This is a genomic window from Marivita sp., from assembly GCF_020055635.1.
In the GTDB taxonomy this organism is placed as follows: domain Bacteria; phylum Pseudomonadota; class Alphaproteobacteria; order Rhodobacterales; family Rhodobacteraceae; genus Marivita.
On record NZ_JAIPUT010000017.1, the window covers coordinates 1 to 57,671 of the forward strand.

At 64.5% G+C, this 57,671-nt stretch carries 52 protein-coding genes and 1 tRNA gene (1 of these 53 running past the window's edge); 29 read left to right on the forward strand and 24 right to left on the reverse strand.

Going from position 1 to position 57,671, the window contains the following annotated elements; all coding sequences use genetic code 11:
• The 9 genes from tmk to LCF60_RS10230 all read left to right on the forward strand — a co-directional run.
• Positions 1-579: dTMP kinase (tmk, locus tag LCF60_RS10190; protein WP_292291565.1), on the forward strand; the 579-nt coding region annotated here is incomplete at its 5' end.
• On the forward strand, positions 576-1,703 hold the full coding sequence (locus tag LCF60_RS10195) for a DNA polymerase III subunit delta' (protein WP_292291567.1): 1,128 nt from the start codon (positions 576-578) through the stop codon (positions 1,701-1,703). The genes tmk and LCF60_RS10195, both read left to right, overlap by 4 nt.
• A gap of 64 nt (positions 1,704-1,767) precedes the next feature.
• Positions 1,768-2,571 carry a TatD family hydrolase gene (locus LCF60_RS10200; protein ID WP_292291569.1) on the forward strand — a complete coding sequence of 268 codons (804 nt, stop codon included), beginning with the start codon at positions 1,768-1,770 and terminating at the stop codon, positions 2,569-2,571.
• Positions 2,571-3,374, forward strand: coding sequence for an MBL fold metallo-hydrolase (locus LCF60_RS10205; protein WP_292291570.1), 804 nt, complete (start codon positions 2,571-2,573; stop codon positions 3,372-3,374). The genes LCF60_RS10200 and LCF60_RS10205 overlap by 1 nt, the downstream gene beginning before the upstream one ends.
• Positions 3,375-3,422: 48 nt before the next feature.
• The gene (locus LCF60_RS10210; RefSeq protein WP_292291572.1) at positions 3,423-4,358 is read left to right on the forward strand and encodes an AEC family transporter; all 936 of its coding nucleotides are present in this window, start codon (positions 3,423-3,425) and stop codon (positions 4,356-4,358) included.
• Positions 4,359-4,489: 131 nt separating this feature from the next.
• A complete protein-coding gene (locus LCF60_RS10215) occupies positions 4,490-4,771 on the forward strand; it encodes a hypothetical protein (RefSeq protein WP_292291574.1) in 282 nt (93 codons plus the stop codon).
• Between the two features lie 210 nt (positions 4,772-4,981).
• Positions 4,982-7,309, forward strand: a complete 2,328-nt coding sequence (locus tag LCF60_RS10220; protein ID WP_292291576.1) for a Tex family protein — start codon at positions 4,982-4,984, stop codon at positions 7,307-7,309.
• Positions 7,310-7,600: 291 nt separating this feature from the next.
• Entirely contained in the window at positions 7,601-8,776 is a 1,176-nt protein-coding gene (locus LCF60_RS10225; RefSeq protein ID WP_292291578.1) for an efflux RND transporter periplasmic adaptor subunit, read from the forward strand.
• A 9-nt stretch (positions 8,777-8,785) separates the two neighbouring features.
• Positions 8,786-11,905 (forward strand): efflux RND transporter permease subunit, encoded by a 3,120-nt coding sequence (locus LCF60_RS10230; RefSeq protein ID WP_292291580.1) that lies wholly within the window; start codon positions 8,786-8,788, stop codon positions 11,903-11,905.
• A 281-nt stretch (positions 11,906-12,186) separates the two neighbouring features.
• On the opposite strand, the gene LCF60_RS10235 is transcribed toward LCF60_RS10230, so the two are convergent.
• Both LCF60_RS10235 and LCF60_RS10240 read right to left on the reverse strand, forming a co-directional pair.
• Positions 12,187-12,273: transfer RNA gene (locus LCF60_RS10235), tRNA-Leu, on the reverse strand.
• Positions 12,274-12,358: 85 nt separating this feature from the next.
• Positions 12,359-12,850: a DUF2306 domain-containing protein gene (locus LCF60_RS10240; RefSeq protein ID WP_292291581.1), complete on the reverse strand. Its 492-nt coding sequence runs from the start codon at positions 12,848-12,850 to the stop codon at positions 12,359-12,361.
• A gap of 93 nt (positions 12,851-12,943) precedes the next feature.
• Here LCF60_RS10240 and LCF60_RS10245 point away from each other — a divergent pair, with 93 nt between their 5' ends.
• Positions 12,944-13,720, forward strand: coding sequence for a LytTR family DNA-binding domain-containing protein (locus LCF60_RS10245; protein WP_292291584.1), 777 nt, complete (start codon positions 12,944-12,946; stop codon positions 13,718-13,720).
• A gap of 51 nt (positions 13,721-13,771) precedes the next feature.
• Here the strand turns inward: LCF60_RS10245 and LCF60_RS10250 are convergent, their stop codons facing one another.
• The gene (locus LCF60_RS10250) at positions 13,772-15,415 is read right to left on the reverse strand and encodes a peptidoglycan-binding protein (RefSeq protein ID WP_292291586.1); all 1,644 of its coding nucleotides are present in this window, start codon (positions 15,413-15,415) and stop codon (positions 13,772-13,774) included.
• A gap of 134 nt (positions 15,416-15,549) precedes the next feature.
• Here LCF60_RS10250 and lipB point away from each other — a divergent pair, with 134 nt between their 5' ends.
• From lipB to LCF60_RS10275, 5 genes are all read left to right on the forward strand, one after another.
• On the forward strand, positions 15,550-16,284 hold the full coding sequence (lipB, locus tag LCF60_RS10255; RefSeq protein ID WP_292291674.1) for a lipoyl(octanoyl) transferase LipB: 735 nt from the start codon (positions 15,550-15,552) through the stop codon (positions 16,282-16,284).
• Between the two features lie 68 nt (positions 16,285-16,352).
• The gene (locus LCF60_RS10260; RefSeq protein ID WP_292291588.1) at positions 16,353-18,281 is read left to right on the forward strand and encodes a PhoX family phosphatase; all 1,929 of its coding nucleotides are present in this window, start codon (positions 16,353-16,355) and stop codon (positions 18,279-18,281) included.
• A gap of 265 nt (positions 18,282-18,546) precedes the next feature.
• On the forward strand, positions 18,547-20,220 hold the full coding sequence (gene ctaD, locus LCF60_RS10265; RefSeq protein ID WP_292291590.1) for a cytochrome c oxidase subunit I: 1,674 nt from the start codon (positions 18,547-18,549) through the stop codon (positions 20,218-20,220).
• Between the two features lie 202 nt (positions 20,221-20,422).
• Positions 20,423-20,914 (forward strand): DUF2244 domain-containing protein, encoded by a 492-nt coding sequence (locus LCF60_RS10270; protein ID WP_292291591.1) that lies wholly within the window; start codon positions 20,423-20,425, stop codon positions 20,912-20,914.
• Between the two features lie 11 nt (positions 20,915-20,925).
• On the forward strand, positions 20,926-21,822 hold the full coding sequence (locus LCF60_RS10275; protein WP_292291593.1) for a hypothetical protein: 897 nt from the start codon (positions 20,926-20,928) through the stop codon (positions 21,820-21,822).
• A 70-nt stretch (positions 21,823-21,892) separates the two neighbouring features.
• On the opposite strand, the gene LCF60_RS10280 is transcribed toward LCF60_RS10275, so the two are convergent.
• The gene (locus LCF60_RS10280; protein ID WP_292291595.1) at positions 21,893-22,357 is read right to left on the reverse strand and encodes a GatB/YqeY domain-containing protein; all 465 of its coding nucleotides are present in this window, start codon (positions 22,355-22,357) and stop codon (positions 21,893-21,895) included.
• Between the two features lie 179 nt (positions 22,358-22,536).
• Here LCF60_RS10280 and carA point away from each other — a divergent pair, with 179 nt between their 5' ends.
• Together carA and LCF60_RS10290 are read left to right on the forward strand one after the other, a co-directional pair.
• Complete coding sequence (carA, locus tag LCF60_RS10285) at positions 22,537-23,706, forward strand: glutamine-hydrolyzing carbamoyl-phosphate synthase small subunit (RefSeq protein ID WP_292291597.1); 1,170 nt, start codon at positions 22,537-22,539, stop codon at positions 23,704-23,706.
• Between the two features lie 136 nt (positions 23,707-23,842).
• Positions 23,843-25,573 (forward strand): glycosyltransferase family 2 protein, encoded by a 1,731-nt coding sequence (locus LCF60_RS10290; protein WP_292291600.1) that lies wholly within the window; start codon positions 23,843-23,845, stop codon positions 25,571-25,573.
• Here LCF60_RS10290 and LCF60_RS10295 read toward each other — a convergent pair.
• Entirely contained in the window at positions 25,570-26,220 is a 651-nt protein-coding gene (locus LCF60_RS10295; protein WP_292291601.1) for a GntR family transcriptional regulator, read from the reverse strand. The two genes, LCF60_RS10290 and LCF60_RS10295, sit on opposite strands and share 4 nt — an antisense overlap.
• Before the next feature lie 103 nt (positions 26,221-26,323).
• Between LCF60_RS10295 and LCF60_RS10300 the strand changes: the two genes are divergently transcribed.
• From LCF60_RS10300 to LCF60_RS10310, 3 genes are all read left to right on the forward strand, one after another.
• Entirely contained in the window at positions 26,324-26,968 is a 645-nt protein-coding gene (locus LCF60_RS10300) for a pyrimidine 5'-nucleotidase (protein WP_292291676.1), read from the forward strand.
• Positions 26,969-27,058: 90 nt separating this feature from the next.
• Positions 27,059-27,304: a hypothetical protein gene (locus tag LCF60_RS10305; protein ID WP_292291603.1), complete on the forward strand. Its 246-nt coding sequence runs from the start codon at positions 27,059-27,061 to the stop codon at positions 27,302-27,304.
• Positions 27,305-27,386: 82 nt separating this feature from the next.
• Positions 27,387-28,583, forward strand: coding sequence for a UbiH/UbiF family hydroxylase (locus LCF60_RS10310; RefSeq protein ID WP_292291605.1), 1,197 nt, complete (start codon positions 27,387-27,389; stop codon positions 28,581-28,583).
• Between the two features lie 24 nt (positions 28,584-28,607).
• Here the strand turns inward: LCF60_RS10310 and msrB are convergent, their stop codons facing one another.
• The 4 genes from msrB to LCF60_RS10330 form a co-directional block, all read right to left on the reverse strand.
• Positions 28,608-29,093, reverse strand: a complete 486-nt coding sequence (gene msrB, locus LCF60_RS10315) for a peptide-methionine (R)-S-oxide reductase MsrB (protein ID WP_292291607.1) — start codon at positions 29,091-29,093, stop codon at positions 28,608-28,610.
• A 111-nt stretch (positions 29,094-29,204) separates the two neighbouring features.
• A complete protein-coding gene (locus tag LCF60_RS10320; protein WP_292291609.1) occupies positions 29,205-29,774 on the reverse strand; it encodes a fasciclin domain-containing protein in 570 nt (189 codons plus the stop codon).
• 95 nt (positions 29,775-29,869) lie between these two features.
• Entirely contained in the window at positions 29,870-30,580 is a 711-nt protein-coding gene (locus LCF60_RS10325) for an anti-sigma factor (RefSeq protein WP_292291611.1), read from the reverse strand.
• Positions 30,577-31,119: a sigma-70 family RNA polymerase sigma factor gene (locus LCF60_RS10330; RefSeq protein ID WP_292291613.1), complete on the reverse strand. Its 543-nt coding sequence runs from the start codon at positions 31,117-31,119 to the stop codon at positions 30,577-30,579. Before LCF60_RS10330 ends, LCF60_RS10325 begins: the two co-directional genes overlap by 4 nt.
• Before the next feature lie 90 nt (positions 31,120-31,209).
• Here LCF60_RS10330 and cobS point away from each other — a divergent pair, with 90 nt between their 5' ends.
• Together cobS and LCF60_RS10340 are read left to right on the forward strand one after the other, a co-directional pair.
• A complete protein-coding gene (cobS, locus tag LCF60_RS10335; RefSeq protein ID WP_292291615.1) occupies positions 31,210-32,196 on the forward strand; it encodes a cobaltochelatase subunit CobS in 987 nt (328 codons plus the stop codon).
• A 4-nt stretch (positions 32,197-32,200) separates the two neighbouring features.
• A complete protein-coding gene (locus LCF60_RS10340; RefSeq protein ID WP_292291617.1) occupies positions 32,201-32,620 on the forward strand; it encodes a hypothetical protein in 420 nt (139 codons plus the stop codon).
• An 85-nt stretch (positions 32,621-32,705) separates the two neighbouring features.
• On the opposite strand, the gene LCF60_RS10345 is transcribed toward LCF60_RS10340, so the two are convergent.
• On the reverse strand, positions 32,706-33,584 hold the full coding sequence (locus tag LCF60_RS10345) for a hypothetical protein (RefSeq protein WP_292291619.1): 879 nt from the start codon (positions 33,582-33,584) through the stop codon (positions 32,706-32,708).
• Positions 33,585-33,741: 157 nt separating this feature from the next.
• Between LCF60_RS10345 and cobT the strand changes: the two genes are divergently transcribed.
• The 3 genes from cobT to LCF60_RS10360 all read left to right on the forward strand — a co-directional run bounded on the left by cobT (position 33,742) and on the right by LCF60_RS10360 (position 37,982).
• On the forward strand, positions 33,742-35,619 hold the full coding sequence (cobT, locus tag LCF60_RS10350) for a cobaltochelatase subunit CobT (protein ID WP_292291621.1): 1,878 nt from the start codon (positions 33,742-33,744) through the stop codon (positions 35,617-35,619).
• A 177-nt stretch (positions 35,620-35,796) separates the two neighbouring features.
• Positions 35,797-37,578 (forward strand): aminopeptidase P family protein, encoded by a 1,782-nt coding sequence (locus tag LCF60_RS10355; RefSeq protein WP_292291623.1) that lies wholly within the window; start codon positions 35,797-35,799, stop codon positions 37,576-37,578.
• 59 nt (positions 37,579-37,637) lie between these two features.
• Positions 37,638-37,982 (forward strand): DUF427 domain-containing protein, encoded by a 345-nt coding sequence (locus LCF60_RS10360; protein WP_292291624.1) that lies wholly within the window; start codon positions 37,638-37,640, stop codon positions 37,980-37,982.
• Positions 37,983-37,991: 9 nt separating this feature from the next.
• Here the strand turns inward: LCF60_RS10360 and LCF60_RS10365 are convergent, their stop codons facing one another.
• From LCF60_RS10365 to ftsZ, 5 genes are all read right to left on the reverse strand, one after another.
• Positions 37,992-39,668 carry a chloride channel protein gene (locus LCF60_RS10365; protein WP_292291626.1) on the reverse strand — a complete coding sequence of 559 codons (1,677 nt, stop codon included), beginning with the start codon at positions 39,666-39,668 and terminating at the stop codon, positions 37,992-37,994.
• Positions 39,669-39,859: 191 nt separating this feature from the next.
• A complete protein-coding gene (gene recN, locus LCF60_RS10370; protein ID WP_292291628.1) occupies positions 39,860-41,512 on the reverse strand; it encodes a DNA repair protein RecN in 1,653 nt (550 codons plus the stop codon).
• A gap of 41 nt (positions 41,513-41,553) precedes the next feature.
• Positions 41,554-42,408 (reverse strand): outer membrane protein assembly factor BamD, encoded by an 855-nt coding sequence (locus LCF60_RS10375; protein WP_292291630.1) that lies wholly within the window; start codon positions 42,406-42,408, stop codon positions 41,554-41,556.
• A gap of 160 nt (positions 42,409-42,568) precedes the next feature.
• Positions 42,569-43,489, reverse strand: coding sequence for a UDP-3-O-acyl-N-acetylglucosamine deacetylase (gene lpxC, locus LCF60_RS10380; protein WP_292291631.1), 921 nt, complete (start codon positions 43,487-43,489; stop codon positions 42,569-42,571).
• Between the two features lie 214 nt (positions 43,490-43,703).
• Positions 43,704-45,329, reverse strand: a complete 1,626-nt coding sequence (ftsZ, locus tag LCF60_RS10385) for a cell division protein FtsZ (RefSeq protein WP_292291632.1) — start codon at positions 45,327-45,329, stop codon at positions 43,704-43,706.
• Between the two features lie 477 nt (positions 45,330-45,806).
• Between ftsZ and LCF60_RS10390 the strand changes: the two genes are divergently transcribed.
• A complete protein-coding gene (locus LCF60_RS10390; protein ID WP_292291633.1) occupies positions 45,807-46,265 on the forward strand; it encodes a BLUF domain-containing protein in 459 nt (152 codons plus the stop codon).
• A gap of 52 nt (positions 46,266-46,317) precedes the next feature.
• On the opposite strand, the gene ftsA is transcribed toward LCF60_RS10390, so the two are convergent.
• The 9 genes from ftsA to ftsW form a co-directional block, all read right to left on the reverse strand.
• A complete protein-coding gene (ftsA, locus tag LCF60_RS10395) occupies positions 46,318-47,652 on the reverse strand; it encodes a cell division protein FtsA (RefSeq protein ID WP_292291635.1) in 1,335 nt (444 codons plus the stop codon).
• Entirely contained in the window at positions 47,649-48,524 is an 876-nt protein-coding gene (locus LCF60_RS10400; RefSeq protein ID WP_292291637.1) for a cell division protein FtsQ/DivIB, read from the reverse strand. Before LCF60_RS10400 ends, ftsA begins: the two co-directional genes overlap by 4 nt.
• Positions 48,512-49,426 (reverse strand): D-alanine--D-alanine ligase, encoded by a 915-nt coding sequence (locus LCF60_RS10405; RefSeq protein ID WP_292291639.1) that lies wholly within the window; start codon positions 49,424-49,426, stop codon positions 48,512-48,514. The genes LCF60_RS10400 and LCF60_RS10405 overlap by 13 nt, the downstream gene beginning before the upstream one ends.
• A gap of 130 nt (positions 49,427-49,556) precedes the next feature.
• Positions 49,557-50,504, reverse strand: coding sequence for a UDP-N-acetylmuramate dehydrogenase (gene murB, locus LCF60_RS10410; protein ID WP_292291641.1), 948 nt, complete (start codon positions 50,502-50,504; stop codon positions 49,557-49,559).
• A 39-nt stretch (positions 50,505-50,543) separates the two neighbouring features.
• A complete protein-coding gene (locus LCF60_RS10415; RefSeq protein WP_292291642.1) occupies positions 50,544-50,801 on the reverse strand; it encodes a DUF2484 family protein in 258 nt (85 codons plus the stop codon).
• Positions 50,801-51,049 carry a DUF2484 family protein gene (locus LCF60_RS10420; protein ID WP_292291643.1) on the reverse strand — a complete coding sequence of 83 codons (249 nt, stop codon included), beginning with the start codon at positions 51,047-51,049 and terminating at the stop codon, positions 50,801-50,803. The genes LCF60_RS10415 and LCF60_RS10420 overlap by 1 nt, the downstream gene beginning before the upstream one ends.
• Positions 51,050-51,268: 219 nt before the next feature.
• Positions 51,269-52,666, reverse strand: a complete 1,398-nt coding sequence (gene murC, locus LCF60_RS10425) for a UDP-N-acetylmuramate--L-alanine ligase (protein ID WP_292291644.1) — start codon at positions 52,664-52,666, stop codon at positions 51,269-51,271.
• Positions 52,663-53,781 (reverse strand): UDP-N-acetylglucosamine--N-acetylmuramyl-(pentapeptide) pyrophosphoryl-undecaprenol N-acetylglucosamine transferase, encoded by a 1,119-nt coding sequence (locus LCF60_RS10430; protein WP_292291645.1) that lies wholly within the window; start codon positions 53,779-53,781, stop codon positions 52,663-52,665. Before LCF60_RS10430 ends, murC begins: the two co-directional genes overlap by 4 nt.
• Before the next feature lie 88 nt (positions 53,782-53,869).
• Positions 53,870-55,036, reverse strand: a complete 1,167-nt coding sequence (gene ftsW, locus LCF60_RS10435) for a putative lipid II flippase FtsW (RefSeq protein WP_292291646.1) — start codon at positions 55,034-55,036, stop codon at positions 53,870-53,872.
• 143 nt (positions 55,037-55,179) lie between these two features.
• On the opposite strand from ftsW, the gene LCF60_RS10440 reads away from it, so the two are divergent.
• The 3 genes in view from LCF60_RS10440 to LCF60_RS10450 are tightly spaced (at most 32 nt apart) and all read left to right on the forward strand, a layout consistent with a single transcriptional unit that may run on beyond the window.
• Entirely contained in the window at positions 55,180-56,361 is a 1,182-nt protein-coding gene (locus tag LCF60_RS10440; RefSeq protein WP_292291647.1) for an NAD(P)/FAD-dependent oxidoreductase, read from the forward strand.
• Between the two features lie 32 nt (positions 56,362-56,393).
• On the forward strand, positions 56,394-57,056 hold the full coding sequence (locus tag LCF60_RS10445; protein WP_292291648.1) for a hypothetical protein: 663 nt from the start codon (positions 56,394-56,396) through the stop codon (positions 57,054-57,056).
• Positions 57,053-57,671 carry the 5' portion of a hypothetical protein gene (locus tag LCF60_RS10450; RefSeq protein ID WP_292291649.1) on the forward strand. The gene runs 56 nt beyond the window's last position, so the window shows 619 of its 675 coding nt (coding positions 1-619); the start codon lies at positions 57,053-57,055; its stop codon lies off the right edge, out of view. Before LCF60_RS10445 ends, LCF60_RS10450 begins: the two co-directional genes overlap by 4 nt.

Consider the following 57,671-nt stretch of genomic DNA (forward strand, 5'->3'; position numbering starts at 1 on the left):
GGAAAATCCACGCAGGCGCGGTTGCTGGCAGACAGGCTGCGCAATGACGGCAGGGACGTGGTTCATACCCGTGAACCCGGCGGCAGCCCTGGGGCCGAGGAGATCCGCGCGCTGGTGTTGCAGGGCGATCCCGACCGCTGGTCGGCAGAGACCGAGATCCTGCTGTTCACCGCCGCACGGCGCGATCATCTGGAACGCACGATCCAGCCCGCGCTCGAGGCTGGCAAGGTGGTGATCTGCGACCGCTTTGCCGACAGCACCCGCATGTACCAGGGCTTGTCGCGCGGCAATCTGCGGGCCAAGGTGGATGCGCTGCATGACCTGATGATCGGGGTCGAACCGGACCTGACGCTGCTCATCGACATGGACCCGGAGATCGGCCTCAGCCGCGCCAAGGCGCGCAACACGGTCGAGGAACGATTCGAGGATTTCGGCGCAAGCCTGCAAGAGGCGATGCGCGCCGGGTTTCTCGCACTCGCCACCGAATACGCCGACCGCTTCCGCGTCATCGAGGGCGCGCGCGCGGAAGAGGTCGTTGCAGGAGATGTCTGGGCTGCGGTAAGCCCGCACCTGCCATGAGTGACCCGACACAGCCAGAACCCGACCGCATCGACGGCGCGCCGCATCCGCGCGAGACCCACCTGCTGTACGGTCAGGACGCGGCACAGGCGGATTTCCTGCAGGCCTTCGGGTCGGACAGGCTGCATCACGGATGGCTGATCACCGGCCCGCGCGGTGTCGGCAAAGCCACCCTCGCATGGCAGATCGCGCGGTTTCTGCTGGCGACGCCCCTGGCGCAGGACGATGGCCTGTTCGGCGCGCCTCCCCCGCCCACGGACCTGCATGTCGAACCGGATCACCCCGTGTCTCGCCGCATCTTGGCCGGGTCGGAACCGGGGCTGTTTGCGCTCCGACGGCCCTATGACGACAAGGCCAAGCGCCTGAAGGCGCAGATCACCGTGGACGAGGTGCGCCGCCTCAAGGGCTTCTTTGCGCTGTCATCGGTCGATGGCGGACGTCGCGTGGTGATTGTCGATACCGCCGACGACATGAATGTCAGCGCCGCCAATGCGATCCTCAAACTGCTCGAAGAACCGCCCGACCGCACAACGCTGCTCTTGGTCAGCCACCAGCCCTCGCGGTTGTTGCCCACGATCCGGTCCCGTTGCCGGGAATTGCGGCTTGCCCCGCTGGACGCCGCCGACATGGCACAGGCGCTCGCCGCGACCGAGATCGACCAGTCCGTGTCCGACCCGGCCGCCCTTGCCGCGCTGTCGGGCGGATCGGTGGGCGAAGCCGTGCGCCTGATGCAGCAGGACGGGCTGAAGCTTTACTCCGATCTGGTCAAACTCATGTCCACCCTGCCCGATCTCAGCCGCCCGCATGCCATCGCCCTGGCCGAAAGCGCCGCAGGCCGAGGCAAGGAAGAGCGGCTGGACCTGCTGCTGGGCCTGTTCGACCGCGCGTTGACCCGGCTGGCCCGCACCGGCGCACTTGGGCATCCCCCGGACCCCGAGGCGGCGGCGCAGGAGGCCCAGATCTTTCAACGGCTTTGTCCCTCGCCCGCTGCGGCCCGGCAATGGGCGCAACTGGCGCAGGATCAGGGCGAACGCCTGCGCCACGGGCGGGCGGTGAATGTCGAGGCCGGATCGCTTTTGCTGTCCAGCTTCCTTGCCTTGCAAGACGCCTGCCCCCGGTCCTGACCTGTCCTGACCCGGGCGCAAGCCACGTCTTGACGCCCCTGCCCGCATCCCTGATACCAGCCCCATGTCCGAACCACAGATCACCGACAGCCATTGCCATCTGGACTTCCCGGATTTCGAAACCGAACGCGCCGAGGTGATCGCCCGCGCGTTGGATGCCGGTGTGCACCGAATGGTCACGATCTGCACCCGGCTGCGGCTGGAACCCCAGGTCCGCGCAATTGCCGAGGCGCATGAGCCGGTGTTCTACGCCGCGGGCACCCACCCTATGAGCGCGGCGGATGAACCGCTGGCGACGGTCGATCAACTGGTGGCCCTGGCGCAACACCCGAAATTCGTCGGAATCGGCGAAACCGGGCTGGATTACCACTACACGTCCGACAGCGCCGAGGTTCAGAAAACCTCGCTCCGGGTGCATATCGAGGCGGCACAGGAAACCGGCCTGCCGCTGATCATCCATGCGCGTGCCGCCGATGACGACATGGCGCGCATCCTCACCGAAGGCTTCAAGACCAAGCCCTATATTTGCGTGATGCATTGCTTTTCCTCTTCCGCGGACCTCGCCCGCGCGGCTCTGGACCTTGATTTCTACCTGTCGATGTCCGGCATCGCCACCTTCCCCAAAAGCCAGGAGCTGCGCGATATCTTCGCGAGCGCCCCGGTGGACCGCGTGCTGGTGGAAACCGACAGCCCCTACCTCGCGCCGCCGCCGCACCGGGGCAAGCGCAACGAACCTGCCTATACGGCCCACACCGCGCGGGTCGGGGCGGATGTGTTCGGCATGGACTACGCCGATTTCGCCGCCCGGACCGAGGCCAATTTCGACCGCCTGTTCCGGAAGGCCGCGCAATACAAGGCTGCCGCGTGATGGGCGAGATGCGCTTTACCATCCTTGGCTGCGGATCGTCCGGCGGAGTGCCGCGCCTTGGCGGGCTTTGGGGGGCCTGTGATCCCGACAACCCGAAGAACAATCGCCGCCGCTGTTCCATGCTGGTCGAGCGCGTCACCGATGCGGGCACCACCCGCGTGCTGATCGACACGAGCCCCGACATGCGCGCGCAACTCCTGAGCGCCAGCATCGGCGAACTGGACGCGGTGGTCTACACCCACAGCCATGCCGACCATGTGCACGGGCTCGATGACCTGCGGATGATCGTCTTCAATATGAAGAAACGGCTACAAGTCTGGGCCGATGGCGACACGCAGAACGATCTCTACTCGCGCTTCGGCTATGCCTTCGTGCAACCGTCCGACAGCCCCTACCCGCCGATCCTCGACATGAACACGATCAAGGGCCCCGTGACCATCGACGGTGCGGGCGGCACGGTCAAGCTGACCCCGTTCAAGGTCAATCACGGCAGCATCGACGCGCTGGGGTTCCGCATCGGGGATCTGGCCTATCTGCCGGATGTCGCCAGCATTCCCGAAGATGTCTGGACCGACCATCTGCAAGACCTCGACGTCTGGATACTCGACGCCCTGCGCCGCGACCCGCACCCGACCCATGCGCATCTTGCGCAATCCCTGGAATGGATGGACCGCGCCAAGCCCCGGCGCGGGGTGCTGACCAACATGCATATCGACCTCGATTACGCGGCGGTCGAATCCGAGACCCCCGATCACATCACACCGGCCTATGACGGCATGGTGATCACGCAGCCACTGGTGTGACGCCAACCGTACGATACGACCGGCGAACCGCACGGGACGCGGCCTGACATGCAGGGATTGATCGACATCATCCTGCCGGTCTTTCTGGTCATCGGCTTTGGCTACCTTGTGGCGTGGCGCGGGCTGCTGGCCGAGGCCTCGATCGACGGCCTGATGTCCTTCACCCAGAACGTCGCGATCCCCTGCCTGCTGTTTCGCGCCATCTGGACACTCGATCTGGGCGACAGTTTTTCGCTGCCGCTGCTGATCAGCTTCTACTCGGGCTCGCTCACCTGTTTCGTCGTCGGCCTGTTCGGTGCGCGCTATCTCTTCAAGCGCGACTGGGAAGAGGCCGTGGCCATCGGCTTTACCTGTCTTTTCGCCAATTCAGTGCTTCTGGGGCTTGCAATCACCGAACGCGCCTTCGGGCCGGATGCCCTTGCGGCGAACTATGCCATCATCGCGCTGCACTCGCCCTTCTGCTACGGGCTGGGCATCACGGTGATGGAGTTCGTGCGCGCCCGTGCCGCCGAACAGCCGAACCGCGATGTGCCGATGATCGTCATCAAGGCGATGTTCCGCAACGCGCTGGTCATCGGCATCGCCATCGGCGCGGTGTTCAACCTGCTGAACGTCAGCCTGCCCGCGCCGTTCACCGATGCGCTGGACATGATGGTGCGCACTGCCCTCCCGGCCGCGCTTTTCGCAGTGGGAGGTGTGCTCTACCGCTACCGGCCCGAGGGCGACATGCGGATCATCCTCTTTGTCTGCGCGGTCAGCCTGCTGCTGCACCCGGCGGTCACCTGGAGCCTTGGCACCGCCTTTGAACTGGACGACAGCGCCTTCCGCAGCGCCGTTCTGACGGCGGCGATGGCGCCGGGCGTGAATTGCTATGTTTTCGCCAACATCTATGGCCGCGCCCGCCGCGTCGCCGCGTCGTCGGTGCTGATCGCAAGCGCGCTGTCGGTGGTCACGGCCTGGTTCTGGCTGGGGACACTGCCCTAGGGCGCGCCACGCCCCGGTCCACACATGGTGGCCGCAAGAACGGCCAATCCCCACACCCTGTGCTGTTCCAAGGGAACGTCTGGCCGGTTCCGACGTTTCCCGTCCGAGCCAACGCTCTCGGATAAAGGATTATGAAACACGTATTTGCTGCCATATGCGCCCTCTTTCTGCCCCTGGGTGCCAGTGCCCAATCACTGTCAGACGTGATCGACGACTACGTCACAAAGTTCGACATCTCGGATCTCGACGCCGCAGACCGGCAGCGCATTGTCGCGGTGCATGCGGATCGGTCGCTGTCCCACGGCATGAAGGTGCTTCTGGTGCATGACGTCTTGCTGAAGGCCGATGCGCTTGAACATGTGAACGTGCATGCAATCGAACCTCCGCCGGTTCTGCTGTCGCAGGCAGAGTGACACGACAGGCGCGCCGAACCTGCAAACCCGCCGTTCCCGCGTCCGCCGCGGGGTGCAGCTTGCAAAGTCGCAAACCGCAGTTTGCAAATCCGCCCCGCCAGATGCGGCCGTGTCAAGGCACGGAGTTTTGCGCTGCCGGGCCGTCGCCTCTTTTCACCACCGATGCCCACGGCTATCACGGAAGTCCGCATATCGCAGAGGACGCCCGCCGTGACCCAGACCGCCGCCCGCATTGCCCGCACCATCGCCACGGATATCGACGCCCGTCCCGATCAGGTGACCGCCGCCGTGAGCCTGCTGGATGGCGGGGCCACGGTGCCCTTCGTGGCGCGCTACCGCAAGGAGGCCACCGGGGGTCTGGACGACACGCAGCTGCGCACCTTGGCCGACCGTCTGAGCTATCTGCGCGAACTGGAGTCGCGCCGCGAAAGCATTCTCGGGTCGATCAAGGATCAGGGCAAACTGACCGACGCGCTGGCCCGCGCCATTGCCGGGGCCGACACCAAGGCCACGCTTGAAGACATCTACCTGCCTTACAAACCCAAGCGTCGCACCAAGGCGATGATCGCGCGCGAAAACGGGCTTGAGCCGCTGCTGCGCGCCATTCTGGACAATCGCTCTGCCGATCCCGAAACCCTTGCCGCCGGTTACATCACCGAGGCCGTGCCCACCACCAAGGACGCCCTTACCGGCGCGCGCGACATCCTGACCGAGGAACTGAGCGAGAACGCCGACCTGCTGGGCCGCCTGCGGTCCTTCATGCACGAGACAGCGCTGATCACCGCCCGCGTGCAACCCGGCAAGGAGGAGGCCGGGGCCAAGTTCTCGGATTATTTCGATCACCGCGAGAAATGGTCCAAGATCCCGTCGCACCGGGCGCTGGCGATCCTGCGTGCCGCCAAGGAAGAGATCGTGACCGTCGACATCGCGCCCGATCCGGAAACCGACGCGCCCCGCGCCGTCGGCATCATCGCGGCGGCCATCGGCATCCAAGGCAGCGGACCGGGCGATGTCTGGCTGCGAGAGGCGGCCGCCTGGACATGGCGCGTCAAGCTGAGCCTGACGATGTATGTCGACCTGATGGGCGACCTGCGCAAGCGCGCACATGACGAAGCCATCGCCGTCTTTGCCCGCAACCTGCGTGACCTGCTACTGGCGGCACCCGCCGGGCCGCGCCCGACGCTCGGGCTTGATCCGGGCATCCGCACCGGGGTCAAGGCGGCGGTGGTGGATGCCACGGGCAAGGTCCTTGAGACATCAACGCTCTACCCGTTCCAGCCGCGCATGGATGCGGCGGGCGCACAATCCGCGATCACCGCGATGATCAAGCGTCACGGGATCGAACTGATCGCCATCGGCAATGGCACCGCCAGCCGCGAAACCGAACGGCTGGTGGCCGAGACGCTCAAACAGCTGCCGCAAGGCACGCCGCGCCCCGCCAGCGTGATCGTTTCCGAAGCAGGCGCGTCGGTCTATTCGGCGTCCGAACTGGCGGCGCAGGAGTTTCCCGATCTCGACGTGTCCCTGCGCGGGGCCGTGTCGATCGCGCGCCGCTTGCAGGATCCGCTGGCAGAACTGGTCAAGATCACGCCGCAATCCATTGGCGTCGGACAATATCAGCATGACGTGGACCAGCGCCGCCTGACACAGGCGCTGGATGCGGTGGTCGAGGATGCTGTGAACGCTGTGGGCGTCGATCTCAACATGGCCTCGGCACCGCTTTTGGCGCGGGTGGCCGGGCTTGGGCCATCCTTGGCGCAGGCCATCGTCACACATCGCGACGCGCATGGGCAGTTCCCGGCGCGCAAGGCGTTGCTCAAGGTGGCGGGGCTTGGCCCCAAGGCGTTCGAGCAATGCGCGGGCTTTCTGCGGTTGCGCGACAGCACCGAACCGCTGGACGCCACATCGGTCCATCCCGAAGCCTATGACGTCGCGCGGCGCATCGTGAAGGCCTGCGGGCGCGACATCCGCGCGATCATGGGTGCCCCTGACGCGCTGCGCGGGGTGCGCGCCGAGGCGTTCGTGGACGACCGGTTCGGCCTGCCCACCGTGCGCGATATCCTGTCCGAGCTTGAAAAACCGGGCCGCGACCCGCGCCCCGATTTCGTGACCGCGCGCTTTGCCGACGGGATCGACGACATCAAGGACCTGCGCCCCGGCATGTCGCTTGAAGGCACCGTGACCAACGTTGCCGCCTTTGGCGCTTTTGTGGATATCGGCGTGCATCAGGACGGGCTGGTGCATGTGAGCCAGCTTGCCGACAGGTTCGTCAAGGACCCGCATGAGGTGGTCAAGGCCGGGGACGTGGTGCGCGTGCGCGTGGTCGAGGTGGACGTGCCGCGCAAGCGCATCGGGCTGACCATGCGCAAGGACAATGCCGGGGGGAAACCGGCACCGCAGGCCAAGCAACACCCGGCCCGGAAAGCCGATGAGCCGCGTGCGTCCAAGCCACCGCGCAGCCCCAAGACCGCGGCGCCCGACACCGCGCAGGGCGCGCTTGGCGAGGCGCTCCGCAACGCGATGCGTGGCAAGACCTGAGCCGAAGGACCGCAGGGCTGCTGCGGGACCCGGGCCATCGCAGGTGTTGGCGGAGCGCTTTGCAGCCCGAGAGGCAAGAGCAGGACAGGAGCACGGTGCGCCCCTGTCCTTGCGCGAAAGAAGAAGACTGACCGTGCAGGGCTTTTCCAGCCGTTGCAAAGCGCTATCTACACCAAGCGTGGTCGGCTTGAAGATTTTCGTGGCGCTTTTCGGAACATGGCTTAGACAACAGATCTCGCAGAGAACGCCGAAGAGCAGATGTGAAGCTCGCCCAGCAAAAGGGATTCAAGAATGTCATTGCTTAAACAGATCGTTGTCACGGCGTTTTTTCTTGCGGCAAGCTTCTGGGGGCTGGTGACCTATGTGCCGGCGTCCCTGCCGGTTCTTGACCGCTACGGGCTGCTGGAGCCATTTGGCATAGTTGTGCCCGAGGCCACCGCTGCAGAGCAGAGTGGTGGCGGTGGCGGCAGGCCATCGGGCAGGTCCGGTGGAGCGGTGCAGGTGATTGCGGTCGCGGCCACGACTGCCAATGTCTTTGACGAGATCGTGACGATCGGGGACGGCCGCGCACTACGCAATACCACGGTTGTGCCCGAGGTTTCGGGACGGCTGTCTGCGATCAACGTGCGGTCGGGCGGGTATGTCGAGGCCGGTGATGTCGTCGCGACGCTCGAAGATCAAATCCAGCAGATCGAAGTGGAACGCGCGCAGTTCCTGCTGTCGGATGCCCGGGCCGCCGCGGAGCGCGTCAATGCTCTTGAAACGGCGGTCACGGCCATTCAGCGCAACAATGCCGCTCTTGCGTTGCAGACCGCAGAGCTTGACCTCAAGGAGGCCGAGTTCGAGCTGGAACGCCGCAAGATCGTGGCCCCCATTTCCGGATGGGTCGGCATCATCAACCACAATGTCGGTGATCAGGTCTCGACCGCCACGGAGATCACCCAGATTGACGACCGTTCGGAAATCATCGTCGATTTCCGGGTGCCGGAGCGGTTCGTCGGGCAGATCGAGGAAGGCGACACGATCCGGGCAACACCTCTGGCCCGCCCGCAGGAAGAACTTGTGGGCAAAATCGTCGCGCTCGACAGCCGGGTCGATGCAGATAGCCGCACATTGCGGCTTCAGGCCTCCCTGGCCAATGCCAACGACACGCTGCGCGCCGGGATGGCGTTTCGCATCATCGTCGATTTCGCCGGAGAGGCGTTCCCGTCGGTCGATCCGCTGGCGATCCAGTGGGGAAGCGACGGCCCCTTCGTCTGGGTGGTCGCCGACGGCAAGGCCACGAAGAAGGCGGTCAGGATCATGCAGCGCAACAGCGACTCGGTTCTGGTCAGCGGCGACGTGTCGGTCGACGACATGGTCGTCACCGAGGGCGTGCAGAACCTTCGCCCCGGTTCCGAGGTCGAGATTCGGGTCCAGGCCGCCACGAACCCGACGCAGGCAGCGCTTGCTGTCTCACGCGGATAGGGGCGCCCGATGGCCGTCACACATCAATCCGCCCAGTCGTCAACGACGGCTTTGTTCGTGCGCAGACCGATCCTTGCGTTTGTCCTGTCATCCTTGATCGTCCTGGCGGGTTTGGCCGGATTGTTCGGAGCCGAGATCCGGGAACTGCCCGATGTCGATCGGCCCGTCATCACCGTGACGACGAACTTTGCCGGCGCCTCGCCGGAAACGATAGATCGCGAGATCACCGCCCAGATCGAAGGCGCTGCGGGTCGGGTTGCCGGGGTTCAGTCGATTTCATCGAATTCACGCTTCGGGCGCAGCCGGGTCACGATCGAGTTCGGCGACGATGCCGATCTCGATGTTGCGGCCACCGACACGCGCGACGCGATCGGACGCATCCAGAATTCGCTTCCCGACGGAGCCGACGATCCGCGTATCGTCAAGGCCGATGCCAATGCCGACGCCGTCATGCGAATCGCCGTCACCTCGGACCGTCGCACCGCGCAGGATCTCACCCAGTTCACCGAAGACGTGATCGAGGATCGCCTGATCTCGGTTCCCGGCGTGGCCGATCTGCAGATTTACGGCGACAGGGACTCGGTCTTCCGGATCGACATCGACCAGATGCAGCTGGCCAGCCGCGGCCTTACCCTGGCCGACATCCGCAACACGCTGCGAAACGTCGCCTTCGATGCCCCCGCCGGCGCGCTGAGTTCGAGCAGTCAGAGCATCGTGGTGCGCACCACCGCCACGGTCACCTCTGCCGCCGAATTCGAGGCGCTGACGATCCGCGATGGCGTGACGATCGGCGACGTCGCAACGGTCACACTGGGCCCGTCCCCGGGCGAAAGCGTGCTGCGGGCGAACGGTCGGACGGGTCTCGGCTTGGGGATCATCCGTCAGGCCCAGAGCAACACGCTGGAAATTTCGCAATCTGTGCGGGCCGTCGTGGACGACCTGCAATCCATCCTTCCGCAGGATGTGCAGGTCTTCGTGACCAGTGACGACGCGGTGTTCATCAACGGGTCGATCCGCGAAGTGCTGTACACGCTGGCGATCGCCATCGCCATCGTGATCGGGATCATCTTCCTGTTCCTGCGTGATGTCCGCGCGACCATCATTCCCGCCATGACGCTGCCGGTGGCGTTGATCGGCACCTTGGCGGCGATCTATCTCGTCGGATTCTCGGTCAACATCCTGACGCTCTTGGCGCTGGTGCTGGCGACGGGCATGGTCGTCGATGACGCGATCGTCGTGCTGGAGAACATCGTCCGCAGGCGGTCCGAAGGGATGGGTGCGCGCGCGGCGGCGGTGCTTGGCACGCAGCAGGTGTTTTTCGCGGTGGTCACGACCACGGCCACGCTGGCAGCCGTGTTCATCCCGCTGTCCTTTCTGCCCGGCCAGACCGGCGGGCTGTTTCGCGAATTCGGCTTTACCCTGGCGATGTCCGTTCTCCTGTCATCGGTGGTCGCCCTCAGTCTCTGCCCGGTGCTGGCAAGCAAGCTGCTCAAGGGGCATTCGGGCGAACCAAGCACACGCGGACCGATGGCCTGGCTTGGAAACCGGCTGACGGCGCTCTATGCGCTGACCTTGCGGTTCTGCCTTGCCATGCCGTTGCTGATCCTGGTGATATCCGCCGGCTTTGCGACCGTTGCGGCGATCTCTTTCGGCAACATCCGTCAGGAACTGACACCGTCCGAGGACCGGTCCATCGCGCTCCTGAGCGTTTCGACGCCACAGGGCGTGTCACTGGATTACACCGCTGGCAAGATGCGGGAGATCGAAGCGCTGATCACGCCGCTTCAGGCCTCTGGAGAGGTGACCAACGTCTTTTCCATCGCGGGAATCGGGTCCGACAACCGGGGCTTCATGGTGATGACCCTCGCCCAGTGGGAAGAGCGTGACCGCAGCCAGCAAGAGATCGTCGGTCAGATCAACGGCATGCTCCGCCAGGTGATCGGGACGCGCGCCTTCGCGATCCAGCCCAACTCGCTGGGCATTCGAGGAGCGGGGCGCGGCCTGACCTTTGCCCTGACCGGAGACAATTACGACAGGCTGGCCGATTCCGCCGATCAGCTCATGGCGCAGATGGAACAGGACCCCGCGTTCGGACGGGTATCGATCGGCTACGAGACGACGCAGCCGCAACTTTTCATCGAGGTCGATCGCGATAGGGCCTCGGATCTTGGCGTCAACATCGATGGATTGGGCGAGGCTCTGCAAGCCGTTCTGGACGGGCGCGCGGTCGGCACCGTGTTCATCGACGACCGAAGCTACGAGATCAAGATGGTCTCCACCGTGGACCCGGTGAATGACCCGGGCGACCTCGAGCGGATTTTCGTGCAGGCCGGGAACGGAGAGATGATTCCGATCTCCAGCTTCGTGCGCCTGAACGAGCGGGCCGTCGCCCCCGAGCTTGGCCGCGAGGCGCAGATGCGCTCGGTTGAGATCTCCGCGTCCCTGACGCCGGAACTGTCGCTCGGCGATGCGTTTGAGCGGGTGCAGTCCCTCGCATCGGAGGTTCTGCCCGAAGAACAGCGCATCGTGCCCCTGGCCGAGGCCGCGACGCTGTCGGAGACCTCTTCCGGACTGCTGCTCACATTCGGCTTTGCGATCGTCGTGGTCTTTCTGGTGCTGTCGGCGCAATTCGAAAGCTTCGTCTCCGCGCTCATCATCATGGCGACCGTCCCGCTGGGCCTCGCCTGCGCGGTCTTCGCGCTGCTGCTGACCGGTGGAAGCCTGAACGTCTACAGCCAGATCGGCCTTGTCCTGCTGGTGGGCATCATGGCCAAGAACGGCATCCTCATCGTCGAATTCGCGAACCAGCTGCGCGACCAGGGGAAATCCGTCCGCGACGCGATCTACGAAGCCTCGACCATCCGCCTGCGCCCGGTGATGATGACGATGACATCAACCGTCCTTGGCGGCCTCCCGCTCATCTATTCGTCGGGCGCGGGCGCCGAGGCGCGCGAGGCACTTGGATGGATCATTGTGGGGGGACTGGGCATGGCGACCTTGTCGACGCTCTACCTCACCCCGGTCGCCTATCTCGTGCTGGCCCGCCTGTCGCGACCGAAAGCCGAAGAAGAGGCCCTGCTGCTCAAGGAACTGAGTTCTGCCTCAGGTCGCGGTCAGCCCGCCGAATGAAGTTGCAGCCAAGCGGAGAGCCGGCCATCCGCTGCACGAGGCAGGAGCCTTGCCCACGGCGCCGGGTCGATCTGCCGACTTTGCCGCTTGTGGCATCGACAATTCATCATCGGAGATGCGCTCGGAGATCAAACGGGTCCGGGATGAAAGGTACCAGGTCGAGTGGGTCCGAAAGGATGGCATCCGCTGAAGCGCGTGGGCTTTGATCCGGCGTCCCGAACGGTAGCGCGCCCCCTTTTGGGACACTTCGTTTGAAAGCAATCGGCCGGTCAGGGAATGTATGGTGCGGTCGAGAAGACTCGAACTTCCACGGGTGTTACCCCACAGCGACCTCAACGCTGCGCGTCTACCAATTCCGCCACGACCGCACTGTCTTGACTTGGTAGGCGGGTCATTAGCGAAGGTCGCAATCGGGGGCAAGGGCAAATTTCGACAAACTTTCTGGCGCAAATCTCAGGCCCGGATCTGCGGTCTGAGGCGTGGCAGGATCAACCGTAACGCCACCAGAGCCAGAACGGCGGCGATGATCCCCCACCCCAGCTGTGACGATTCTCCGAAGACGATCCGGTTGAACGTCCGGCCCGGCAGAAAGGTGAACGCGCCGGCGATGATGAGGCCATTGGAATAGAGGCTGCGAAAGATCGCCTGATGCCGTTCGACATCCCGGACCCTGGCTGCGCGAACCCCGGCCCAGAGCGACCACAGCGTCACCACGGCAAACCCGTGCAGGGGGCCCAGGCCAAGCGCCGTGAAATGCGACGGGATGGCAAAGGAACTGATGGCGAGGCTGGCCATGGCCACGATCCAGGCATAGCCAAGGATCCTGTGCCATTTGTCCCTGCGCCGGCGGTAGAGAACGATGGGCCCCAGGGCCAGCGCAAGGCAAGCGGCGATGATGTGGACCTGGATGTCCAGCGGAGCGGTCAGAAAAGGTGTCGGCGTCATGGCGTCCTCTTGTCGTTTGTCCTGTGATGAGGCACCAGAACAAGGAGGACGGGGGCCGGACCAGAAAGGATGCGCAGATGACGGCTGGGCTTCGTGAATAATCGGGACCCGCATCTCGCGCTTCGCGAATGGCGGCGTCACCTCCTGCATCCGCTGACCCTGACGGCGCTTGGGGCGGTGAGCGTGGTCTTGTGCCTGATCGGCCCGTTCGGCACCTTGTCGTCGCTGCCCCTGCTGGCGCGCGCGCTGTACTGGACGACCCTGACAGTTGCGGGCTACGTGGTCGGCTATCTGTTCAGCTATGCTCTGCTGCGGCATTCGCGGTCACAGATGTCGCATCTCGCGCGCATCCTTGCCGCGGGCGTGCTGACCGGAGCGACGATGACGGCGCTGGTCAGCCTGTTGAACCGGGCGGTTTTTGGCGCATTGCCGCTTGGCGCCGACCTGCGGACGCTGGCGGGAACCACGCTGGTGATATCGGTGATCGTGATGTCGGTGATCGACCTGTTTTCGCGTCGTCTCGCGCCCGGAACGGTCGAACCTGCACAATCGGGACCGCCGATTCTCGACCGGCTGCCCTTCGACAAGCGCGGACCATTGGTCGCCCTGTCGGTCGAGGATCACTATGTCCGCGTGCGCACGACCAAGGGCGAGGACATGATCCTGATGCGGCTGGCCGACGCGATCCGCGAGGTGGGGGCAACTTCGGGGGCGCAGGTCCACCGGTCCCACTGGGCGGCGTTCGAACAGGTTGTTTCGGTCACCCGCGACGGCGACCGCGCCGTGTTGCACATGACGACGGGGGGCGACATACCGGTCAGCCGGCGTCATGTCCCGACCATCAGGGAGGCCGGGCTGTTGCCCCGCTAAACGGCCCGCCCTGCGTGGCACGGGCCGTTTGAAAAGCGGGTCATTCCGGTCTTATTCAAGAACCAGTAGCGGAAGCGCGGCTTTCTGAGGCTGTTCCGCCGAATTCGCGGCGCTGTCCGCACGGCCATTCATCATCATCGATGCCTTCCGGACAAGACCCATGCGTTCCGGCTGTCCCGGTGCGAAGACCGATGTCCCGTCAGCCTCGAATGACATGAGCGCCGCCTCGTACCAGGACGCGGCGATTTCACCGCGCTTGGAGGCCCCGATTCCCTGGCTGAGATGATGCCCGAGCAGTTCGGCATATCCGGCTTCGCCCAGCGAGGTCAGCAGCAAGGCCGAGCCCATGGCGACATCCATGTCATCGACCCGGTAGCCGACGGACAGACACACGCGCGCGGTGTCGGAGAGCTGTTGCGGGGACATGCCACTGGACAGGATGAAGGACGACACGCCCTGAAGAACCTCGTCACGTGGCTTGAGGGAAACGGCGAGGACATGATCCTTGAGAACCGGCCCGAAGCCCCGGCATTGCGCGGTGATCTGGTCGGGCGTCGCGCCCTGCACCTTGGCCATGAGCTCTTCGCCGCGTGCCATCGCGTAGGTCCGCGTGAGGCACATCTGTTCGGCGAGGGCGAAATCCGCGTCGTTCATCGTGGCCTCGGTCACGAAGCCGCCGTTCGAACTGGTCAAAAGGCTGACCTTGTTGCAGAACGACGCCAGCGATTGTTGCGCCGGGGTCTGCCCGCCCATGAAGGACGGCAGTTGCCCGGCAGCAGCCGGGGCCGTGGCCTGCGCCGCGCCGCTGACCACCGGCTGTGCCGTTGCGACGGGCAATGCAGGTGCGGCCGGCGCCGGGGTTGCGGCAAGCTGTGTCTGGGGCAGCGAAGGCTGTGGCGCGAGATTGGCCGCGGCCATCTGCGGAGCATCGTCCGTCTTGGTACAGGTGCCGCGCACGCAGGAGAACATCGCCGGAGTCACGTTGAACGCCTGGAAGTCGTTGCGTTCGTAGCCGTTCGGCGTCGAGGCGAAAACACGCACCGTGCAGGCCTGTGCATTGCACCAGAAGGCCGATCCGGTCACCGACGTGTCGATGATGTAATCGGTCTGGCCGTCGCCGTTGATGTCGGCCAGCTGGATGAAGCCGTGACGCTGGACCAGCTGCTCGGCAGAGGGATCCGAGCTTTTTGCAACTTCGTTGACCGCGGCGGCAACAACCGATGGCAAGCCGTAATGCCCGCCGATCGCCGACGTGGCGCTGTTGCCGAAGCCGTTCATCTGTTCGTCGCGGTACAGCACCAGCAAGCCCCTGACGCCCTGCGGATTGCTCGCGATAAGCTGCGCGGTGTTCGGTCCGCCGGCCTGGGCGCGGTGGAACGAGGACAGCAGGAAATCGCGTTCGAAGGATGTCAGCTGCCCGGTCGGGGAATAGCCAAGATGCGCCTGGTAGGACGAGACCGCCGCCCGCGACCTGCTGCCCATCACGCCATCCGCCGTGCCCGAATTGAATCCGAAATAGTTGAGTGCGGTCTGGGTCTGCCGGTTCAGTTCGCGCTGGGTGGACGAAATGCCGGAGGATCGTGGTTTTGATGCCGCCGGCCTGTAGGTCCGCTGCCTGTTGTTTTTTGCGCCGTTGCTGATCGCCCCGCCGATCACACCGCCAATGATGCCCCCGATCAGGGCATCATTGGCCATGGCCGGAACCGGAGATGTCAGCAGGCTGATCGCGACAGCCGCGCTTATGGAAAATCTGGCAATCATTGCGGAACCTCTCGAAAAATGTTCATTGCTGGCGAAAATGCGGTGCGAATTTCGGGTATTTTGAAAGGATCGCCGCACGAGTCAAGAAAACAATGGTGAAACCGATGACGGAATGGCGAATTACCGACGGTCTGACCGATTATGACGAGGCCGTGGCCCTGATGGAGGCCCGCGCCGCGGATATTGCCGCAGGCACGGCAGACGAACTGGTCTGGCTGGTCGAGCATCCGCCGCTCTATACCGCAGGCACCAGTGCACGGATCGCGGATCTCAAGGATCCAGACCGCTTTCCCGTCTATCCCACCAAGCGCGGCGGGCAGTACACCTATCACGGGCCGGGGCAGCGGGTGGTGTACGTTATGCTGGATGTCGGCAAGCGGGGGCGCGACGTGCGCTGTTTCGTGCAGGATCTTGAACGCTGGGTGATCGCGACACTGGGCGAATTCGGGCTGACCGGGCATATCCGGGACGGGCGTGTCGGGGTGTGGATCGAACGGCCGGACAAGCCCCTCTTGCCGAACGGCAAGATCGCCGAGGACAAGATCGCGGCCATCGGCATCCGTCTGCGCAAATGGGTGAGCTTTCACGGTATCTCGATCAACGTGGAACCGGACCTCAGTCATTTCGACGGTATCGTGCCCTGCGGGATAACCGAGTACGGCGTGACATCGCTGGTCGATCTGGGGTTGCCGGTGACGATGGACGACCTCGACGTGGCGCTCAGGCAGGGTTTTGACGGTGTTTTTGGGGATGCAGCAAAACTGACACAAACCTGTCACGGGACTGATACGCGAATCCGGTGAATTGCCGGGGACCGGTGCGGCGCAATCGCTGACGCCCGGCATAGGCAATCATCATCGGGACACGGATCATGACACCCAAAGACATTCACGACCTTTCTGCAGACGACTGGGACGAGCTGAACTTCCCACGCCCCGAGGGCAATGATTTCGACAAGGTGGTCGAACGTGCGATTTCCCGTCGCGGGTTCCTTGGCGGCGTGCTGGCCTTCGGGTCGGGTGCAGCCGTCATGGGCACGGGCATGCTCAAGGGCACCACTGCCATGGCGCAGCCCGCGTCGCGCTTCCCGTTCACGCCGATCGCCGCACAGACCGACGGCACCGTGCACGTGCCCGAGGGCTACACCTGGAAGATGCTGGTGCGCTGGGGCGATCCGCTCTTCTCGGACGCCGAGGGCGCCTATGACCCCAAGGCCGGCGTGTCGGTCGAATTTGCCGACCGCGTGATGGGCGAGAACACCGACGGGATGGAACTGTTCAACGTCGACGGCCGCGAGATTTTCGTCGTCAACAGCGAATACACCAACAACAAGACCAACCTGCCGCACCGCGAAGACGGCCTTCCGGGCAGCCTTGACGACGTGCGTATCCTCCAGCACCTGCAGGGCGTGACCGTGATGGAACTGGCCCAGGACGACGACGGCTGGTCGGTTGTGGTCGACAGCCCCTACAACCGCCGCATCCACCACAACACGCCGATGACCTTCTCGGGTCCGGCGGCGGGTCACGACCTGCTCAAGACCGAGGCCGATCCGACCGGGATGGCGTCGCTGGGCACGATGAACAACTGCGGGTCCGGCCGGACGCCGTGGGGCACCTACCTGACCTGCGAAGAAAACTTCAACGGCTATTTCGGCGCCGCCTCCGAAGTGTCCGCCGACGCGCTGGTGATGGACGGTTTCGCCCGCTACGGGGTGATCACAAAGGTCGATCCGGGCCGCTACAACTACCACGGCTTCGATCCGCGCTTCGACATCGCGACCAACCCGAACGAGCCGCACCGCGCGGGCTATATCGTGGAAATCGACCCGGCCAACCCGGATGCGACCCCGATCAAGCACACCGCCCTGGGCCGGTTCAAGCACGAGAACGCCGCCTACGGCATCGCCGCCGACGGTCGTGTCGTGGTCTACATGGGCGACGATGAACGCGGCGAGTTCATGTATCGCTGGGTCAGCAACGACGTCTACGTGCCGGGCGAGGACACGTCCTCCCTGCTGGTCGACGGAACGCTGTCGGTTGCCGTGTTCGAGGACGACATGCAAGGCCGCTGGGTCCCGCTGACACCTGCGACCACCGGCATGGACGCGGCGCATATCGCCGTCTTCACCCGCATGGCGGCCTCCAAGGTCGGCGCGACCACGATGGACCGTCCCGAGTGGATCGCGGTGCATCCGAACGCATCCGAAGCCTATTGCTGCCTGACCAACAACTCGCGTCGCGGCGTGTTGAACGACGATGGCACGGTGCGCACAAATGCCGGTGGCGACCCGATGACGGTCAACGCCGTCAACCCGCGCGACACGAACAATTACGGCCAGATCGTGCGCTGGCGTCCCGATGGCGGCGACCACGGTGCCGACGGGTTCGCATGGGATCTCTACGTGATGGCGGGCAACCCGACGGTGCACGCGGATGGCCCCCTGGCCGGGTCTGCAAACATCAACGCGGGCAACCTGTTCAATTCGCCCGACGGGATGGTCATCGATTCGACCGGCCTGATCTGGATCCAGACGGACGGCGACGACGACAACGAAGGTGATTTCGCCGGCATGGGCAACAACCAGATGCTGGCGGGTGACCCTGTGACGGGTCGGATCGAGCGGTTCCTGACCGGCCCGAACGGCTGTGAAGTCACCGGCCTGTGCTGGTCTACGGACCGCCGCACGATGTTCGTCGGCATCCAGCACCCCGGCAGCAACTGGCCTGATGGCGAAGGCAACCTGCCGCGCTCGGCGGTCATCGCCGTCACCCGCGACGACGGTGGTCTTGTCGGCTAAGTCGGCCTCCGGCTGAAACACGCCCCGAACGCCTCCGCGCGTTCGGGGCTTTTCCATTTTGGAAAAAACCCATGGAGTCCAGTCGTTTGCCAAAACCGGGCAAGCCCGACACCGAAACATCCCCGACCAAACTGCGACAATAAAGTTTGATCTGCGTCAAATACGTCCGTTGCCGCCACCTGCCTCACATTCTAAAACGTGTATGGAAGAAATGGCGCGTGGAGAATCCCTGCGCCTTTTTATTGGGAACCAGCAGGAGGCAGATATGGCAGACGCCGCCATTCACGGCCACGAACATGAGGATCAGCGCGGCTTTTTCACCCGCTGGTTCATGTCCACGAACCACAAGGACATCGGGATTCTCTACCTGATCGTCGCGGGTCTCGCGGGCTTCATTTCCGTGGCCTTCACCGTTTACATGCGCATGGAGCTGATGAACCCCGGGGTTCAGTACATGTGTATGGAAGGCGCCCGCCTGACCGCAGCAGCGGTTGGCGATTGTACCCCGAACGGCCATCTCTGGAACGTTCTGATCACCGGACACGGCATCCTGATGATGTTCTTCGTGGTGATTCCGGCGCTGTTCGGCGGTTTCGGCAACTATTTCATGCCGTTGCAGATCGGTGCGCCGGACATGGCGTTCCCGCGTCTGAACAACCTGTCTTTCTGGCTTTTCGTGGCCGGGACAACGCTGGCCGTCTGTTCGGTCCTGGCACCGGGCGGCAATGGCCAGTTGGGCTCGGGTGTGGGCTGGGTGCTGTATCCGCCGCTGTCGACCAATGAAGGCGGCATGTCGATGGACCTCGCGATCTTCGCGGTCCACGTCTCGGGTGCCTCGTCGATCCTGGGTGCGATCAACGTGATCACCACCTTCCTGAACATGCGCGCTCCGGGCATGACGCTCTTCAAGGTGCCGCTCTTTGCCTGGTCGATCTTCGTCACCGCGTGGCTGATCCTTCTGGCGCTGCCGGTTCTGGCGGGTGCGATCACCATGCTGCTCACCGACCGCAACTTCGGCACGACCTTCTTTGATCCTGCCGGCGGCGGCGACCCGGTGCTGTACCAGCACATCCTGTGGTTCTTTGGCCACCCGGAAGTGTACATCGTGATCCTGCCCGCGTTCGGCATCATCAGCCATGTCATCGCAACGTTCAGCCGCAAGCCGATCTTCGGCTACCTGCCGATGGTCTGGGCGATCATTGCGATCGGCGCTCTGGGCTTTGTCGTGTGGGCGCACCACATGTACACCGTCGGCATGTCGCTGACCCAGCAGTCCTACTTCATGCTGGCGACGATGGTCATCGCGGTGCCGACAGGGGTCAAGATCTTCTCGTGGATCGCGACCATGTGGGGCGGCTCGATCGAGTTCAAGACACCGATGCTCTGGGCGTTCGGGTTCCTGTTCCTCTTCACCGTGGGCGGTGTGACGGGCATCGTCCTGTCGCAGGCGGCCGTGGACCGGGCGTATCATGACACCTACTACGTCGTGGCGCATTTCCACTACGTGATGAGCCTTGGCGCCGTGTTCGGCATCTTCGCGGGGATCTATTTTTACTTCCCCAAGATGACCGGCAAGATGTATCCCGAATGGGCAGGCAAGCTGCACTTCTGGACCTTCTTCATCGGGGCCAACCTGACCTTCTTCCCGCAGCACTTCCTGGGCCGTCAGGGCATGCCGCGCCGCTATATCGACTATCCCGAGGCGTTTGCCTTCTGGAACTACGTGTCGAGCTGGGGGGCCTTCCTGTCCTTCGCGTCGTTCCTGTTCTTCATCGGCGTGATCGCCTGGAGCCTTGCCAAGGGCCGGGCCGAGACCGCGAAGAACCCGTGGAACGAATATGCGGACACGCTGGAATGGACCCTGCCCTCCCCGCCGCCCGAGCACACGTTCGAGCAGCTTCCGAAGCGGGAAGACTGGGAAAAGACCCACGCACATTAAGACCTGCGTGAACTGAAATCGAAGGCCCCGGTGGAAACGCCGGGGCCTTTAGCCATCAAACCTGCCTTTGTTTGCGGGTAGGTTGCGCGGTATCGCCACCGTGATGACCTCGTCACTGGCGACCTATGTGGGCTCGACCAAGCATCTGAGGGACGACATCATCCGCGCCTGTGATCTGCTTTTGACAGGATACTGACCGACCATGCCCTATACGTGGACAGACACCTCTGAAGACAATCTCGAACTGCGCCTCTGGCCGCATCAATCGCTGCCCGCCTACGGGTTCGCGGCGACGATCCTCGGCATCTTCACCCTGTCCACGATCCCGCTTTACGGCTTGATCGGAACGGTGCTGCTCTGGGGCATCCTGCCCTTCATGCTGCTGGCGCTGGGGGCGATGTGGTACGCGCTGCGGCGCAACGAACGCGATCTGCAGATCATCGAGATCCTGACACTCACGCCGGACGATCTGCACCTCACGCGTCAGACCCGGAAAGGCGCGCCGCAGGAATGGCACTGCAACCCCTACTGGACACAGGTCAACATGCATCAGAAAGGCGGGCCGGTCCCGCATTATGTCACGCTGTCGGGGGCCGGAAGAGAGGTTGAGATCGGCGCGTTTCTGAGCGAAGACGAACGCAAAGAGCTGTACGCGGAACTGAGTGACAGGGTTCGGCGCATCGCCACACCCTGACCCGAGGCTCCATGGCCCAAGTTCCCGCCGTTCCAAAGCTCAGCCGCGCATGGCATCTCGTGCTAGCACAGGCTCTCGGGCATACAGAGCCGACGACCGACATGGTGCCCTCGGAACGCGCGGCGATGGCGCTGCGTGCCGCCGACCTGCCCCGGCAACAGGCGCAGCAGGTCACCTTCCTGATTCCGCTGGTCGGACCGCAGCATGTCGGCGATTGGCCCGCCGTGATCGCCCGGCTGCAGGACACGCTGCACAGCTTCATCAGGCAAGACAACGCGCAGTGGCAAGCAGTGATCTGCTGTCAGGACCGGCCGGATCTGCCGGACGATCCGCGGATCACCTATCTGCCCTTCACCGACCCGACGCCGGGCAACGACAAGTGGCGCAAGCTGCGCGTGTTGACCGAGGCCCTGCCGGATCTGACCGACCGCCCCGGCTATGTCATGTCCTTCGATGCGGATGACCTGCTGCGACAGGGCACGGTCACGGAAATGCTGAGGCGGCAGGACCCCGGCGGGTACCTGGTGCAATCCGGGCTGGTGATGGATGTGGCGACCGGACAGATCGCGCTGGCGGACAGGCGCAGTCTTGCCGCGCCGATGCGCAAACCGTTCTGGAAGCTTTGCGGAAGTTGCGCCGCGCTTTATCACGACCCGGCAGAGCCTGCCTCGACCGCGTTCCTGGCCGAGATGACGCAGCACGAACACCGCATGTTTCCCTACCTTGCACGGCTGGCCGGGCAAGCTTTGCGCCCGCTGTCCCGGCCGTCGGTGCTCTACATGCTGAACCATGGCGAGAATTTCGGCGCGCGGCGGGGACGTGTCGGCTACAAGACCCGCTTCGTGCAGCGTTACCGGATCGACCAGCCTGAAACACTGGCCGGGATCAGGATGGATTTCGGGATGTGACAGGCGCGGCGGACGATGCGTCGACGCATCGTCGCGTTTCCGTCGACGGAAACGCGCCCCGACCAACCGGTCAGAGGTTCGACAACCGGTCCTTGACCATCGGTCCGACCGCGCCGAAATCCATCTGGCCGGTATACTTTGCCTTGAGCGCGCCCATGACCCGCCCCATGTCGCGGATCGACGACGCGCCGGTCTCGACAACCGCAGCATCCACCGCAGCGCGCACTTCCTCGTCCGACAGCTTGCGGGGCAGGAACTCCTCGATCACGCCGATTTCCGCCAGTTCGCGTTCCGCCAGATCGAGCCGCCCGGCCTCTTCATAGGTTTTGGCGGTGTCCTTGCGCTGCTTGACCATCTTCCCCATGATCGCAAGCACTTCGTCGTCGGCGACACCGTCTTCCTTGCCCTCGCCGCGGGCCGCGATGTCGCGGTCCTTGATCGCGGCATTGATCAGCCGAAGGGTCGAGAGCCGCGCGCTGTCCTTGTCGCGCATCGCCTTTTTGATCGACGTGGTGATCCGTGTCCGAAGGTCCATGTAGTCCCGTCCCCATGCTTGAGCGAGCGCGCACATTAAGCGAGGACCCAATCAGACGCAAGCGGCAAGCAATAGAGCTAACCTCTTGAAAAACATGGATATCGCTTTTTGCGACCTCCCTTGACCAACCGCCATCGCAGTCTTAGGTTCCGCAAGATTTAATCCAGCGGAGTCGCGCCATGTCCCAGCTTTCGAATGACACACCGACCGCCTGCCTTGCGCTTGCGGATGGCACGATTTTCTATGGTCGCGGCTTTGGCGCCACGGGCACGTCGGTGGCGGAACTGTGCTTCAACACCGCGATGACCGGCTATCAGGAAATCATGACCGATCCGTCCTACGCCGGTCAGATCGTGACCTTCACCTTCCCGCATATCGGCAATGTCGGCGTCAACCCGGATGACGACGAGACCGGCGACCCGGTGGCCGAAGGCATGGTCGTCAAGTGGATGCCGACGCAAAGCTCGAACTGGCGCGCGGTTCAGGAACTGAGCGCCTGGCTTGCGGCGCGCGGGCGCATCGCGATCGGTGGCGTGGACACCCGCCGACTCACCCGGGCGATCCGGCAGCAGGGCGCACCGCATGTGGCGCTGGAACATAACCCCGAGGGCAATTTCGATCTTGCGGCGCTGGTGGAAAAGGCCCGGGCCTTCTCCGGTCTCGAAGGGCTCGACCTGGCCAAGGATGTCACCTGCGTCCAGTCCTATCGCTGGGACGAGATGCGGTGGGCGTGGCCCGAGGGCTACAAGCGTCAGACCGACGCAAGGCACAAGGTCGTCGCCATCGACTATGGCGCGAAGCGCAACATACTGCGCTGCCTGGCGAGCGCCGGATGCGATGTGACGGTCCTGCCCGCCTCCGCCACCGCGGAAGAGGTGCTGGCGCACAATCCCGACGGCGTGTTCCTGTCGAACGGTCCGGGCGATCCCGCGGCCACGGGCAAATATGCCGTGCCGATGATCCAGACCATCCTGAACGAGACCAACCTGCCAATGTTCGGCATCTGCCTTGGCCACCAGATGCTGGCGCTGGCGCTGGGGGCCAAGACGGTCAAGATGAATCACGGGCACCACGGCGCGAACCACCCGGTCAAGGACACCGAGACCGGCAAGGTCGAGATCACCTCGATGAACCACGGCTTCGCGGTGGACAGTCAGACCCTGCCGACAGGCGTTCTGGAAACCCACCTGTCGCTGTTCGACGGTTCGAACTGCGGCATCCGCATGACGGATCGGCCGGTCTTTTCGGTGCAACAGCACCCCGAGGCCAGCCCCGGCCCGCAGGACAGTTTCTACCTGTTCGAACGCTTCGCGGACTCGATGGCTCAGGCCAAGGCCGAAAAGGTCTGAGCCCGTTAACGCGCGCTTAAGCTTTTGACGCTTAGCTGTCCCCCGGAAGTCGCCCGGGGGACTCATGTCGGTGAAATCAGCTATCGCGTCAGACGGGCCCTTTCTGCTCGCTTCGGGGTACCGGACGCACCGGGCCATGCCCGAACGCGCGCAGGACGATCTGACCGACGCCGTGCTGCGCAATGCGCGCAACCTGAATGCCCGCCGCCGACGCCTCGACCCAGCGACGAACCCGCCCGATCCGACGCTCGACCACCTGTTGCCGCCCGAGTTCTGTCTCGAACACCGGGTCCTGCCCTGGGGCACGCTTGGCGATGCGATCCTCGTGGGTGCCGTGCCGGACCGTGATCGGTCACAGCTGCGCGACATGCTGGAACACGAGATCGGGCCGATCCTCTTTGCCGACGTGTCCGAGGAGGATTTGCTGGCATTCATCTCGTCGCGACATGGCGAGTATCTCGCCGACCTGGCGGAAACCCAGGTGGCAGAAGATTACAGTTGCCGCGACATCAACAAGCTTTCGCTGTCGCAAGGCCTGCTGGCGTCGCTGTTCTTCGGGGTCAGCCTTGCGCTCATCTTCTTCTTTCCCAACGCGTTCTTCGCCGGGATCACGGCGGTCGCGGTGACCAACCTTGTCGCCTGCCAGCTCTTCAAGATCGTGGTGTTCTTCGCGGGTTACAGGAAACCGCCCGGCAAGCCGGTGCATGTGCCACTGGCAGAGAAACCGGTGGTCAGCCTGATTGTCCCGCTATTCAACGAAGCGGCGATCGCGCATGCGCTTGTGCAACGGCTGTCGCGGCTCAGCTATCCGAAATCCCTTCTGGATGTCGTGCTCGTGCTGGAGTCCGAGGACACCAGAACCCGGCAGATGATCGACGCCATCTCGCTGCCGGCATGGATGCGGGTGGTCCGGGTGCCGGATGGCAGGCTGAAGACCAAACCGCGCGCCCTGAACTACGCGCTGAACCACACGCGCGGTGACATCATCGGCGTTCTGGATGCCGAGGATGCACCGGCGACCGACCAGATCGAGCGGATCGTCGAAGCGTTCCACCACGCCCCGGCGAATGTCGCCTGCGTTCAGGGCATCCTGGATTTCTACAACACCAGGTCGAACTGGATCGCCCGCTGCTTCACCATCGAATACGCCACTTGGTTCCGCATCGTTCTGGCCGGCGCGGCGCGGCTGGGCTTGCCGATTCCGCTGGGTGGCACCACCGTGTATCTCAAGCGGTCGGCCCTGAAGCAGGTTGGCGGCTGGGACGCCCACAACGTCACGGAAGACGCCGATCTGGGGATCCGACTCTCCCGGCATGGGTATCGCACGATCCTGATCCCGACTGTCACGCGCGAAGAGGCGAACAACCGCATGATCCCGTGGATCAAGCAAAGGTCGCGCTGGCTCAAGGGATACATCATCACCTACATGGTGCATATGCGCCGACCGTTCCGACTGCTGCGCGATCTGGGGCTGCGCAAGTTCCTGGGGTTCCAGTTCTTCTTCCTGACCACCATCCTGCAATTCACGCTCGCGCCCGCGCTCTGGTCGTTCTGGCTGGTCTGTTTCGGCTACGGGACGCCATTCCTCGATGCCTTCCCGGCAGAGTGGATAGGGGGCCTTGTGGCCCTTTTTCTTTTGTCCGAGCTGGTCTCGCTTGCGGTCGGGTTCGTCGCCGTCGGACGCACCCGGCATGAAAAGCTCATGCAATGGGTGCCGATGATGATCTTCTATTTTCCGATGGGCGTCTTCGCGGTCTACAAGGCGTGGTCCGAACTGATCTTCAAGCCGTTCTACTGGGACAAGACCCAGCACGGTCTTTCGGAACCGGATGTTCCCGGCGGCGACATCCACGTCACCCGGCGCTAACGATGGTCCTTGGAAAGCGAATCCAGCTTGAGCCGCGTCACGAAGGCCACAGAGATGTGATCCCGCAGCGCGCGGTAGGCCGCGTCCTCGTCACGCTTGGTGATCGCATCGACAATTGCCTGATGTTCGGCCAGCGCGATCTCGCCCCGTCCCTGCGCCGCCAGCGACGTCGTCGCCATCAGCGCCATCGACCGGTGCACGAGGTCGAGTTGCTGAACAAGGAACCGGTTGTGCGACGCCAGGTGGATCTGCTTGTGAAACCGCCGGTTCGCCCGCGCCAGTGCCGATGGATCGTCAAGCAGGGCGCGGTCGTCATGCACCATGTCCTGCAAGACCTGTACCTCTTCCTCGGTTGCGTGGCGCGCCGCGAGCCGCGCTGCCAGACCCTCAAGCTCGGTACGCACCACGTAAAGCTCGGCCATCTGGTTGTGATCGAGCGATGCCACGATCAGAGACCGCCCGTCCCGCGTCAGCAAGGACTGGGTCTCGAGCCGCTGCAATGCCTCGCGGATCGGCGTGCGCGACATGCCGAAGCGTTCGGCCAGATCGCTTTCCACCAGGCGGTCACCCGGCCGGTAGACACCCACGTCGATCGCCTCGAGGATCGACGCATACGCGTCCTTCTGGGGGGCTTTCACATCTTTCATACCGCGGGATCCTTGTTCGAGTTTCCGCACGATAGCGCCGGGACGCCAAAAGACGCAAGTTGAGCCATTGCCGCGCCCCGGACACCCGCCTAGATTGGCGGTCATGGTAAAGTCGTCCTTCAAACATGTGCGTCACTGGGTCTTCGACCTGGACAACACGCTCTATTCGCCCGCCGTGCGCCTGTTCGATCAGATCGAGGTGCGCATGACCCGGTTCGTGATGGAGGCGGTCGGCATCGACCACGACGACGCCAACAAGCTGCGGCTGGACTACTGGAAGACCTACGGGACGACCCTTGCGGGGCTGATGCGCGAACATGACGTCGATCCGGCACCTTATCTGCATCATGTGCACGACATCGACTTCTCGGTGCTGTCCGAAGATCCCTACCTGGCCTCGCTGATCAGCGACCTGCCGGGACGCAAGATCGTCTACACCAACGGGTCTGCGCCCTATGCCGAAAACGTCCTCAAGGCGCGCGGGCTCGGGGGCATCTTCGACGCGGTCTACGGGGTGGAACATGCGGAGTTCCTGCCCAAGCCCGAACGCACCGCCTTCGAGAAGATCTTCGGACGGGATGGCACCGACACCAGAACCGCCGCGATGTTCGAAGACGACCCGCGCAACCTCGCGGCTCCGCACGCAATGGGCATGCGCACGGTGCACGTGGCCCCCGATGCGATCGAGGCTGATCACATCCATCATCATACCTCGGAACTGTCGGAATTCCTGGCGCGGCTGACCTAGCCGAAAATACCGGCGTCTTGCGGCAATTTGGCAGTTTCAGCGCGGCGCGGCGTACCTATCTCCAATGGAGACAGCAAAGAGGTATCCCAAATGTCCGTTTCCGACGCATCGCTCCAGCCGCGGCGCAATCCGCTCTACGCCATTCCCGTTTTCGGATGGGTGGCGCGTGACCTCAAGGAAGGACCCGCCGACACGATCTATTACCTGCTGGTCATCCTGCTGACCCTGCTGGTCCTGGCGGTGATGCAGTGGGGTATCGTCGCGCTCAGCATGGCCGCGCTTGCGATGGTTCCGGTGATAATGGTGACACTGATCCTGATCACGGTCGGAAAATAACAGGGGCGCCCTGACGCATCGCGTTTCGGGCTGGTCCGGGATAGATCCGGGCCACGACACTCGCGTCCCGAAAGGCAGTTACATGGACCACGACATCATCGTCTCGGGCGGCGGCATCGCCGGGCTCGCCGCGGCTGCGGCCTTCGGTGCAGAGGGCTATTCGGTGCTCTGCCTCGATCCGGCACCACCCGTCACCGACCGCGAAGCCGAAGGCGCGGACCTGCGCACCACGGCCTTCCTTCAGCCCGCGCAGGCCTTTCTGACCGAAATCGGTTTGTGGGGCCGGCTTGCCGCTCACGCGATGCCGCTTCAGGTCATGCGCATTGTCGATGCCGGTGGTCCCCTGCCCGAAGCGCGCGTGACCAAGGCGTTCAATGCCTCGGACATTTCCGATCAGCCGTTTGGCTGGAACCTGCCCAACTGGCTGTTGCGGCGTGAATTCGTGGCCCATCTGGAGGGCATGGAGACCGTCACCTTTCGCGCCGGTGTCGGCACCACGTCGCTGTTCACCCGCGAGGCCGAGGCTCGGGTCGGCCTGAGCGACGGCAGCAAGCTGCGCTGCAAGCTGGTCATCGCCGCCGACGGCCGCAATTCACCGATGCGCAAGGCGGCCGGGATCGACGTTCAGACCACGCGCTTCGGGCAGAAGGCGCTGGCCTTTGCCGTCACCCATCCGATCCCGCACGAGAATGTCTCGACGGAAATTCACCGCACCGGCGGGCCGTTCACCCTTGTGCCGCTGCCCGATCTGAACGGAAGGCCGTCCTCGGCGATTGTCTGGATGGAGGAAGGCCCGAAGGCCGAGGCGCTGATGGCGTTGGACACCGAAGCCTTCGAAGAGGCCATGACCACCCGATCCTGCAGTCTGTTCGGGCCGCTTGAACTGGCGTCGCGGCGCACGATCTGGCCGATCATCAGCCAGCATGCCGACCGCCTGAACGGCGAACGCATCGCCTTGGTGGCCGAAGCCGCGCATGTGGTTCCGCCGATCGGCGCGCAGGGCCTGAACATGAGCTTGAAGGATCTTGCCGTCCTGCGTGACCTGGCCCGGCAGACCGGAGACGAGATCGGCAACCGCAAGATGCTGGACAGCTACCACCAGAGGCGCATCGGCGATATTCGCGCGCGGGTGGCCGGGATCACGCTATTGAACCGGACCTCGATGCTCAGCGCGCAACCGCTGCGCGACATCCGCGCCAAGGGGCTTGATGCGCTTTACACGCTGACGCCGGTCCGCAAGACGTTGATGCAGTTGGGCCTCGGTGCGCGCGGCACCTGAGGCCCATTCGTTCCACCCTGTCGGTCAGGCGGCCTGAAAGGTCAGGCTGACACCGTTGATGCAGTGCCGTTTGCCCGTCGGCTGCGGCCCGTCATCGAAGATGTGGCCCAGATGGCTACCGCAGCGGCTGCAATGGCATTCGGTGCGGGTCATGAACAGGGACCGGTCCGGTTTGGTCTCGATGCCATTGGCCTGCGCCTCCCAGAAGCTTGGCCAGCCGGTGCCGCTGTCATATTTGTGTTCGGATGAATAGAGAGGCAGATCGCAGCCTCTGCAAAGGAACATGCCGTCGCGCTTTTCATCATTCAGCGGCGAGGAGAACGCGCGTTCCGTGCCCTCTTCGCGCATCACGCGGTATTCCAGAGGGCTCAGCATCGCCTTCCATTCGGCTTCGGACCGGGTGATTTCGAAACTGCCCTCGGCTGCGCCCGTCATCGACGCCGTGACCGAGGCGGCACCACCGACGCCCAACAGTGCGGCGGCACCTTGAAAGAAATGTCGTCTCAACATGGGATCCTCCTGGGATTTTCTGAAAGATGGTGCCCCGACCTGCATGTTCGCAAGGCCAGGGCACACACTTTTGCGCGATCTCAACTCACCCCGTGATGGGGATTGCAGGGTTTACTGAGCCGGCAAAAGCACGCGGTCGATGACGTGGATCACGCCATTCGACTGCCGCACGTCGGCAATCGTGACGGTGGCTTCGCGACCGTTTTCGTCCGTGAGTGTGATCTGGTCGCCGTCCATTTCCGCCTGCAATGTGCAGCCGCCAACCGTCGGGACCGCGTGCATTCCGCCATCATCCGCGATCATGCCGGCGATGGCTTCGGACATCGCGTTCGCCGAGACCACGTGGCAGGTGAGGATCTGCGTCAACTGCGCCTTGGCTTCGGGCTGAAGCAGCGCGTTCAGGGACTCGTCCGAAATCCGGTCAAACGCCGCATTTGTGGGCGCGAACACGGTGAACGGGCCGTCGCTGGACAATGTGTCGACCAGGCCGGCTGCCTTGACGGCGGCCACGAGCGTGGTGTGATCAGCCGAGTTCACGGCGTTTTCCACGATCGTCCGGTCCGGGAACATCGCGGCGCCCCCGACCATGGGGTTTGCCGATTGGGCGTGGCTGCTCGCTGCAAGGACGCCGCTCAGGGCCAGCGCGGAAACAAGTGCAGTGCTCAGTGTCTTGAAAGTCATGTCTTCCTCCAGTTGCCCGCCGGTTATCGGTGCGGGTCGAACGAAGACACGGAACCCTGCGGCCCGATGTTTCAGAACGTCGGATCACATCGCGATCACGACGCTGTGAGCGGCCCCGCAGCCCGGACCGCGCCGGTCGGCGCCCCGGTGGGCGATCCGCCCGGCGGCTCATCGGAAATCGCCAGCACCGCTCCTGGCAGGCTGGCCAGCAGGTCTTGCGGCAGGTCGATCACCGTGTCGCCATCGCCGTCAAGCAGACCAAGCGACACGGGCGCGTTGTTCCCGGCGATAAGCCAGAGCTCGAACACCCGGCCCTCGGGCGGATCACCGGCGCTGCGCAGGACCTGAACCGCGCCGCGTGTCGTGTCGACATTGGCGCGCAGGTCAAGGCCATCTCCGTCGGGGGTGGCGGCCAGCTCGGCCACGAGATCCGCTCTGACCGCCTCGTCATCCGTCACCAGCACTCCGCTTGTCGCGGCGAACCACAACACCACCGCCGCCGCGATGCCGCCCACAGCGTAGGGCCAGACCTGTTGCCAGATCGACGGGCGCCTGGCCCCGAAGAGCCGCGCCTCGAGCCGCTTGCGCAACTGTGGCGAAGGGGGCACCTCTTCGACATCGTCGATCAGTTCGGCAAAGGTCGCGTCCCATGCGGCGACCTCGTCGCGCAATGCCTGATCCTCGGCCATGCGTGCCTCGAAGGCCACGCGCTCGTCATTGGGCAAGAGCCCAAGCGCGTATTCCGCGGCCAGGACGCGCGGTTCGTCCTCCTCTGGGCCTTCGGGTGGATTTGTCTTGTCGCTCATCGGCTCAAACACTCCCGCAGGGCAATCAGGCTGCGGCGCAACCAGGTGCGAATGGTGTTGAGGTTCACCCCCGTCGCCTCGGCCAGATCGGCATAGCTGTCCCCATCCAGATAGGCACGCCGCACCAGATGCGCCCGCGCCCGTGGCAGCTCATCAAGACACTGGGTGATCCGCCGCGCATCCGAAGCCGCAACCGCCGACGCCTCGGGGCCCGGTTTGCCATCCGGCAAGAGGTCTGCCGTATCGATCGGTTCGGGGGGCCGCTTCAGCGCGCGGCGGCGATCCACCGCCCGGTTGCGGGTGATCGTGATCAACCAGGTCATCGGCGAATAACCGTTGACCCTGTAGGTGTCGGCCTTGTTCCAGACTGTCACGAATACCTCCTGCAGGACCTCCTCGGCTTCTGCGCGATCATTCAACACACGCAGACACACGCCGAAAAGTTTCGCAGAGGTCCTGTCGTAGAGCTTCGTGAAGGCTGCACGGTCTCCCATGGCCACACGCGCAATGAGCCTTTCGACCTCTTCTTGCGGCGTCATCAGCGAAATCCCGTGCCCTTACCCTTGCTCCTTCCGCCATTATGTTGCACGACACGTTCGCGAAACCCAGCTCAGAAGGATGTCCGCAACATGGCCGACGGGACGATCGACATCAACGCCAAACCGACAGAAGAAATTTCCGCGCGCGAGGTGTTTGGCATTGATACGGACATGATTGTCCATGGCTTTCCCGACCGCACGGATCGCGTTCCGGACATCGACAGCACCTACAAGTTCGACCCCGACACGACGCTGGCGATTCTCGCGGGCTTTCGCAACAACCGCCGCGTGATGATCCAGGGCTACCATGGCACCGGCAAATCGACACATATCGAACAGATCGCGGCGCGGCTGAACTGGCCCTGCGTGCGCGTCAACCTCGACAGCCACATCAGCCGGATCGACCTGATCGGCAAGGACGCGATCAAGCTGGTGGATGGAAAGCAGGTCACGCAGTTCCAGGAAGGCATCCTGCCCTGGGCGCTGCGCAACCCGACGGCCATCGTGTTCGATGAATATGACGCGGGCCGGGCCGACGTGATGTTCGTGATCCAGCGGGTTCTGGAAACCGACGGCAAGCTGACGCTGCTCGACCAGAACGAGGTCATCACCCCGCACAAGTATTTCCGCATCTTCGCCACCGCCAACACCGTTGGTCTGGGCGACACGACGGGCCTCTATCACGGCACCCAGCAGATCAACCAGGGCCAGATGGACCGCTGGTCGCTGGTGGCGACGCTGAATTACCTGTCGATCGACGCCGAAACCTCGATCGTGCTGTCCAAGGCACCGCATTACAACACCGAGAAAGGCCGCAAGATCGTGCGCCAGATGGTGACCGTGGCGGACATGTCGCGCACCGCCTTCATGTCGGGCGACCTGTCCACGGTCATGAGCCCGCGGACCGTGATCGCCTGGGCGCAGAATGCCGAGATCTTCCGCGATGTGGGCTATGCGTTCCGCGTGTCGTTCCTCAACAAATGCGACGAATTGGAACGCCAGACCGTGGCCGAGTTCTACCAGCGCTGCTTTGACGAGGAACTTCCGGAAAGCGCGGCGTCCCTGAGCATCGGGTGACCGGGTGACGGGGATCGTCCTGTCATCCCTTCTGTCGGCGGCGCGACCCGTCCGTGCGGCCCCCCTCGCCCTTGCGATCCTGGCGAGCGGTTCCCCTGTTTCGGCGCAGGACCCGGTGTATCCTGCCGCACAATGCGCCGCGTTCTGGTACGGTTATGCGGATTACGCGGACCTGTCGCCCTATCTCGACGCAAGCCCCACCGATCTCGAAGCGGCCGAGGCCTTTCGCGAGGTCGCCCTGCGGCTGGCGGGGGACGCATCAGAGGTCGAGCAGTTCATCTCGGAGCAACGTCCGCAGATGGTGCGCCTGATGGAAAGCTATATCTTCGACGGCGATGTCCAGAGCCGCGATATTTTCGAGCGGCTGACCGCCACCTGCGAGGATTTTGCAGCCGACCATCCGGAAACCCGAAACCTGAAATGACCCGGTCGGCCCTTGTTGGACAATATTCCAGCAAAAAACGCGGCTGAACACAGCCGCGTCTTTCCAGGAACTGCGCGTCTCGGGATCAACCACCCGAGTTGGTCATCGATCCGTTGTTTCGATTGTTCACCAGTTGCTCGATGAACTGCTCGGGCGACATTCCGTCGGGAAGGATAACCACCGTGCCGCCGGGCCGGGCACCCATCATCTGGCTTCTCGGGTTGATGTTCGGGTTCATGCCCGACGTACCGTTGCCGGCAGTGTTGGCCGCGGCCTGCTGGTTTGCCGACCCGGACCCGTTCTCCTGCATCTGCATGGTGTTCATCTGAGCCTGACCGGACGCCGACCCGTTGTTCGAGCCCTGCGTGTTGTTCATCCCGGTCGTCTGGTCATTCGACTGCCCCGCCATTTGGCCGTTCTGGCCATTCATCCGGGTCTGTCCCGATCCTGAGCCCATGTTCGAGCCTTGCATGTTGCCCATTGCGCCGGTATGGGAACCTGTCTGGCCGTTCGTCCGCGCCTGCTGCGACCCGGAGCCGTCGGTCTGGTTGCTTTCCCAGTTCTCGGCCTTCTCGACCAATTGCTCGCGCTTGGCCAGGTAATTCAGCTGCATGGCAAAATCCTGACGCGCTTCCTGCACGCCGCGGATATAGCCCTGCCGATAGCCCCGTTCATAGATGTCATGGCTCAGCGATTGCAGGTCCATCACGGTCACGTTTCCACCGGACTGCGTCGTGAACTGGCTGGATTGCCCCATCTGCCGGTTCGTCGACCCGATCTCGTTCGACGCGGTCTCGTTGACCGGATCGGTTTCCGCCGTATCCGGCGCATCGGCCGCTTCGATCTTTTCCATGATCGCCTGGTCTGACGATCCGTCGGTGGTGTTGCCGGTGGTGTTGCTCTGTGCGCTGGCTGTCGTTGCGCCCATGGCCACGATCAGTGACAGCGCCGTTGATGTGATCATCTTCGGTGTCATTTGCGTCTCCCATCTCATGAGTTCAACGCGGCCACGTCTTGGGATAGGAACGCGATCCTCCAGAGTTGGTTTCAAATTTTTCGGGTGACCCGGCTTTCTGCGCTTTCGCGATTGTCCCGAGCGGTGGAAACGATAGATTGGGAGCATGAACAAACCGACTGACAATCCCGCCGATCCGTTCAAGAAGGCGCTGGCCGAGGCCACCAAGGTGCTGGCGCATGATCCTGACCTGACGGTCAGCTATTCCGTCGACCCGGCTGGTATCTCGGGCGACGCCATGCGGCTGCCGCAGATCAGCCGCCGCCTGACCCGCGACGAGGTGCTTCTGGCACGCGGCACGGCGGATGCGATGGCGATGCATCGCCGCTATCACGACGCCGGAACCCACACGCGTTATGCGCCGCAAGGCGACCTCGCGCGCGAACTTTACGAGGCGATGGAGACCGCCCGCTGCGAGGCGATGGGCGCGCGCGACATGCCGGGAACGGCCGGCAATATCGACGCCAAGATCGGCAATGACGCGATGCGCCGCGGCTATGACCAGATCAAGGATTCCGCCGAAGCGCCCTTGCCCACGGCCGCCGGATACCTGGTGCGCCACCTTGCGACCGGCCGCACTCTGCCCGAAGGGGCGCAGAATGTCATGGAACTGTGGCGCGGCTTCATCGAGAACCAGGCGGGAAACACGCTGGAGACCCTTCAGAACGTGCTGAACGACCAGGCGGCCTTTGCCCGGTTCGCGCGCGCCGTGATCAGCGATCTGGGCTATGGCGACCAGCTGGGCGATGACCCCGACGAGCTTGATGACGACGCCGAGGACCAGGCCGAAGAGGGCAGCGACGACGAACAGGATCCCGACAGCACCGGTCAGGACGAGGAACAGGAAGACGACGCCGAAGCCAGCCCGGAATCGAGCCAGGACGAAACCCAGGATCCCAGCCAGGCGCAGGTCTCGATGGACGAGATGGCCGACCAGGAAATGAGCGACGAGGCCGAGATGCCCGAGGGCGAAGCGCCTCTGGAGCCGCCGCCCCCTGCCCCGATCTCCGAAGCGGATCCCGATTACAAGGTCTTCGATTCGACCCATGACGAGGAAATCCTGGCCGAGGATCTGGCTGAACCGGTCGAACTTGAACGCCTGCGCGCCTATCTCGATCAGCAGCTCGAGCCGTTGAAAGGCGCCGTGAGCCGCCTGGCCAACAAGTTGCAGCGCCGTTTGCAGGCACAGCAGAACCGGTCCTGGGAATTCGACCTTGAAGAAGGCATCCTCGATGCGGGCCGCCTGGCGCGTGTGGTGGCGAACCCGACCACGCCGCTGTCGTTCAAGGTCGAGAAGGACACCGAGTTCCGCGACACGGTGGTGACGCTGCTGCTGGACAATTCCGGGTCGATGCGGGGCCGGCCGATCTCCATCGCCGCGATCTGCGCCGACGTTCTGGCGCGGACGCTGGAACGGTGCTCGGTCAAGGTGGAAATCCTCGGCTTCACCACCCGCGCGTGGAAAGGTGGACAGGCCCGCGAGAAATGGCTCAACGAAGGTCGCGAACAGCAGCCGGGCCGCCTCAACGATCTGCGCCACATCATCTACAAGGGCGCCGACGCGCCGTGGCGCCGGACGCGGTCCAACCTCGGGCTGATGATGAAAGAGGGCTTGCTGAAGGAAAACATCGACGGCGAGGCGCTGGAATGGGCGCATCGACGAATGCTGCACCGTTCGGAGGCGCGCAAGATCCTGATGGTGATTTCCGATGGCGCGCCGGTCGATGACAGCACCCTGTCGGTGAACCCGGCGAATTACCTGGAAAAGCACCTGCGCGACGTGATCGCCATGGTCGAGCGGCGGCGTCAGGTGGAATTGCTGGCCATCGGCATCGGCCACGACGTGACGCGCTATTACGAGCGCGCGGTCACGATCACCGATGTCGAGCAGTTGGCCGGAGCAATGACCGAACAGCTGGCATCGCTGTTCGACAGCGATCCAAGGGCGCGGGCGCGCTTCATGGGCATTCGCAGGGCAAGTTGACGCGGTGCAATCGAACCGGCTACGCCGGTCCGATCCGCGCGGCCCTGCGGGCCGCGGATTTTGCATATTTGAAAAGAGAAGAAGCCGGGCAAGCGCGCCGCGTTCAACGCCGTGCGGGGGGTTGCCCTTTGGCCCGTTTCCGGGTTGGCATAGGGCAAACAGAAGAAAGACCGCTGCATGTTCCAGAGCTTTACGGAAACCGCGTCCCCGGACCAGGGTCCACCCCGCCTCGCCGCTTTGCGCGCGGTCATGCGGGCCGAGGGGCTGGACGGTTTCATCATTCCGCGCGCCGATGCGCATCAGGGCGAATATGTCGCCGAGCGCGACAGCCGCCTGGCGTGGCTGACCGGGTTCACCGGGTCGGCCGGGTATTGCGTCGCGTTGCGTGACAGGGCGGGTGTTTTTGTCGACGGCCGGTACCGGGTGCAGGTCCGGTCGCAGGTGGCGGATGTCTTCACGCCGGTGGATTGGCCCGAGATGTCGCTGGGACAGTGGATCACGGACAGTCTTTCGACGGGCAGCGTGGTCGGTTTCGATCCCTGGCTGCACACGGTGTCGCAAATTCGCGAACTGGAAACGGCTGTCGGCGACATCGCGTTGCGGCGCAGCGCCAACCTTGTCGACCGCATCTGGGAAGACCAGCCGCCGCCGCCCGCCACACCCGCCTTCGCGCAGCCGGTGGACCTTGCCGGCGAGTCGCACGAGGCCAAGATCGACCGGCTGGCAGGGCAGATCACCCCGGCCGCCACTGCCGTCCTGACCCTGCCCGATAGCATCTGCTGGTTGCTGAACATCCGCGGCGACGACGTGCCGCGCACCCCTTTCGTGCAAGGCTTCGCGCTTCTTCACGCTTCCGGCGAGGTGACGTTCTTCGTCGATCCGGCCAAGCTGGACGGGCTTGGCGATCACCTTGGCCCCAAGGTCCGGGTCTTGCCGGTCGGGGCGTTTCTTCCCGCCCTGACCGCGCTCGAGGGTCCGGTGCAGATCGATCCGCATTCCTGCCCGATGATTGTGGCAGACGCCTTGCGCGACGCCGGGATCGAAATCATCGAAGCGCAGGACCCCTGCGCGTTGCCGAAGGCGTGCAAGACCCGGGCCGAGCTTGACGGCGCACGCGCCGCGCATCTGCGCGATGGTGCCGCGATGGTGCGCTTCCTGTGCTGGCTCGACAACCAACCCGTCGGCAGCCTGACCGAGATCGACGTGGTCAGGCGGCTCGAAGCGGAACGCGCGGCCACCAATGCGCTGCGCGACATCAGCTTCGACACGATTTCCGGTGCCGGTCCGAACGGGGCCATCGTGCATTACCGTGTGACCGAACAGACCAACCGGAGCGTCGATGCCGGCCTGCTTCTGGTCGACAGCGGCGGGCAATATGTCGATGGCACCACCGACATCACCCGCACCATCCTGGTCGGATCGGTGGGCGCGGAGGAACGCCGGGCCTTCACGCTGGTGCTCAAGGGGATGATCGCCATCTCGCGGCTGCGCTGGCCCAAGGGGCTGGCCGGGCGCGACATGGATGCGCTGGCCCGCGTGGCGCTCTGGGAGCATGGGCTGGATTACGGACATGGCACCGGCCACGGGGTCGGGTCCTACCTGAGCGTGCATGAAGGCCCGCAGCGGCTTGCCCGCACCGGCACCGTGCCGTTCATGCCCGGAATGATCCTGTCGAACGAGCCGGGGTTCTACAGGGAAGGCGCGTTCGGCATCCGGATCGAGAACCTTGTCGTGGTCGAAGAGGCCCCCGCCCTGCCCGGTCAGACCGTGCCCGAGATGCTGCGGTTCGAGACCCTGACCCATGCGCCCATCGACACAAGGCTGATCGACACCGGCCTTTTGACCGCTGCGGAACGGGACTGGCTCAACACCTATCATGCCGAGGTGCTGGCCCGGATCGGACCCCTTGTCGACGGCGGACCTGCCGCTTGGCTGGCCGAGGCCTGCGCGCCGATCTGAGCATATACATTTACATTTGCCCGTTAACCCCGGTACATCGCAGTCAGAAGGGATGGATCATGCAAAAACACATTACAGTCAGACCCGCCGAGGGAACCTGGGTCGTCCGCGCCGGCGGCGCGGTGATCGCCGAAAGCGCAAATGCTCTTGAACTGACCGAGGGAGACATGCCCTTCGTGATCTACTTTCCGCGCTCCGACGTGGCGACGGCCTTTCTGGACGCGTCCGACCACCGCACGACCTGCCCGCACAAGGGCGAGGCGAGCTATTTCGACATCGTGTCGAAGAGCAAGACCTATTCCAACGCGGTCTGGAGCTATGAAGACCCGCAGGAGGACGTGGCGCAGATCAAGGACCATCTGGCCTTCCACGTTCAGGACGGCGTTCAGGTCGAACGGGTCTGACCCCGCGCCTCAGCTGTGCTCTTCTTCGGCGGTCGCCGCCAGGGCGCGGTTATAGGCCTTGAGCGCATCGACATGGAACAACGCGCCTTGCAGGACGGGCGCGTTGTCCTCTCCCTCCAGCCTGACCACCGGCAGGAATGCCACACCGGACTTGTCGAAGAGCGGCAGCGCGGTTTCGAGCGTCGCCTGTGCCTGCACGTACAGCCCCTGTTCGATCATCGTCAGGCAGGCGTCCTCATCCGCCGCGTTCGGTTCGGTGGGTTTGCGCATCACGCCCTGCACCCGGAACATCGCCAGCAGATAGGCCTGCGGACCGGCGGCGAGATGCACGTTGCGGCGCTCGAGCTGGGTCAGGAAGAACGACCGGTCCACCAGCCGGGCGGCTACCGCTGTCGACATCGACACCGACACCATCACCGCCAGCCCGGTCTGCCAGTCGCCTGTCAGTTCGAACACGATCAGCGTGGTCGAGATCGGCGCCCCGAGAACCGCCGCCGCCACCGCGCCCATTCCGGCCAGGGCGTAAAGCGTGGCCGTGCCTGACTGGTCCGGAAACATGGCTGTCGCGATGAGCCCGAATGCCAGCCCGGTCAGCGCGCCCAGCATCAGGGACGGCGAAAAGACGCCGCCGCCCATGCGCCCGCCCATGGTGATGGCGACGGCGACCACCTTGAGCATCGCGAACACCACCGCCTCGTGCCACAAAAGCGCACCGGTCAGGGCGCGCGACGTGGTCTCGTAGCCGACGCCGATGATGTGCGGAAACCAGATCGCCAGCGCGCCCAGCAGGACGCCCGCCACGGCGGGGCGCAGCAGATAAGGCAGACCCATGCGCCTTTGCACCTCGGTTCCGATGTCATCAGCCAGGAAGATCGCCCGCATCATGGCGACCGCGACCAGCCCGCAGATCAGGCCCAGGATGAAGAAGGCCGGAAGCTCGAGGTAGAATTCCACCGTGGTCGTGCCCGGCAGCTTGAATTCGGTCACGTCGCCGAAAACCAGGCGGTTGATCACCGTGCCGGCCGCGCTGGCCACCACGATGGGCGCGAAGGCATGCACGGCGAAATGCCTCAGGATGACTTCGAGCGCGAAGAGCGCGCCCGCGATCGGCGCGTTGAAGCTTGCCGAGACGGCGGCGGCCACCGCGCAGCCAAGCAGGTCGCGCCCGGTGATCCCGTCGGCGCGGATCGTGTTCGACACCCAGGACGAAATCATCGCCGCGATATGCACGACCGGGCCCTCGCGGCCACTGCTGCCCCCGGTCGACAGGGTGATCCAGGAACAGATCGCCGACGCGATCCCCGCCTTCTTTTCAACGCGGCCGTCATTGAGCGCGGCACCTTCGATGACGTCTGCCACCGACCGCACACGGCCGTCCGGCATGAAGTAATGCACGATGACCCCGACGGTCAGCCCGCCCACGGTGGGAATGATCAGCAGCATCCACCAGGGCAGCGTCGCGGCATAGCTGTGGATCGTCGTGACGGTCGGTGTGCCATAGACCGTGGTCTGCAAGACCGAGATCGCCAGACGGAACAGCGTGGCGGCAAGACCGGCCGCGATGCCGATACACAGGGCGATCAGCCAGAACTGGAACTGCGACGGCCCCTTGTGGCGCAGCAGATCCCAGCCGCGTCCGAACTGGCGTCTTGTTGCCTGTATTTGACCACTCAAAGCCGGTGCCATGCCCAGCGGTCCTTTCGGGGAAGGCGGAATGCGCCAAAAATCATCTGATTATCAAGGCTTATCCGATGCACCGGTCGTGTCCACCCCCCACCGGGTCAAACTGTGCGACTGTCGATGCCAGGACGCGCCCGTGACCATCGAGACCTGCGGCTTGCCTGCTCCGACACGGGGCCGAGCCTTTCGCCGACGCGTCAGCCGGTCAAGAGCGCCCGTGCCGCCGCGCGGGCCTCGGTCGTGATTGTGTCACCCGACAGCATGCGCGCGATTTCACCTTCGCGTGCCATGGAATCCAGCGGCACGACGGTCGAGGTGGTCTGGGCATCCGCGACATGCTTTTCGACCCGCCAGTGGTGCGCGCCAAGCGCCGCGACCTGCGGCGAATGTGTCACCACCAGAACCTGCCCGCCTTCCGCCAGAGCCGCCAGGCGCCGCCCCACCGCATCGGCGGTGGCCCCGCCGACGCCACGGTCGATCTCGTCGAAGATCATCGTCAGCCCGGCATCGCGCTGCTCGGACAGGCACACCTTGAGAGCCAGCAGAAAGCGGCTGAGTTCGCCGCCCGAGGCGATCTTGCCAATCGGCCCCGCCGGTGCGCCGGGATTGGTCGCCACGGTAAAGGCCACGGCATCGCTGCCCTCCGGTCCTGCGGGCGCTTCGGTCAGATCGGTGACGAAGACCGCGCGGTCCATCTTGAGCGGCGCAAGTTCGGCGCAGACGGCACTGTCCAGCCGACGGGCTGCATCAACCCGGCTTGCGCGCAACGCCGAGGCCGCAGCCTCGTAGGCCGCCTCGGCCGTGCGCAGTTCGGATCGCAACAGCGCCATCCGGTCCGCACCCTGGTCCAGCGCGGTCAGCCGATCGCGAAGCGTATCCGCCAGACCGGCAAGTTCGTCCGGGGCGACGCTGTGCTTGCGGGCAAGACCGCGCAGGGCGAAGAGCCGTTCCTCGGTGGCCTCGAGCTCATGCGGATCGAATTCGAGCGCGTCGAGCGTGTCGGCCACGCCGCGTGCCGCCTCGTCCAGTTCGGCCATCGCCCGCGCCAATGCCGCCAATGGTTCGTCCAGCCGCCCGTCCGCTGCATCGCTGACGCCTTCAAGCCAGCGCAGCGCATCGGCCAGCGCGCCTTCGGCCCCGTCCGGCCCCATGCCCTGCTCGGCGCGCAGGATATCGTCACGAATACGCTCGGCGCCCTGCATCATCCGGCGGCGCGCGTCGAGTTCGGCATCCTCGCCCGGTTGCGGCGACAGCTTGTCGAGTTCCCCGACCGCGTGGCGCAGGAACTCTTCCTCGGCTTGGGCCGCGGCATGGGCCGCCTCGGCCTCGGCCAGCGCCTTGCGCGCCCTCGACATCTCCCGCCACGCCGCCTTGACGTCGGCCAGAAGCGCGTCATGCCCGGCGAACTGATCCAGCAGCGCGCGGTGTCCCTTGGGGTTCAGCAACCCGCGATCGTCATGCTGGCCGTGCAGTTCGACCAGCGTATCGGACAGCGCGCGCAGCATCTCGCCGGTGACGCGGCGGTCGTTGACCCAGCCGGTCTTGCGCCCGTCGGCGGTGTTGACCCGCCGCAGGATCAATTCGTCCGCGTCATCGAACCCGGCCTCTGCCAGCACGTCATGCGCCGGGTGGCCTTTGGGCAGGTCGAACACCGCAGTGACTTCGCCCTGCTCTGCCCCGCTGCGCACCAGTTCGGCGCGCCCTCGCCAGCCCAGCACGAATCCCAGGCTGTCGAGCAGGATCGACTTGCCCGCGCCGGTTTCGCCGGTCAGTACGTTCAAGCCCGGCTGGAACTCAAGCTCCAGCCGGTCGATGATCAGCATGTCCCGTATTTCAAGTGCGCGCAGCATTCTGTGCAACCGGGTGCGTGGTCAGACGCACCGCCCCCCGATCAAAGCCACTCACCCTTGACCATCTGGCGATAGATCTGACCCAGCCAGTTGTCGCCGGTCGCCTTCAGTTCAAGACCGCGTCCTGTCAGGAGCTTGAAACTGTCCTCGTACCAGCTCGAGGACTGGTAATTGTAACCGAGGATTGCGCCAGCGGTCTGCGCCTCGTCGGTCAGGCCCAGCGACAGATATGCCTCGACCAGACGGTGCAGGGCTTCGGCAGTGTGGGTGGTTGTCTGGAAATCCTCGACCACGACGCGGAAGCGGTTGATCGCCGCCGCGTAATGATCGCGCTTGAGGTAATAGCGCCCGATTTCCATTTCCTTGGCCGCCAGGTGGTCGAAGGCCAGATCGAACTTGAGCACCGAAGACCGGGCATATTCGCTGTCCGGATAGCGTTCGATGACCGTGCGCAGCGCTTGCAGCGCCTGAAAGGTCAACCCCTGGTCGCGGCCCACATCCTCGATCTGGTCATAATAGCTCAGCGCCAGAAGGTACTGCGCATAGGCGGCGTCTTCGTCGGTCGGGTAGAAATCGATGTAACGCTGTGCGGCACTGCGGCTGTTTTCGTAATCCTTGTTCTGGTGATGCGCATAGGCCTGCATGATCACCGCGCGCTTGGCCCAGTCGGAATAGGGATAAAGGCGCTCGACCTCGGAAAAGTAGAAAGCGGCGTCTTCGGGATCGCTGCGATTCAGTTCGAATTCGCCGCGCTCGTAGATCTGTTCCGCCGTGAAATTCTCGATCGGCACGCCACCGGGCCCGAATCCCGGACGCTCGCCGTTCCCGCATGCGCTCAGAGTCGCTACCAAGAGCCCCGCTCCGATCACAGCTCTTGCGTATCTGCCCGCTGCCATGCCCGTCACCTTCGATTCATCGCCGTGGCTATATGTGCCACTTGTCTGCTCTCGGTCCTAGCACATTAAATCCCGAGGCAAAACGCCTTTAGGCACAGATGCCGACGAGCCGGGATCGGGCAGCGACATCCGGCCCGCCCAGAGCGGCGCAGCGACGCGATCACGCAACTTCGGGGATCTCGTGTGCCTCGACGCCGGCACCGGGCAACCGCGCCGCCAGCGCGACGTCGCAATCGCGGATGCGAAACCCGTCCGGTGTCGCGAACAGTTCGCGCAACAGCATGTTTGTCAGGGTATGCCCCGCCTTGTGGCCTTCGTAATGGCCCAGCACCGGAGCGCCGGCAAGGGCCAGGTCGCCAAGGGCATCCAGCATCTTGTGTCGCACCGCCTCGTCGGCATGGCGCAGGCCACCCGGGCTCAGAACCCGGTCGCCATCCACGACAACGGCATTTTCCATCGTCCCGCCCAGAGCCTTGCCAACCGCGCGCATCGCTTCGACATCCGCCGCACGGCAAAATGTCCGGCTGTCGCACAATTCGCGCACGAAGGCCCCGTTGGCGAGGTTCAGGGACTTGCTTTGACGGCCGATCGCCCGGTCGGAAAAGTCGATGTGGAAATCCATCGTCAGCCCCGGCCCCGGTGCCAGCCGCGCCCAGCCCTGCGCCGTATGAACCTCGACGGTGCTCAGCACCTCGATCACCCGGATCGGCGCGGCCAGCCGCTTGACCCCGGTGGCCATGATCCTGCGCACGAAGGGCGCGGCACTGCCATCGAGCACCGGCACTTCGGGTCCGTCGATGCGGATCAGCGCGTTGTGCACACCGCACCCTGCCAGAGCCGCCATGACGTGTTCGATGGTCGACACCGACACGCCCGCCGCGTTGACGATCTTCGTGCAGAGAGGAGACTGCTCGGCGTGGTCGTAAAGCGCGGGGATACGCGCATTGCCCAACCGGATATCCGTGCGTTCGAAAACAATGCCGTGATCGGCTGGAGCCGGGCCAATGGACATCGACACCGGAAGACCGGTGTGCAAGCCCGCGCCCGTGAACCGGACAGATGATTGAACAGTTGTCTGCAAAGGACCCTCGACCGTTTTCGTGCGTTCCCCCCAGAAGCACGCCTTGACGAGGGTGATACTAAGGCGGGTCGCCAGCCTCAAATCAAAGATTGTAACGGCTTGAAACACCGCCCCGAAACATGTCGGCGGATTCCCGCCATGACGCGCAAGCCTATGTTCCAAAAGGAAAACGCCCCCGGAACCGGAGGCGTTTCGACAGCGACTCGTCGCTGGTTCAGTTGGCCTGACGCCGCAGGAAGGCCGGGATCTCGATGCGTTCCTGGTCCTCGTCCGGCTCTTGCGCGGGGGCCGGCGCCGCACCGCTGGAGTGAACCGGCGGCTGCGCGGTGCGGCGCACGGGCGCCTCGGGCTGCTGGGCATGACCGGTCATCCGGTTGATCAGCGAATTGATCCCGAAGCGCGGACGCTCGCTGTCGGCGGGCTCGGGCTCGGTGTGCACCGGTCGGGTTCCGGGGGCCGGGCGGGCACGCGATGCCGCCGCCTGCAATCGGGCCAGAGCTTCGGCGCTTGGCGTACCCGGAGCGGGCGCACGCGGTGCCACGAACTGCTCGGGATCGGCTTCGATGCTGTCTTCGCGCGGGTTGAATTCGGCAACCTGCGGGCGGTAGGCGGGCGCTGGCAGACCATCGTCATCCACAACGTCTTCGTGCCGGTCTTCCTGTTCGAAAATGGTTTCCATCTGCTCTTCCGCAGCGGCGCGCTCGGCCTCCATCGAGGTAAAGAGCGACGGCTCTTCCGCCACACGGGTCCGCGCGGCCACCGGCTCGGGCTTCGGCGCTTCGCGTTCGACGCGGGCCTCTTCCTCGACCTGCGTGACCTGTGTCAGCGGCGACGCGAGCTTGCGGCGCGGCACCGGGACATCCGTGTGCACATCGACCGCGTCGATGCCGGTGGCGACGACACTCACCCGCATCATGCCTTCCATCCCGTCGTCCAGAGTGGAGCCGACGATGATGTTGGCGTCCGTGTCGACCTCTTCGCGGATACGGTTGGCCGCTTCGTCCAGTTCGAACAGGGTCAGGTCGTGACCGCCGGTGATGTTGATGAGAACACCCTTCGCGCCGCGCAGGCTGATCTCGTCCAGCAGCGGGTTCGCTATGGCCTTTTCGGCCGCCTGGATGGCGCGATCTTCGCCCTCGGCCTCGCCGGTGCCCATCATCGCCTTGCCCATCTCGTCCATCACGGCGCGCACGTCGGCGAAATCGAGGTTGATCAGGCCCGGACGGACCATCAGGTCGGTGACGCCCTTCACACCCTGGTACAACACGTCATCCGCCATGCTGAACGCTTCGGTAAAGGTCGTCTTTTCATTCGCCAGACGGAACAGGTTCTGGTTCGGAATGATGATCAGCGTGTCGACCACCTTCTGAAGCGCATCGACCCCGTCCTCGGCCTGCTTCATCCGCTTGCCGCCTTCGAACTGGAACGGCTTGGTCACGACACCGACGGTCAGCACACCCAGTTCGCGGGCCGCCTGTGCGATGATCGGCGCGGCCCCGGTCCCGGTGCCGCCGCCCATGCCGGCAGTGATGAAGCACATATGCGCGCCGGCCAGGTGATCGACGATCTGCTCGATGCTTTCCTCGGCAGCGGCAGCCCCGACCGTGGCACGCGCCCCGGCGCCCAGCCCTTCGGTGACCTTGACGCCAAGCTGGATGCGGCTGGCCGACCGGCTCTGCTGAAGAGCCTGCGCATCGGTGTTCGCCACCACGAAATCGACACCCTCGAGGGCCTTGTCGATCATGTTGTTGACCGCGTTTCCGCCTGCACCGCCAACACCGAACACGGTGATGCGGGGTTTCAATTCTTCCTGTCCGGGCACCGAAAGGTTCAAAGTCATGTGTCTGTCCGCCTGCTATCTCAGCCCCATTCGGAGCGTTTTCTGCGCCTATTCCCCGCAGTATTACCGATTGAGCATGGCAACGTCACGCAAAAAACGCGGATTTGGCACCAAATCTGGGCCAATTAAGCGTTTTGACCGCGGAATTTTGCCAAACCCACGAGATGTAGCGGAATCCTGCGAGCTGACCCCCAGACGAGCGGAGATAGCCGCCCGGAGGCGTCTTTCAAAAACTGGAAATGTCTTAACTCTGCTCTCTTTCGCCGATCTGCCGTCGACCTCTTGTGGAACGGTAGCACAACGCTTAGGTGCGATCCAGCCCATGACGGGTCCGCAACTGCGGAAAAACACTCTCCGGAAACATCCCCGAACCGCATCTTGGCGGGCACGCCGCCCGCAGGGCGCAGGACACATGCTTTCTTCCGTGCCTGTGAGCACGGGTCCGTCCAAATGGACCCGGGAAAAGAGCCACATTTCATGCCACCGAAAGACCGACATCTGATGCCGACGATCCGACAACTTGCCTACATAAGCTCCTCGAAGCTGCCCCTGGAACCCACCCTCCTGTCCGACATTCTCGACGTGTCGGTGCGCAACAACACCAATGACAAGATCACCGGGGTGCTGATGCATCACGACATGCTCTGGTTCCAGATTCTCGAAGGTGATGCGTCGCTTGTCGGACAGTGCTACCAGCGCATCTGCGACGACGACCGGCACACGAATATCTCGTTGACGCTGGACTGCACGGTCGAAAGCCGCGCCTTTCCCTCCTGGAACATGGGCTATGTCGGACCCGATGAAATCGGCGCACATTCCGGACACGCGCTCAAGTCGCTCGACGATCTGAGACCCGGCGAGATGACGCTGGACAGGCGCCATTGCGCGGCAAGAGAACTTTCCTTGCAGATGTTCAAGACGTTTCAGGAACGGTGATCCGGCCCGCTTGGCGGATCAGGTCGCGTCCGGGCCGCGGCTCGGACGCCGCTCACCAGTTGTCGCGGAACCATTTGACCGCGCGCTTCAGGGAACGTGCCGGATAGCGGTCCACCGGGATCTCGAAATCCCACCATTCGTCCTGCGGATGCGCCGCGAAAAGGCACAGGCCAACCGCGCTGGCGAATCCCGGCCCGGTTGCCGCCTGAGGCAATCCATGCACCCGCATCGGGCGTCCAAGCCGCACCTGCTGGCCGAGGATCTTGGTCGCCAAGCCGTCCAGTCCGGGGATCTGGCTGGCTCCGCCGGTCAACACGATCTGCTGGCTTGGCAGATGCTCGAAACCGGCCACATCCAGCCGCGCCCGCACCTCTTCGAGGATCTCCTCGACCCGCGGGCGCATGATGCCGATGAGTTCCGCCCGGCTGACCGTACGCCGGTCATGGTGCCAGTCTCCGGTATCGCCGCCGATCTCGATCATGTCGCGGTCATCCATGCCGGTTGCGACAACGCCGCCGTGGAACGTCTTGATCCGCTCGGCCACAGCCATCGGCACCTGCAACCCCATCGAGATATCGCTGGTCACGTGATCGCCGCCCATGCGCACCGCATCGGCATAGATCATGTGCTTCTTCATGAAGATCGACAGGCCCGTCGCGCCGCCGCCCATGTCGATGCAGGCCGCGCCCAGCTCCTGTTCGTCCTCGACCAGAGCCGACACGCCCGACACGTAGGCCGAGCTGGCGATGCCCGCCAGTTCGAGATCGCAGCGCTTCATGCAATGGGCCAGGTTCTGGATCGCCATCGCATCGACGGTCAGCATGTGCATGTCGGTGGCCAGTTCCTGACCGATCTGCCCACGCGGATCGATCAGACCGCTGCGGTGGTCCAGCGCGAAATTCACCGGCTGCGCGTGCAGCACCTCGCGGCCATGCCCGAAATCCGGCACGTCACAGGCCGACAACACGCGCGCCACGTCCTGTTCATCCACCGTGGTCCCGGCCACCTCGACCTTGCCGGCAAGCCCGTAGCTGCGCGGGTCGGCGCCGCCGAAACAGGCAATCACGTGATCGACCCGGATCTGCGCCATCTTCTGCGCCGCCTGCACCGCGGTGCGAATGGCGCGTTCGGTCTCGCCCATCGAATCGATCTCGCCAAAGCGCACCCCGCGCGACCGCGTTGTGGCGGCCCCGATCACCCGGAAGCCCGACTGCCCCGCGAGCGATCCGATGCTGTCGCTCTCGACACCGCGATCGGTGCCGTCGAACCGCAGAACCAGGCAGGCAATCTTCGAGCTGCCAATGTCGAGAATGGCGATCACCCCTCTCTGCATCGCCGCCCGGCGCATGTTGCGCATTGCCCGCTGTGACTCGTAAAGCTCGATCATTCCAATGGTTCCCCTGCCTCGATCGCCCGGATGCGAAGCAATTCCTGCACCGCTCCGTCTGTCATTCTGAGTGTCGGTCGGTGCGGCAACCGAAGATCGACCGCCACGAGGTCGCGCTCCAGCATGTCCACCGCCTGGTTCATCGCGATCACGCGCTCGAGCGCCTGCACCGCCTCGGTTTCGGGCAACAGGACGCGCTGGTCGCGGTCCAGCACCACGTCCCAGCGCCGCTCGCCCATGCGCACCAGTCCGCGCAGCCGTGTCGAAAGCGGCTCTGCCGCCGCCACGAGATCCAGCGCTTCGGTGACACGCAAATCCGCGCCGTCGCCGACGATCAGCGGCAATTCGGGCCAATCGGTGCGCACGAAGGCCGGACCGACAAGCACGCCCTCATTGTCCAGAAGCGCCAGCCCCCGATCGTTGCGCCACAGCACGACGGGCACGCGTTCGACCACGTCCACCTGGAGCACGTTGCCCTGCCGGACGTAAAGCCGCGCCGACTTCACCGGATCGAGCGAAACGATGGTCTCGCGCATCTTCTCGAGGTCGAGATCGAATGAACTGACGGGGAAATCAATCGGCAGCATCTGCCGAATGCCCTCGGCCACCAACTCGCTCGCTCCGTCGACGGCCATCATGTTGACCATGAACTCCGGGCGACTTTCGACCTGGGACCGGAGATCGGCATAGGTGTCGATGATCTTCATCCGGTTGTGATCGACCGAGAGCCACCAGCTGGCCACGCCGAAGGTCAGAAGACAGGGCACCCCGAAGCGCAGAAGCAGCCGGAAAAGCGGCGTCAGCATCAGACGCTCCATCCGGTACTTGAGCCGCGACGGCGCGGGATCGGGGCGCGCGCTCATCTGTGACATGACGCATCCTCCACGATCCAGCGGCACAGCGCGCCGAACCCCATGCCCACATGCGCCGCCTGTTCAGGCGTCAGCGATGTCGGCGTCATGCCCGGCTGCGTGTTGGTCTCGAGCAGGATCAGCCCGTCGAGCCCCCTGCTCTCGTCCCAGCGGAAATCGGTGCGGCTCACGCCCCGGCACCCCAGCGCGCCATGCGCCCGCTGCGCGAAGTCCAGACAGGCTGCGGTGATCTCGTCCGGCACGTCGGCCGGCAGCACGTGCCGCGACCCGCCGGGCTTGTATTTCGCGTCGTAATCGTACCACCCGTCGGTCAGGATGTCGGTCACGCACAGGGCCCGATCGCCAACCACCGTGGTCGTCAGTTCCCGCCCCGGCGCAAAGGCCTCGACCATCACGGTCTCGGGCATCTCGTCGGAAAGCTGCGGCGGCCCGTTGGCGTCCTCGTTGACCAGGTAGACCCCGACCGAGGAGCCTTCGTTGAACGGCTTGACCACATAGGGCGGCGGCATCACGTGACGGTGCCGCACCTCGTCGCGCGCCGCCAGAAGGCTCTCCACCACCGGCAGGCGATGCCTGCGATAGACGTCCTTGGTGCGCTCCTTGTCCATCGCCAGAGACGACGCGAGCACGCCGGAATGGGTATAGGGCAGGCCCAGCCATTCCAGCAGACCCTGCACACAGCCATCCTCACCCCAGCGGCCATGCAGGGCGTTGAAACACACATCAGGAGAAAGCGCGGTCAGCACGGATGCAAGATCACGGCCGGCATCGACCTCGTGCACCTCAAATCCCTCGTCCCGCAAAGCGGCAGCACATTCGCGCCCCGTCGACAGCGACACCTCGCGTTCGGCCGAGGGGCCACCCATCAATACTGCCACTTTCGGGTTTGCCCTGCTCGACATACCCAAAACCGCCTCAAATCATGGGGGTTTTCCCCCATTCTGCCTGGGGCTTTGCCCCGATTTATCCGGGGTCAGGCCCCATTGTCATGTCGTGCAACCTGCCCGGCGCACTGCCTTCACCTGCAAGGGTTTATCCCTTGTCAGCCCGCGCCGCATTTCCCAATGACATGCCGACGCGTTTGATTTCCCATTCTAACTCTATTCCAGAGTGTTGGAAAACCTTTTTTCGCACCTCTTCGCCCAGCCCCTCGAGGTCAGCCGCCGTGGCGCCCCCGGTGTTGACCAGAAAATTCGAATGCTTGGGCGACATCTGCGCCCCGCCGCGCGTCGCCCCGCGCATCCCCGCCTCGTCGATCACCTTCCAGGCCTTGAGGTCATGCACGTCATCCGCCTTGCCGGTCGAAGAAAACCCCGCCGGATTGCGGAAGGTGCTGCCCGCCGTGCGGTCCTTCGTGGGCTGGGTCGCATCGCGCTTGGCCAGCTGGTCTTCCATGCGCGCGTGCAGGTCCGCCGGATCGCCCGATGCACCCTCGAACACCGCCTCGACGACCACCGCGCCCTCGGGCAGATCGCTCGACCGGTAAGCGAGGTGCAGCGCCTCGGCAGGCAGGGTCACATGCTCTCCCGACCGCAGGACCACACGGATTTCGACAAGATGATCGGCCACGTAGGACCCGTAGCACCCCGCATTCATGCAGACCGCGCCGCCGATCGCACCCGGGATCGTGCGCAGAAAGGTCAGGTCGACCCCTGCATCCGCCGCCCGGCGCGCCACATGCGCATCCAGCGCCGCCGCACCGGCCGTCACGCGGTTGCCCGCGACCGAGATGCCGTTGAAGCCGCGCCCCAGCCGGATCACCACCGCGCGCAGCCCGCCATCGCGCACGATCAGGTTCGATCCGACACCCATCGGAAAGACCGGTACGTCATCCGGCAGATCGCGCAGGAAACAGCCCAGATCGTCCAGATCGGCCGGCTGAAACAGCCAGTCCGCAGGCCCGCCCACGCGCAGCCAGGTCAGATCGGAAAGCGGTTTGTCAGGGCTCAACCGGCCCCGCACATCGGGAAGTCGCGTCATGGCCCGCCTTGTGCAATGCAAAGGCCAAGGCGTAAAGCCTCATTCGGCGCGGCGCGTGACCTGCCGCAGGATCCACGCGAACAGATAGCGCAGCGGCCAGCGGAACACGCTGGCCATCGCCGCCGTGACGGCCAAGCCCCAGAACAGTCCATCGCTGACATAGACCCAGATCAGGATCGGCAGGCCCAGGGTCATCAACAGATAGGCCCTCCGCCAATGATTGTCCTGCGACGGGATCGCCGCCAGGATAGCGGCCAGGATGATCCAGCAGCACGCCGCGCTCAGGGAATAGCTCATTATCGGGGGATCTCCACCTCTTGCCCGGTCAGGCGTTTCCAGAAATACCGCAGCGGGTTGCGGTACATCGACCCGAAGGCCAGCAGCCCGGCAAACGCCGCCCAGATGCCGACCGCCCGGGCAATCATCCAGATCAGCACTGGCGCCGCCAACAACAGCATCACGCCGGGCACATATTGCCAGCGCATCGGCAGCATGGCAACAACCGCGGACGCAAACGCCCATGCAATGCAAAGCCAAAGAAGCATGCGTGTCTCCCGTGTTTCCGAAGCCTTTCGACCCTGCCACAACCAAGCCCAGGCGTCAGGCCAAATCACGACCAAAAAAGGGAAATCCGACGACCCCTGCCCGGTCCCGAAATTCTCTGGTTCGAAAATATCCTGGGGTGAGGCCGGAGGCCGAGGGGCGAAGCCCCTGTTTTCGGTCGACCGAAAATCGAGGATGCGTCACCGCATCCTCCGCCCCCCTCACGTCGCCAACCGATCGGGCAGCCCGTTGGCCCAGGTCGAGATCGTCCCCGCGCCAAGACAGACCACGATATCGCCTTCGCGGGCCTGTTCGCGGACCAGCCGTTCCAGATCGTCCTCGTTCAAAATGGCGCGGGCATGGCGGTGGCCGTGGCGGATCAGCCCCGCCACCAGGTCATCCCGCGACGCGCCTTCGATCGGGTCCTCGCCGGCAGCGAAGACCTCGGCGATCGCCACCACGTCGGCCTCGTTGAAACAGGCGCAGAAATCGTCGAACAGGCTGGACAGGCGGGTATATCGATGCGGCTGGTGCACCGCGATCACGCGCCCGTCCGACGCCTGCCGCGCCGCCTTGAGCACGGCGGCAATCTCGACCGGATGATGGCCGTAATCGTCGATGATCGTGACGCCGTTCCACTCGCCCACCTTGGTGAAGCGCCGGTTCACGCCGCCAAAGGCCGCCAATGCTTCGCGGATCTCGGATTTCTTCATGCCCAGGTGCCGGGCCACCGCCACCGCGGACAGCGCGTTCGACACGTTGTGATCGCCCGGCATCGGCAGGGTGCAGCCCTCTATGCCGTCACCCTCGGCCTGCAACGCGATGTCGAAATGCGCCACGCCCTTTTCATAGGTCAGGTTCACCGCCCGCACATCCGCCTGCGCGTTGAAGCCATAGGTCACGACACGCCGGTCCGTGACCTTGCCCACCAGCCGCTGTACCTCTTCATGGTCCGTGCAGCACACGGCCAGCCCGTAAAAGGGAATGTTCGACACGAAGTCCTGGAACCCCTGCCGCAACCGATCGAAATCGCCCCAGTGTTCCATATGTTCGGGGTCGATATTGGTGACGACGCCGATGGTCGCGGGCAGACGGTTGAACGATCCATCGCTCTCGTCGGCCTCGACCACCATCCATTCGCCCTGCCCCATCCGCGCGTTCGAGCCATAGGCGTGGATGATCCCGCCATTGATCACGGTCGGATCAAATCCGCCCGCCACCATCAGTTCGGCCATCATCGTGGTGGTCGTCGTCTTGCCATGGGTGCCCGCAATGGCGATGTTCGACTTCAGCCGCATCAGTTCGGCCAGCATGTCGGCCCGGCGCACCACCGGCAGGCCGCGCAGCCGCGCCTCGTCCAGTTCGGGATTGCCCGGCTTGATCGCGGTCGAGATGACGACCACCTCCGCCCCGTCCAGGTTCTCGGCCCTTTGCCCTTCGAAGATCCGCGCGCCCAGGCCCGCCAGGCGGTTGGTGATCTTGGACGCCTTCAGGTCAGACCCCTGCACCGTGTAGCCCAGGTTCACCAGAACCTCGGCGATGCCGGACATGCCGATGCCGCCGATGCCGACGAAATGGATGGCGCCGATATCGACAGGCAATTTGGTGGCGGCGTTCATTCGGTCTGTCCTTCCGGGTCCTGGGGAGCGTGGCCGGCCAGCGTTTCCACCAGTCCGGCGAGGTCTTCGGCGGCGTCGGGCCTGGCTTGCGCCAGCGCGGCCAGCGACATTTGCAAAGCGCCGTGGGAATCCTGCAAAACTGCAAAGATCTGTTCGGCAAGGCTGTCGACGGTCAGCTTGCTTTCGGGAATGCGGATCGCCGCCCCCGCCTCGACCAGCCCGCGCGCATTGGCGGTCTGGTGATCGGCGGTCGCGGCGGCGAAGGGAATGAGGATCGACGGGCGTCCGATGACGGAAATATCCGCCACGCTCGATGCGCCCGAACGCGAGATCACCAGCTGCGCCTCGCTCATCCGCTTGGGCACGTCGTTGAAGAAGGGCTGCACCTCGGCATCGACCCCGTGTTCGGCATAATAGGCGGCCACGCGTTCGCCGTCTTCGTCGCGCGCCTGATGGCTGACGCGCAGGTGTTGCAAGGTCTCCAGCGGCAAGGACGCGATCGCGGGCGGCACCACGTCCGACAGGACCCGTGCGCCCTGGCTTCCGCCGATGACAAGGATCGACATCGGGTAATCGCCGGGCGGGATATAGGCCGCGCCCGCGCGGTCCCTGACGGCGCGCCGCACCGGGTTGCCGACATGCACCGCCTCGACACCTTCGGGCAGGACCGTCGGCCAGGTGCCGCAGGCCACCCGGTCCACACGCTTGGCGAAAAGGCCGTTCACCCGACCCAGCACGCCGTTCTGTTCATGGATCATCCGCGGCCGCCGCAGGATCCAGGCCGCGCCCAGCGCCGGGATCGACGGGTAACCGCCGAACCCCACAACCACATCGGGCCGCTGGCGCAGCATCCGCCACGACATCGAGAAGACGCCGCCCAGCACCCGGAAGGGCACCAGCGCCCTCGACAGCACGCCCCCGCGCGCGAAGGTGGCGCTGGCCACCTGTTCGATCTCGGTGGAATGCGGAAAGCCGCCCGTGTAACGCGCGCCCCGCGCATCGGTGGACAGCTTCACCCGCCACCCGCGCCGCAGCATGACCTCGGCCAGAGCCTGCGCCGGGAACATGTGCCCGCCGGTCCCGCCTGCCGCGATGATAAGATAAGGTTTGCTCATGATGTCCCCGCCCAAGGATTGAAGGACAGAGACCTGTCCGAAAGGCGTTTGTCAACAAACCGGGACGGGAAACGCCCACATGATGGCACTATCGCAACCGTCCCCGCAAGATATCGCCGATTTCCCCCTGCGGACGCGAGCGCGTGAAGGCCAGAAGCATGCCCACGGCGATGCCCCCCGCGATGAGCGATGAGCCCCCGTAGCTCACGAAGGGCAGCGTCATGCCCTTGGCGGGCAGCAGCCGCACCGCAACCCCCATGTTGATCATCGCCTGCACGCCGAACATGCAGGCCAGCCCGGTACCCGCCAGACGGATGAACGGATCGCGTTCGCGCATCAGCCGCAGCAGCGACCGCACCACGATGGTGGCGTAAAGCGCGATGATGATGAGGACCAGCACAAGGCCATATTCCTCGGCGGCCACGGCGATGATGAAGTCGGTATGGGCATCGGGCAGCGACCATTTCACCTGCCCCTCACCCACGCCGACCCCCAGGAAACCGCCTTCGCGGATGGCGTTGGTGGCATAGCCAAGCTGGGTGGTCGGATCGACCTCGGGGCTGAGGAAGCCGTCGATGCGGCGCGCAAAATGTTCGGAATTCTGGTAGGCCACGGTCCCGGCCATCACCACCAGACCCGCCAGCACCATCAGCAACAGCATCGGCGCCCCGGCGACGAAATACATCACGCCCCAGCCGAACAGCACCAGACACGCCTGTCCGAAATCCGGTTGCAGCGCGAGCATCAGCACGATGCTGACGGTCACTGCGAAGGACAGGGTCTTGCCGGGCGGGCCACCCAGATCCTGGCTGGCTGCCAGCAACCAGGCCACGACGATGACGAAGGCCGGCTTGAGAAATTCGGACGGCTGGATCGCGGCAAAGCCGAGCGAATACCATCGCACCGCACCCTTGCCGAAATCCGTGCCGAAAAAGGGCAGCAAGGCCAGCGCGACAAAGGCCGCGACAAAACCCAGCACCGCGACCCGGCGGACCACGATGGGCCCCAGCATCGACACGAAGATCATCGCACCCAATGCCAGACCGCCGAAAACGGCCTGCCTCTGAACGTAATGGAACGGCGCAAAGCCGTTGCGTTCCGCCAGGGGTGGGGATGCGGCAAGTCCCAGCAGGATGCCGACGCCGAAAAGGATCAGGATGCAGGACAAGGACCATTTGTCGACCGTGCGCCACCACTTGGGCAACACAGGTTCTCCCGCGCGGGTTGGCACCGCGCCATAGACCATTTCCGTCATGGTTTCACCGCACTTTCTGCCTCGATCGCCCGTGTTGACCCGGGTCTCTGCGTCGATCCTAACCGATATGATTCGACCGATCCAGAGGAATGATTCGCCGCCTCCCTCTTGCGTGTTGTGCGGTTCCGTGATGGATGCCCGCCATGCAGGTGGACACGTTGATCCTTGGCGCTGGCGCAGCCGGCATGATGTGCGCGGCGCAGGCCGGGCCGTCGACGCTGATCATCGACCACGCCAAGGCACCGGGCGAAAAGATCCGCATCTCGGGCGGCGGGCGCTGCAACTTCACAAACATGCACACCGATCCCGCTTGCTTTCTTGGCAAGAACCCGCATTTCCACAAATCCGCGCTGAGCCGCTACACCCAGTGGGATTTCCTCGACCTCGTGACCCGTCACAAGATCGCGTGGCATGAAAAGACGCTGGGTCAGCTTTTTTGCGACGACAAGGCGACGCAGATTGTCGACATGCTGCGCACCGAGATGGCGCAGGCCGGCGCACAGCTTTGGCTGCAGACATCGCTTGTGGACCTGAGCCACGATGGCACGCGGTTCACAGCGCAGATCGAACGCGAGGGCAAACGCCACAGCGTCACCGCGCGCAATCTCGTGCTGGCGACGGGCGGCAAGTCGATCCCCAAGATGGGCGCGACCGGGCTGGCCTATGATATCGCGCGGCAGTTCGGGCATGTCCTGACCGACACCCGCCCGGCCCTTGTGCCGTTGACCTTTTCCGATCAGCGCTTCGCGCCGATTTCCGGCGTGTCGGCCCCCGTGGTGGCCACGGCCAACGGCACGGCCTTCGAAGAGGCGCTGCTCTTTACCCATCGCGGGCTGAGCGGGCCTGCGGTGCTGCAAATCTCGAGTTATTGGTCCGAGGGCGATGCGATCACGCTGGACCTTTTGCCGGAACACGATCTGGCCACCACGCTGAAGGCAGCCCGCCAGACCCACGGCAAACGCAATGTCACCACCGCCCTGGCCGAGGTGCTGCCGGAACGGCTGGTGGACCATCTCTCTGGCGAGTTGACGCTGGCCGGAAATGTCGGTGACCTGTCCGACAGACGCATTGACGAGATCACCACCCGTCTGCACCACTGGACGCTGACCCCCACCGGCAGCGAAGGCTACCGCACCGCCGAGGTGACGCTGGGCGGGATCGCCACCGACCGGATCGACAGCAAGACGATGATGTCCCGCGATGTGCCCGGCCTCTACATGATCGGTGAAGCGGTGGATGTGACCGGCTGGCTGGGCGGCTACAATTTCCAGTGGGCCTGGAGTTCCGGCGTCGCCGCTGGACGGGCCTTGCGCGAACAGGCTTGAATCCGTCACCGACCTGTTACAATTCTGCACGTATGTCGCACGCATCCCACCCCGTTCCCAAGGCGCCCGTCGTGCTTTTGCGCGGACCCTTGCGCGATCTTGCGAACCGCGCGATGCGCGGCAGCGGCGCACCGATGGCGCAGGAGCGCATCTGGATCGACCCCGGCGCGCTGACCCGGATCTATGTGCGCAATCCGGCCCAGACACCGGATTTCAAGCGGCGCCATTCGGGCATGGTGATCGGCGGTGACTGGGACCGGCAGACCGAACCGCTTGACCAGTCGTGGAAAATCGCCGCCTGCCTGGCCCGTTTCCGGGACGGCCGCGCGTGGGAGGAGACCGGTGTTTTCGACCGGATGCAGGAGATGGTCACGGCGCGTGGGTCCTTCGACAGTTGCCATTCGCCCGAGGACATCCGCGCGCGCTATGACGCGATCGACCAACTTCACGCAAGCATCACGGCGCACGGGTTTCGCGATGACACCGTCACGCGCCTTGGCGGGCCGCGCCTGCCGGGCGGCGTGTTCGTGCATATGGGCCGCGATGGCGCCCCGATTTTCGGCGCGATCGGAAATCACCGCGTCGGCATCGCGCGGGCGCTGGGGCTGACGCGCATCCCCGCTCAGCTTGGCGTGGTGCATCCCGGCGCGTTGGCCTCTGGCGCGCTGGCCCGGTTCCGGGGGCACCGGGCATGACCGGCTTGCGACAGGCCGTGGCCGCCGGCGTTCCGGTCAAGACCCTGCGCGACCTGAGCAACCGGCTCCGGTTCGGTCCGGACGCCCCCCGGAGCGATGAACTGATCTGGATTCGCCCGCGGGACGTCACCCATTGGTACCACCCGGATCCCGCGCATGGCGCGCCGAAATTCCGGCGCCGTCATTCAGGGATGGTGGCGGATGGCGATTGGGACCGCTCGCGCAAACCCTTCGGCAGCCAGATCAAGCTTGACGGGATTCGCGATCATTTCCAAAAAGGCGTGCCCTGGCAGAAGACCGATCTTTTCGACTGGATGCTCAGGCAAATCGACGAAAAGGGCCGCGCCGATGGATGCCGAACCCGCGAAGACCTGATCGCGCGGTACGAACGGCTTGATCGCATATACGACGAAGCCCGGCGCACCGGCACGCTGCGTCCGCATGGCAGCGTGAACCGGACCCGTGGCGAACAGGGCGGCATCCTGGTGCATATCGCGCGCGACGGCACCCCGTTGCGCGATGGCGGCGGGATGCACCGGTTCGCCATCGCCTATATCCTCGACCTGCCGAAAGTGCCGGCGCAACTGGGCGTGCTGCACCGCAAGGCGCTCGACT

Bases quoted from the DNA above. Each gene is read 5' to 3' on its own strand.
- LCF60_RS10355 (WP_292291623.1), top strand. From the start codon at position 35,797: ATGTTCCAGAGCTTTACGGAAACCGCGTCCCCGGACCAGGGTCCACCC.
- LCF60_RS10375 (WP_292291630.1), bottom strand. From the start codon at position 42,408: ATGGCAGCGGGCAGATACGCAAGAGCTGTGATCGGAGCGGGGCTCTTG.
- LCF60_RS10405 (WP_292291639.1), bottom strand. From the start codon at position 49,426: ATGTCGAGCAGGGCAAACCCGAAAGTGGCAGTATTGATGGGTGGCCCC.
- LCF60_RS10420 (WP_292291643.1), bottom strand. From the start codon at position 51,049: ATGCTTCTTTGGCTTTGCATTGCATGGGCGTTTGCGTCCGCGGTTGTT.
- LCF60_RS10305 (WP_292291603.1), top strand. From the start codon at position 27,059: ATGTCCGTTTCCGACGCATCGCTCCAGCCGCGGCGCAATCCGCTCTAC.
- LCF60_RS10330 (WP_292291613.1), bottom strand. From the start codon at position 31,119: ATGACGCCGCAAGAAGAGGTCGAAAGGCTCATTGCGCGTGTGGCCATG.
- LCF60_RS10325 (WP_292291611.1), bottom strand. From the start codon at position 30,580: ATGAGCGACAAGACAAATCCACCCGAAGGCCCAGAGGAGGACGAACCG.
- LCF60_RS10360 (WP_292291624.1), top strand. From the start codon at position 37,638: ATGCAAAAACACATTACAGTCAGACCCGCCGAGGGAACCTGGGTCGTC.
- LCF60_RS10310 (WP_292291605.1), top strand. From the start codon at position 27,387: ATGGACCACGACATCATCGTCTCGGGCGGCGGCATCGCCGGGCTCGCC.
- LCF60_RS10205 (WP_292291570.1), top strand. From the start codon at position 2,571: ATGGGCGAGATGCGCTTTACCATCCTTGGCTGCGGATCGTCCGGCGGA.
- LCF60_RS10230 (WP_292291580.1), top strand. From the start codon at position 8,786: ATGGCCGTCACACATCAATCCGCCCAGTCGTCAACGACGGCTTTGTTC.
- murC (WP_292291644.1), bottom strand. From the start codon at position 52,666: ATGAACGCCGCCACCAAATTGCCTGTCGATATCGGCGCCATCCATTTC.
- LCF60_RS10440 (WP_292291647.1), top strand. From the start codon at position 55,180: ATGCAGGTGGACACGTTGATCCTTGGCGCTGGCGCAGCCGGCATGATG.
- LCF60_RS10365 (WP_292291626.1), bottom strand. From the start codon at position 39,668: ATGGCACCGGCTTTGAGTGGTCAAATACAGGCAACAAGACGCCAGTTC.
- LCF60_RS10390 (WP_292291633.1), top strand. From the start codon at position 45,807: ATGCCACCGAAAGACCGACATCTGATGCCGACGATCCGACAACTTGCC.
- LCF60_RS10270 (WP_292291591.1), top strand. From the start codon at position 20,423: ATGCCCTATACGTGGACAGACACCTCTGAAGACAATCTCGAACTGCGC.
- LCF60_RS10225 (WP_292291578.1), top strand. From the start codon at position 7,601: ATGTCATTGCTTAAACAGATCGTTGTCACGGCGTTTTTTCTTGCGGCA.
- ftsA (WP_292291635.1), bottom strand. From the start codon at position 47,652: ATGATCGAGCTTTACGAGTCACAGCGGGCAATGCGCAACATGCGCCGG.
- LCF60_RS10295 (WP_292291601.1), bottom strand. From the start codon at position 26,220: ATGAAAGATGTGAAAGCCCCCCAGAAGGACGCGTATGCGTCGATCCTC.
- msrB (WP_292291607.1), bottom strand. From the start codon at position 29,093: ATGTTGAGACGACATTTCTTTCAAGGTGCCGCCGCACTGTTGGGCGTC.
- ctaD (WP_292291590.1), top strand. From the start codon at position 18,547: ATGGCAGACGCCGCCATTCACGGCCACGAACATGAGGATCAGCGCGGC.
- LCF60_RS10345 (WP_292291619.1), bottom strand. From the start codon at position 33,584: ATGATCACATCAACGGCGCTGTCACTGATCGTGGCCATGGGCGCAACG.
- LCF60_RS10300 (WP_292291676.1), top strand. From the start codon at position 26,324: ATGGTAAAGTCGTCCTTCAAACATGTGCGTCACTGGGTCTTCGACCTG.
- LCF60_RS10275 (WP_292291593.1), top strand. From the start codon at position 20,926: ATGGCCCAAGTTCCCGCCGTTCCAAAGCTCAGCCGCGCATGGCATCTC.
- LCF60_RS10320 (WP_292291609.1), bottom strand. From the start codon at position 29,774: ATGACTTTCAAGACACTGAGCACTGCACTTGTTTCCGCGCTGGCCCTG.
- LCF60_RS10430 (WP_292291645.1), bottom strand. From the start codon at position 53,781: ATGAGCAAACCTTATCTTATCATCGCGGCAGGCGGGACCGGCGGGCAC.
- LCF60_RS10200 (WP_292291569.1), top strand. From the start codon at position 1,768: ATGTCCGAACCACAGATCACCGACAGCCATTGCCATCTGGACTTCCCG.
- cobS (WP_292291615.1), top strand. From the start codon at position 31,210: ATGGCCGACGGGACGATCGACATCAACGCCAAACCGACAGAAGAAATT.
- LCF60_RS10415 (WP_292291642.1), bottom strand. From the start codon at position 50,801: ATGAGCTATTCCCTGAGCGCGGCGTGCTGCTGGATCATCCTGGCCGCT.
- LCF60_RS10195 (WP_292291567.1), top strand. From the start codon at position 576: ATGAGTGACCCGACACAGCCAGAACCCGACCGCATCGACGGCGCGCCG.
- ftsW (WP_292291646.1), bottom strand. From the start codon at position 55,036: ATGACGGAAATGGTCTATGGCGCGGTGCCAACCCGCGCGGGAGAACCT.
- murB (WP_292291641.1), bottom strand. From the start codon at position 50,504: ATGACGCGACTTCCCGATGTGCGGGGCCGGTTGAGCCCTGACAAACCG.
- recN (WP_292291628.1), bottom strand. From the start codon at position 41,512: ATGCTGCGCGCACTTGAAATACGGGACATGCTGATCATCGACCGGCTG.
- LCF60_RS10240 (WP_292291581.1), bottom strand. From the start codon at position 12,850: ATGACGCCGACACCTTTTCTGACCGCTCCGCTGGACATCCAGGTCCAC.
- LCF60_RS10445 (WP_292291648.1), top strand. From the start codon at position 56,394: ATGTCGCACGCATCCCACCCCGTTCCCAAGGCGCCCGTCGTGCTTTTG.
- cobT (WP_292291621.1), top strand. From the start codon at position 33,742: ATGAACAAACCGACTGACAATCCCGCCGATCCGTTCAAGAAGGCGCTG.
- LCF60_RS10210 (WP_292291572.1), top strand. From the start codon at position 3,423: ATGCAGGGATTGATCGACATCATCCTGCCGGTCTTTCTGGTCATCGGC.
- carA (WP_292291597.1), top strand. From the start codon at position 22,537: ATGTCCCAGCTTTCGAATGACACACCGACCGCCTGCCTTGCGCTTGCG.
- LCF60_RS10280 (WP_292291595.1), bottom strand. From the start codon at position 22,357: ATGGACCTTCGGACACGGATCACCACGTCGATCAAAAAGGCGATGCGC.
- LCF60_RS10250 (WP_292291586.1), bottom strand. From the start codon at position 15,415: ATGGCCAATGATGCCCTGATCGGGGGCATCATTGGCGGTGTGATCGGC.
- LCF60_RS10290 (WP_292291600.1), top strand. From the start codon at position 23,843: ATGCCCGAACGCGCGCAGGACGATCTGACCGACGCCGTGCTGCGCAAT.
- LCF60_RS10400 (WP_292291637.1), bottom strand. From the start codon at position 48,524: ATGTCACAGATGAGCGCGCGCCCCGATCCCGCGCCGTCGCGGCTCAAG.
- LCF60_RS10260 (WP_292291588.1), top strand. From the start codon at position 16,353: ATGACACCCAAAGACATTCACGACCTTTCTGCAGACGACTGGGACGAG.
- ftsZ (WP_292291632.1), bottom strand. From the start codon at position 45,329: ATGACTTTGAACCTTTCGGTGCCCGGACAGGAAGAATTGAAACCCCGC.
- LCF60_RS10215 (WP_292291574.1), top strand. From the start codon at position 4,490: ATGAAACACGTATTTGCTGCCATATGCGCCCTCTTTCTGCCCCTGGGT.